The sequence below is a fragment of the Nostoc sp. DedSLP04 genome (genome assembly GCF_034530775.1).
Lineage (GTDB): Bacteria > Cyanobacteriota > Cyanobacteriia > Cyanobacteriales > Nostocaceae > Nostoc.
Window position 1 is genome coordinate 1 of the sequence record NZ_JAVRCL010000063.1, and the last position, 49,750, is coordinate 49,750.

At 40.0% G+C, this 49,750-nt stretch carries 45 protein-coding genes and 1 pseudogene; 25 read left to right on the plus strand and 21 right to left on the minus strand.

The window, feature by feature from the left end:
• Window positions 1-52 precede the first annotated feature (52 nt).
• Window positions 53-2,233, minus strand: a complete 2,181-nt coding sequence (locus RMX89_RS27665) for a recombinase family protein (protein WP_322691182.1) — start codon at window positions 2,231-2,233, stop codon at window positions 53-55.
• Between the two features lie 78 nt (window positions 2,234-2,311).
• On the opposite strand from RMX89_RS27665, the gene RMX89_RS27670 reads away from it, so the two are divergent.
• Both RMX89_RS27670 and RMX89_RS27675 read left to right on the plus strand, forming a co-directional pair.
• Window positions 2,312-3,667, plus strand: coding sequence for a proton extrusion protein PcxA (locus RMX89_RS27670; RefSeq protein WP_322691183.1), 1,356 nt, complete (start codon window positions 2,312-2,314; stop codon window positions 3,665-3,667).
• A 128-nt stretch (window positions 3,668-3,795) separates the two neighbouring features.
• Window positions 3,796-5,088, plus strand: coding sequence for a murein transglycosylase A (locus tag RMX89_RS27675; protein ID WP_322691184.1), 1,293 nt, complete (start codon window positions 3,796-3,798; stop codon window positions 5,086-5,088).
• A 143-nt stretch (window positions 5,089-5,231) separates the two neighbouring features.
• On the opposite strand, the gene RMX89_RS27680 is transcribed toward RMX89_RS27675, so the two are convergent.
• The 3 genes from RMX89_RS27680 to RMX89_RS27690 all read right to left on the minus strand — a co-directional run bounded on the left by RMX89_RS27680 (window position 5,232) and on the right by RMX89_RS27690 (window position 6,492).
• A complete protein-coding gene (locus RMX89_RS27680) occupies window positions 5,232-5,465 on the minus strand; it encodes a DUF3134 domain-containing protein (protein WP_322671323.1) in 234 nt (77 codons plus the stop codon).
• Window positions 5,466-5,670: 205 nt separating this feature from the next.
• Window positions 5,671-6,099, minus strand: a complete 429-nt coding sequence (locus RMX89_RS27685; protein WP_322671322.1) for a hypothetical protein — start codon at window positions 6,097-6,099, stop codon at window positions 5,671-5,673.
• 258 nt (window positions 6,100-6,357) lie between these two features.
• The gene (locus tag RMX89_RS27690; RefSeq protein WP_322691185.1) at window positions 6,358-6,492 is read right to left on the minus strand and encodes a hypothetical protein; all 135 of its coding nucleotides are present in this window, start codon (window positions 6,490-6,492) and stop codon (window positions 6,358-6,360) included.
• A gap of 1,082 nt (window positions 6,493-7,574) precedes the next feature.
• Between RMX89_RS27690 and RMX89_RS27695 the strand changes: the two genes are divergently transcribed.
• The 12 genes from RMX89_RS27695 to RMX89_RS27750 all read left to right on the plus strand — a co-directional run bounded on the left by RMX89_RS27695 (window position 7,575) and on the right by RMX89_RS27750 (window position 20,428).
• Window positions 7,575-8,768, plus strand: coding sequence for a choice-of-anchor tandem repeat GloVer-containing protein (locus RMX89_RS27695; protein ID WP_322691186.1), 1,194 nt, complete (start codon window positions 7,575-7,577; stop codon window positions 8,766-8,768).
• A gap of 573 nt (window positions 8,769-9,341) precedes the next feature.
• Complete coding sequence (locus tag RMX89_RS27700; RefSeq protein WP_322686871.1) at window positions 9,342-9,962, plus strand: hypothetical protein; 621 nt, start codon at window positions 9,342-9,344, stop codon at window positions 9,960-9,962.
• 14 nt (window positions 9,963-9,976) lie between these two features.
• Window positions 9,977-10,348 carry a hypothetical protein gene (locus tag RMX89_RS27705; protein ID WP_322671318.1) on the plus strand — a complete coding sequence of 124 codons (372 nt, stop codon included), beginning with the start codon at window positions 9,977-9,979 and terminating at the stop codon, window positions 10,346-10,348.
• The gene (locus RMX89_RS27710; protein WP_322691187.1) at window positions 10,302-13,049 is read left to right on the plus strand and encodes a hypothetical protein; all 2,748 of its coding nucleotides are present in this window, start codon (window positions 10,302-10,304) and stop codon (window positions 13,047-13,049) included. Before RMX89_RS27705 ends, RMX89_RS27710 begins: the two co-directional genes overlap by 47 nt.
• Window positions 13,050-13,285: 236 nt before the next feature.
• Window positions 13,286-14,116: a hypothetical protein gene (locus RMX89_RS27715; protein ID WP_322691188.1), complete on the plus strand. Its 831-nt coding sequence runs from the start codon at window positions 13,286-13,288 to the stop codon at window positions 14,114-14,116.
• Between the two features lie 103 nt (window positions 14,117-14,219).
• Window positions 14,220-15,269 (plus strand): hypothetical protein, encoded by a 1,050-nt coding sequence (locus tag RMX89_RS27720; RefSeq protein WP_322691189.1) that lies wholly within the window; start codon window positions 14,220-14,222, stop codon window positions 15,267-15,269.
• A gap of 122 nt (window positions 15,270-15,391) precedes the next feature.
• The gene (locus RMX89_RS27725; protein ID WP_322691190.1) at window positions 15,392-16,213 is read left to right on the plus strand and encodes a hypothetical protein; all 822 of its coding nucleotides are present in this window, start codon (window positions 15,392-15,394) and stop codon (window positions 16,211-16,213) included.
• A 46-nt stretch (window positions 16,214-16,259) separates the two neighbouring features.
• A complete protein-coding gene (locus RMX89_RS27730; RefSeq protein WP_322671313.1) occupies window positions 16,260-16,967 on the plus strand; it encodes a hypothetical protein in 708 nt (235 codons plus the stop codon).
• On the plus strand, window positions 16,964-18,625 hold the full coding sequence (locus RMX89_RS27735; protein ID WP_322691191.1) for a hypothetical protein: 1,662 nt from the start codon (window positions 16,964-16,966) through the stop codon (window positions 18,623-18,625). The genes RMX89_RS27730 and RMX89_RS27735 overlap by 4 nt, the downstream gene beginning before the upstream one ends.
• A 37-nt stretch (window positions 18,626-18,662) precedes the next feature.
• Window positions 18,663-19,235 (plus strand): hypothetical protein, encoded by a 573-nt coding sequence (locus RMX89_RS27740; protein WP_322671311.1) that lies wholly within the window; start codon window positions 18,663-18,665, stop codon window positions 19,233-19,235.
• A 632-nt stretch (window positions 19,236-19,867) separates the two neighbouring features.
• Window positions 19,868-20,086, plus strand: coding sequence for a hypothetical protein (locus RMX89_RS27745; RefSeq protein ID WP_099102023.1), 219 nt, complete (start codon window positions 19,868-19,870; stop codon window positions 20,084-20,086).
• A gap of 84 nt (window positions 20,087-20,170) precedes the next feature.
• Window positions 20,171-20,428, plus strand: coding sequence for a hypothetical protein (locus RMX89_RS27750; RefSeq protein ID WP_322686875.1), 258 nt, complete (start codon window positions 20,171-20,173; stop codon window positions 20,426-20,428).
• Window positions 20,429-20,507: 79 nt separating this feature from the next.
• On the opposite strand, the gene plsY is transcribed toward RMX89_RS27750, so the two are convergent.
• The 4 genes from plsY to RMX89_RS27770 form a co-directional block, all read right to left on the minus strand.
• Window positions 20,508-21,191: a glycerol-3-phosphate 1-O-acyltransferase PlsY gene (plsY, locus tag RMX89_RS27755; RefSeq protein WP_322686876.1), complete on the minus strand. Its 684-nt coding sequence runs from the start codon at window positions 21,189-21,191 to the stop codon at window positions 20,508-20,510.
• A 99-nt stretch (window positions 21,192-21,290) separates the two neighbouring features.
• Window positions 21,291-22,565 carry a DUF3086 domain-containing protein gene (locus tag RMX89_RS27760; protein ID WP_322691192.1) on the minus strand — a complete coding sequence of 425 codons (1,275 nt, stop codon included), beginning with the start codon at window positions 22,563-22,565 and terminating at the stop codon, window positions 21,291-21,293.
• 136 nt (window positions 22,566-22,701) lie between these two features.
• Entirely contained in the window at window positions 22,702-23,088 is a 387-nt protein-coding gene (locus tag RMX89_RS27765) for a DUF3119 family protein (protein ID WP_104906734.1), read from the minus strand.
• 134 nt (window positions 23,089-23,222) lie between these two features.
• Window positions 23,223-24,017, minus strand: a complete 795-nt coding sequence (locus tag RMX89_RS27770; RefSeq protein WP_322667978.1) for an MlaE family lipid ABC transporter permease subunit — start codon at window positions 24,015-24,017, stop codon at window positions 23,223-23,225.
• 515 nt (window positions 24,018-24,532) lie between these two features.
• Here RMX89_RS27770 and RMX89_RS27775 point away from each other — a divergent pair.
• From RMX89_RS27775 to aroH, 3 genes are all read left to right on the plus strand, one after another.
• Complete coding sequence (locus tag RMX89_RS27775; RefSeq protein ID WP_322671305.1) at window positions 24,533-24,829, plus strand: hypothetical protein; 297 nt, start codon at window positions 24,533-24,535, stop codon at window positions 24,827-24,829.
• A 545-nt stretch (window positions 24,830-25,374) separates the two neighbouring features.
• Window positions 25,375-26,196, plus strand: a complete 822-nt coding sequence (gene sppA / locus RMX89_RS27780; protein WP_322691193.1) for a signal peptide peptidase SppA — start codon at window positions 25,375-25,377, stop codon at window positions 26,194-26,196.
• A gap of 103 nt (window positions 26,197-26,299) precedes the next feature.
• Entirely contained in the window at window positions 26,300-26,710 is a 411-nt protein-coding gene (gene aroH, locus RMX89_RS27785; protein WP_322671303.1) for a chorismate mutase, read from the plus strand.
• A gap of 6 nt (window positions 26,711-26,716) precedes the next feature.
• Here the strand turns inward: aroH and RMX89_RS27790 are convergent, their stop codons facing one another.
• A complete protein-coding gene (locus RMX89_RS27790) occupies window positions 26,717-27,058 on the minus strand; it encodes a PIN domain-containing protein (protein WP_322691209.1) in 342 nt (113 codons plus the stop codon).
• Window positions 27,059-27,408: 350 nt separating this feature from the next.
• On the opposite strand from RMX89_RS27790, the gene treS reads away from it, so the two are divergent.
• Window positions 27,409-30,795, plus strand: a complete 3,387-nt coding sequence (treS, locus tag RMX89_RS27795; RefSeq protein ID WP_322691194.1) for a maltose alpha-D-glucosyltransferase — start codon at window positions 27,409-27,411, stop codon at window positions 30,793-30,795.
• A gap of 304 nt (window positions 30,796-31,099) precedes the next feature.
• Here treS and RMX89_RS27800 read toward each other — a convergent pair whose 3' ends face one another.
• The 9 genes from RMX89_RS27800 to RMX89_RS27840 all read right to left on the minus strand — a co-directional run bounded on the left by RMX89_RS27800 (window position 31,100) and on the right by RMX89_RS27840 (window position 37,151).
• Window positions 31,100-31,345 (minus strand): ribbon-helix-helix protein, CopG family, encoded by a 246-nt coding sequence (locus RMX89_RS27800; RefSeq protein WP_322691195.1) that lies wholly within the window; start codon window positions 31,343-31,345, stop codon window positions 31,100-31,102.
• Between the two features lie 59 nt (window positions 31,346-31,404).
• Window positions 31,405-31,728 (minus strand): type II toxin-antitoxin system RelE/ParE family toxin, encoded by a 324-nt coding sequence (locus RMX89_RS27805; protein WP_322691210.1) that lies wholly within the window; start codon window positions 31,726-31,728, stop codon window positions 31,405-31,407.
• Between the two features lie 5 nt (window positions 31,729-31,733).
• Window positions 31,734-31,997, minus strand: coding sequence for a type II toxin-antitoxin system ParD family antitoxin (locus RMX89_RS27810; protein ID WP_322671300.1), 264 nt, complete (start codon window positions 31,995-31,997; stop codon window positions 31,734-31,736).
• A gap of 179 nt (window positions 31,998-32,176) precedes the next feature.
• Window positions 32,177-32,590, minus strand: coding sequence for a type II toxin-antitoxin system VapC family toxin (locus RMX89_RS27815; protein ID WP_322691196.1), 414 nt, complete (start codon window positions 32,588-32,590; stop codon window positions 32,177-32,179).
• Window positions 32,577-32,837, minus strand: coding sequence for a DUF2281 domain-containing protein (locus RMX89_RS27820; RefSeq protein ID WP_322691197.1), 261 nt, complete (start codon window positions 32,835-32,837; stop codon window positions 32,577-32,579). The genes RMX89_RS27815 and RMX89_RS27820 overlap by 14 nt, the downstream gene beginning before the upstream one ends.
• 226 nt (window positions 32,838-33,063) lie before the next feature.
• Window positions 33,064-33,501 (minus strand): DUF488 domain-containing protein, encoded by a 438-nt coding sequence (locus RMX89_RS27825; RefSeq protein ID WP_322691198.1) that lies wholly within the window; start codon window positions 33,499-33,501, stop codon window positions 33,064-33,066.
• Window positions 33,502-33,515: 14 nt separating this feature from the next.
• The gene (locus RMX89_RS27830; RefSeq protein ID WP_322691199.1) at window positions 33,516-34,061 is read right to left on the minus strand and encodes a DUF488 domain-containing protein; all 546 of its coding nucleotides are present in this window, start codon (window positions 34,059-34,061) and stop codon (window positions 33,516-33,518) included.
• Between the two features lie 12 nt (window positions 34,062-34,073).
• Window positions 34,074-34,787: a hypothetical protein gene (locus RMX89_RS27835; RefSeq protein WP_322691200.1), complete on the minus strand. Its 714-nt coding sequence runs from the start codon at window positions 34,785-34,787 to the stop codon at window positions 34,074-34,076.
• A 150-nt stretch (window positions 34,788-34,937) separates the two neighbouring features.
• Window positions 34,938-37,151: a phosphoketolase gene (locus RMX89_RS27840; protein ID WP_322691201.1), complete on the minus strand. Its 2,214-nt coding sequence runs from the start codon at window positions 37,149-37,151 to the stop codon at window positions 34,938-34,940.
• A 186-nt stretch (window positions 37,152-37,337) separates the two neighbouring features.
• Here RMX89_RS27840 and RMX89_RS27845 point away from each other — a divergent pair, with 186 nt between their 5' ends.
• The 4 genes from RMX89_RS27845 (at window position 37,338) to crtO (ending at window position 43,482) form a co-directional block, all read left to right on the plus strand.
• Window positions 37,338-38,720: a cytochrome P450 gene (locus tag RMX89_RS27845; protein WP_322691202.1), complete on the plus strand. Its 1,383-nt coding sequence runs from the start codon at window positions 37,338-37,340 to the stop codon at window positions 38,718-38,720.
• Window positions 38,721-39,205: 485 nt separating this feature from the next.
• A complete protein-coding gene (locus tag RMX89_RS27850; RefSeq protein ID WP_322691203.1) occupies window positions 39,206-40,582 on the plus strand; it encodes a cytochrome P450 in 1,377 nt (458 codons plus the stop codon).
• A 341-nt stretch (window positions 40,583-40,923) separates the two neighbouring features.
• Window positions 40,924-41,682, plus strand: coding sequence for a DUF2993 domain-containing protein (locus RMX89_RS27855; protein ID WP_322691204.1), 759 nt, complete (start codon window positions 40,924-40,926; stop codon window positions 41,680-41,682).
• 105 nt (window positions 41,683-41,787) lie between these two features.
• Window positions 41,788-43,482, plus strand: a complete 1,695-nt coding sequence (crtO, locus tag RMX89_RS27860) for a beta-carotene ketolase CrtO (protein ID WP_322686887.1) — start codon at window positions 41,788-41,790, stop codon at window positions 43,480-43,482.
• An 85-nt stretch (window positions 43,483-43,567) separates the two neighbouring features.
• Here the strand turns inward: crtO and RMX89_RS27865 are convergent, their stop codons facing one another.
• Window positions 43,568-45,304, minus strand: coding sequence for a trypsin-like serine protease (locus RMX89_RS27865; RefSeq protein ID WP_322691205.1), 1,737 nt, complete (start codon window positions 45,302-45,304; stop codon window positions 43,568-43,570).
• Window positions 45,305-45,945: 641 nt separating this feature from the next.
• On the opposite strand from RMX89_RS27865, the gene RMX89_RS27870 reads away from it, so the two are divergent.
• The 3 genes from RMX89_RS27870 to RMX89_RS27880 all read left to right on the plus strand — a co-directional run bounded on the left by RMX89_RS27870 (window position 45,946) and on the right by RMX89_RS27880 (window position 47,879).
• Window positions 45,946-46,689 (plus strand): tetratricopeptide repeat protein, encoded by a 744-nt coding sequence (locus RMX89_RS27870; protein WP_322691206.1) that lies wholly within the window; start codon window positions 45,946-45,948, stop codon window positions 46,687-46,689.
• Between the two features lie 79 nt (window positions 46,690-46,768).
• Window positions 46,769-47,641, plus strand: a complete 873-nt coding sequence (locus RMX89_RS27875; RefSeq protein WP_322691207.1) for an NAD(P)-dependent oxidoreductase — start codon at window positions 46,769-46,771, stop codon at window positions 47,639-47,641.
• 43 nt (window positions 47,642-47,684) lie between these two features.
• A complete protein-coding gene (locus tag RMX89_RS27880; protein ID WP_322671409.1) occupies window positions 47,685-47,879 on the plus strand; it encodes a hypothetical protein in 195 nt (64 codons plus the stop codon).
• Here the strand turns inward: RMX89_RS27880 and RMX89_RS27885 are convergent.
• Together RMX89_RS27885 and RMX89_RS27890 are read right to left on the minus strand one after the other, a co-directional pair.
• Window positions 47,851-49,326: a DUF4157 domain-containing protein gene (locus RMX89_RS27885; RefSeq protein ID WP_322691208.1), complete on the minus strand. Its 1,476-nt coding sequence runs from the start codon at window positions 49,324-49,326 to the stop codon at window positions 47,851-47,853. The genes RMX89_RS27880 and RMX89_RS27885 overlap by 29 nt on opposite strands.
• A 227-nt stretch (window positions 49,327-49,553) precedes the next feature.
• Window positions 49,554-49,750, minus strand: a pseudogene (locus tag RMX89_RS27890) (hypothetical protein); the annotation flags it as partial.

Genomic DNA, 49,750 nt, shown 5'->3' on the forward strand with positions numbered 1-49,750 from the left:
TGATTAACTCAGCCCTGCTGGGTCGTTTTGCATAGCTTAGTCTAAACTCCAGTCAATTAACAGTAGATTCAGAAATAACCGTTACACAGGCATTCACTAAGGGTAACAATGGCCCTATTTGCTCTTGTCCATTCACTGCTAAATCGCTATGACACAAATAAACTCTCTCGGATACACGAGAGAGCAAATCTGTCAAAATCCTTTGCAGTCGTTGTTCTTCTGCCAATTTCTCATCTTCTGCTGTCCAAGGTTCGCCTAATCTGTCTCGTAGGAAAAACGGCGCACCAAACAAAGTTGCTGCACCACCTTTGGCCCATAGTGGCGAACCAGCATCCAGCCAAAAATGCCAACGGTGCGATCGCCTACTAGATCGATATTGAAATATAGTTGCTAAGGTGACAGCCTTTCTTGCTCCACCAATGGGGCGCACCGGGTAAGCATTGGCAGTGATTGTACCGCGTCGCAGTAGTTGAATGAATTCAATAATAGTTGTGTGAGGCGTTGTCTCAACTGGGGCAATTTGTCGTAATCTGGTGTCAATTTCCCAGTAGTGTTGGGCGGTTTCTAATAATTCCCGCAATGCTGCTAGTTGTTCGTAGGGGAGATTGCTCCCATTCCATAAAAAGCGCTGAATTGCTCTGTCCAAAAGAGAAATGGGACTGGGAATTAACCGCAATTCTTGTTGCGATCGCTGCTGTTCTAACCACTGTAATATTTCACTATAGGCTGTAGTAGCTGCATAGCCGATTCGATCCCAGCGCTCAAAGGCTGACACTGGTAGCAAATTAGGGCGATCGGGATGGGGTACAAAGCAGTAATCTGCAATCAAACCAGCACGTACCGGATCAATATTTGTAGAGACGCGATTCATCGCGTCTGTAGAGTTTTCTGGTGGTTGTTGTTTCCTGCTCAATACAACCAGCATTTCTGCCACCGCATCCCGATCTACCTGGCGTCCTAAGCCGGGATAAACTAGTGCCAGCATGGTGAGTAAGGCGCGAATCACGGGCGAACTAATTAGGGGACGTTGGTCATTGAGCGATTCTACTGGGATATTTTGCTTGACGAGGATTTCTACTAGAGTATAACGAGCGATCGCATCTAAACCCGGTGCAATAATTGCTACTTCTTCTGGTTGCACTTGCTGTGATTGGATGGCATTAGCAATTACCTCTGCTGTTTGCCGCAATAATTGGGCGCGGGAGGTGGTTTGAATTGAATGCACTGTTTTTGGTAAACTCAACAGTACCATCGGGGAAGTGACTAATTCCACCATCTGTTTAGTCAGTTGCTCGCTAAGGGACTCTAGAGGCGGCCCGTTCAATATTTCTACCCGACAACGCTCTGCTAACCCTTCTAAATAGTTGGGATCTGCTCCCAATCCCAATCGCACCGCACCGTCAGGATTGTAGCTAAACGCGCCAACTGCACCTCGATCTAATAGCAACTCAAACAAAAGACGCGCTACGCTAGGATAATCATCAACATCATCCGCCAGTACTGCTTGATAGCGTTTCGTTAGATGCTGCTGGTAATTGCGATCGCTTAATAAGTGCTGACTATACAGTTCGGTAATAATTCCATAAGTCAGTAACCCCCTCTCTAAACACCAGTTACGCCAATCTAACAGCAAAGATGCCAAAAATTCCGGCTCTAAAGTTGTGCTATTTTCCCCAAAACCCTTGGACAAAATCTGGGCAATATTTTCGCAAGGGATACCACTGTAAGCTGCTAATTGTAATAAGTCTAAGATGCGACGCACCAAGCGAGATTCATTCACTCCCGCCAGACGTAAAATTTCTTCGTCTAATTGCGGACGCCAAAGTTTGGTTGCTAACTCTTGTTCGGTTTCCGGTCGCAATCTTACCGGAAACTGTGCTTTCAGGTTCAACGAGTTAATCAGCAAGGGCCAAAATAAAATAACTTCATCCTGAAAAAAACCTAGTGGCGTCTTGGCACGAACCGGATATTTACCTAATGTAGATGTGACAATTATATCTCCTAACTCTCGACGATTATCATCATTGGCAGCTAAAACTAAAACTCCTGGCTCTGTTTGTTTAAGATATAAAAATTCAGGTACATCGCCTGTTTTTTTACGCCCTGTTTTTTTTGTATAAAATGATTCAGTATATTGTTTTTCTGATGTTACCCAATTACAAAATTGCTCTACTAAGCGAGCCGTCTTACCACTACGGCTAGTGCCAACAATCCAAACCGAATGAGAAACCACAAACTTTCTCCTTGTAGATTTGTTAGTATACCTCGTGCGTTAACTTAAGGTTAATAGTCATCAAACAATGCTGAATGATTGTCTGCAATGAAAAATTCTGCTTTTAGTCAAAAAATCTATTCTTTCTTGCTTGCTGCTTTTCGATGGTACTTACAGACTCCTGAACGTTCTTTAGATGAAGCTTACAATGCAGCATTAAAAATTCAGGAGATAGAAGATAAGCATTTCAATGGTAATAAAATAGACATTGACTCAGCCATGTACAGTAACAGTGTGATGGATTACTTTGAGTCAGACCTCAACAAGCTATTAAAAATTGCCAGGATGCGGCTGACGGAGTTTAGAGGAAGCCGTTGGTTTCTAAATGAAGAGAATCAAAAAGCTGCCGATAAAGCAGGTATAGAGTATCTAAGTCCTTCTTTAGTTTTGGAAAAGCTCAATTTTATCGATCGAGTTCTTTCTAAATACACAACAAGTTCCGATAAAACAACTTCTAACGCTTTAGTAGTACAACCTCCAAATCTACCAGTTAATTCTGTGGCATCTGACGACAAATCGCTGCTCGTCAACACTCCAACATTACCACCCAAAATACCAAATCGAGACTTAAACAATAAACCAAAAGCCAAGAGCAAAACCGATACAACAGGTGTTTTACCTCGCTCTATTTTAAGTACTATCAGTCGTCTGCAAGTTGAATTAGACCCTAATTCGGAACAAGAAGTAATTCAGAGTTTTCGTCAAACTCAAAAAAGAACAATAATATCTATTAGGTTTATTTTACTATTAATTATTGTACCACTTTTAACGCATCAAATAGCAAAAGCTTTTGTAGTTGGGCCAATTATTGAGAGATTTAGAAGCAGTGAGGAAATGCAGATATTTCTCAATTCGGAAATGGAAGAGGAAGCCCTTTTAGAATTAGAAAGATTTGAAGAAAAGCTCAAGTTTGAAAATCTCATTGTCAAAGCTCCTCCACTGTTACCTGAGCAGATGGAGACTGAAATGAAAAAGAAAGCGAAAGAGCTTGCTGAAGAATTTCGTCACGAAAGCTCTGGTGCGATCAAAAATGTTTTTGCAGATATGTTCTCGGTGGTTGCTGTTATCTGGCTTTTGCTAGTCAGTAAGTCTTCTATTGCTGTGCTAAAAGATTTCTTTGATAATATTGTCTATGGACTTAGCGATAGCGCCAAGGCATTTATCATTATTCTGTTTACTGATATCTTTGTCGGATTCCACTCTCCTCATGGCTGGGAAGTACTGCTAGAAGGAGTATCGCGCCATTGGGGATTACCGGCAAATAGAGATTTTATCTTCTTATTTATCGCTACATTTCCGGTGATTTTAGATACTATCTTTAAGTATTGGATCTTCCGATATTTGAATCGGATATCGCCCTCTGCTGTTGCGACTTACCGTAATATGAATGAATAGGGAATAGGGCATTGGGCATCCCTTCGGCTACGCTCAGGGCAAGTGGGAATTGGGAATTGGGAAAAATTTTTGGTTTTTGATTTTAGAATTTGAGCGAGGTAGGAAGATTTTAAAAATCTTGAATCTTGATGAAAAAGACATTTATTGGGTTAGGAAAGTTTAACAAAACTATCGCTATCAGCCTACCTGTGATTTTGTCGATTTTCCTGGTGCGGATGCAATCTTTCACGCATCAGGAACTCATTGCGCCAGAATGTCAGGTGAAAAAGTGGGATATACCGGTGTCCTTAACTGCTGAAAATCAAGATGCATTTTTGCAAAAACAAAAATTACCATTAATTCAAAGACTACCAATTACTTGTTGTCAAAGTGATACCTCTTGTCTGGATGAAGTAATTTATGGCAAAATACCAGAGAAAAAGGCACTGATCGGTGCGATCGCTCGCAGTCTCCAATATCTGCAAACAGCTAATGCTGCGGCTGCTTATCAAAACTATCCGGTGGCTGGGATTACGCGCGATCGCGTCATCAAAAGTTTGCAAAGATTCCGCGAACTTCTATTAAAAACCAATTCTGCAACAGAATTACATCAAGCCATTCAGCAAGAATTTGTTCTTTACCAGTCAGTCGGTAAAGATAACCAAGGTTCCGTTTTATTCACCGCCTATTATGAGCCACTTTACGCAGCCAGTCGCGTCCCCACAACAGAATATCGCTATCCTGTTTATCGCTTACCTCCCGATTTCAACTCTTGGACTAAGCCTCATCCCACACGCGAGGAGTTAGAAGGAGCAGATGGTTTACAAGCTGCAAAAGGGAAATTGCGAGGATTAGAGTTGTTTTGGTTTCGCGATCGCCTCGAACCATATCTAGCTCAAATTCAAGGTTCAGCGAAACTTCAGCTTCCCGATGGGACTCAAACCACAATCGGCTATGCGGGTAATACTGCTTATAACTACAAAAGTATTGGGCGAGAATTAATAGATGATGGCAAATTACCGCAAGAAGGTGTAACTATGCCAATTATTCTCGATTATTTCCAAAAGCATCCCCAAGAATTAAATATTTATATTCCGCGCGATCGCAGCTTTGTTTTTTTTCAAGAAAATCACGGTGAGCCAGCCCAAGGCTCTATTAACGTACCATTAACAGCAGAGCGTTCTATTGCTACAGATAAATCTCTTATGCCTCCTGGGGCTTTAGCGTTGATTCGCGCTTCTATTCCCTTTGTTAATCCTACCGGAAAAATGCAGGAGCGCATTATTAGCCGCTATGTTCTCGATCAAGATACCGGAGGTGCAATTAAAGGTGCAGGTAGAGTGGATTATTTTTTAGGTACTGGGAAAATCGCAGGCGATCGCGCTGGTGTTACAGTCAGCAATGGACAATTATTTTATCTCTTACTTAAGTCCAAAAATTAAACACACTCGCATTTTAATACTAAAATTCCCGACTTTTTTAGATAAGTCAGGAATTTTAGCCTTTTGGCGTAAATGAAACACCCCTGACGCAGGAGCGTCATTACGAATTACGAATTACGAATTACGAATTACGAATTACGCTACTAGGCTTCTAAATCCATGTCACTATCATCATCGTCATGATCGTAAGGGATATCGTCAAGGTCTATCATTTCGGAAATTTCTTCTACTTCAGTTAGATACTCAGATTCTTGATGTTCGCGTTCGATTAGACGACCAGTTGACTTCAGCCATTCCAAGAGAATAAATTCATTACTTGTACGAATTACAGGCGCTCGCTGGTTACGAGGTTCTTCACGCAGAGGACTTATAGGCATAAAAAAAACTCACTTTCAATTTACAGGTTAGCTTACAAAAATGTCAAAATTGTACATTAAGCTTAAAAGTCTTGGATGACAAGTCTTTTCTCAACAGACAAAATATGACCCATTGAAGTTTTGTCTCAAGTCTATTTAGCTACTTACCATTAAAATGTCCAGATGTCAGTTTTAATAACAAATATTTCAGCGGATGCAATATATATTACAAAGCATTTGGTACCTTGACGAGAGTTTCATACATATCAGAGGGTAATGCAGACAGTCTATTCGCTACAGCGACTGCATCAGCTAAGTTACTAAATTGACACCGGACTATCTCTTGTCCATTTCCTGAAGGAAATCGTTTCCTAGCTTTATTAGCTACAGCACAAATAATTGCTAAAGCTTTGGCGAACCCGTCTTTTGTCAATATTCTTTCTTGAGCGAACCCTTCAACAGGGATAAGACAAACCTCAAACCGATAGCCAGGTCTGGGAGAAACAGCTATGTCGATATATGGTTTATCTTCTTTTCTGATTCGGCGTAAATATTTGGCTGTTGAATTAGGATCGTGCAAATTAGTCCCAAGGGCGTAAGTAAAAAAGCAATCTTCTGTGAGGGACTCAGGACGAGTAATTATATCCGTGGGCATAAGTTCCAGTAGTATCCGTATGTTGTCTGCGTGTATGACACACTAGACTTGTCCGTTCTTATTAGCACATTTTCTTTGACAGTTAAGTGTATCAGTGTCACGCGAGGTATTACAATACATTGCGGCTAACTAAAATTTCAATTTTTGGAATACTTATGACATCAAACACCTTCAGAATCAAAGGGTGTAGAGATTTAGATTCAAAGAGGAGTCTATATAATCAGTCACATGACCGAAAATATTTCTCAACAAATAAAATCATAACATAGTTGACGCCAAACCCTGCGATCGCATCACCTGACAGCATCGGTGAATACCTAAAAGCGATCGCGATCGCAAACTATCTGAATATTTATTTATACCCATCAACTTATAAACTTCAATGGTACTCAATTTACAATCTCTCCTTGAATTAGAGCGACTGCTAAAAATTTAGCTATGTACTGTTGTAAATGCCCTATATTTCGTAATTATTCAGGGCAGATTAATGAATTATTTACATAAATCACCCCCTAAATAAAACCCCAGGATTATATTTATAATCCTGGGGCATAATGTTTAAATAATAGTTTTGATGACGATTTTATTTATTTATTCAGAGAAAAATCAGTAGTCTTCACTTAATATGTAGTTTTGCTTATTAAGATTTTTTTAGAGGTTTTAATCAGTATTTAATAGACTTTACTAATTACTTGACAAACTACACACTATTAAAACTTATTTTCAATCTAGAGTTTGTGACTATTTCTGTCAAAATTCTGGATTTCTCACCGATTTTTGTGTTTTTCACGACATCCAAAAAAATAATTAGTGGTTTATGCTACCTAACGGAATCATTAATCGTGCCTGCCATTCACGTTATTGACTCACTTCTAGTACGGTTTTTGTGGTGTAGAAAAACAGGCTTTCTGAGAGGATGTCTGAGAAGTATTAAATATTTTGCTTGATCCCCCCTAGCCCCCCTTAAAAAGGGGGGAACCGGAATCAAAGTCCCCCTTTTTAAGGGGGATTTAGGGGGATCTACAAGTCTCAAATACAACACCAAAAAGTTTTCAGACATCCTCTGAGTCTTTTTTCAATAAAGCTATACCAATATCTTAGGCATTTTTTTACTAGTGTTTAAGCTAACAAGCTATACCAATCTTAGATAAAAAAGCGCTCAACATATAGGTTAATGCGTAGCAATATCTCGTAGGTTAAGGAGTAAAAACCAACACATCTCAGATGTTGGGGCCTTGGATTTTGTTCTTCAAACGCCATTTGCTTCTCCCTTTAAGGTAGGGGCGCAATGCCTTGCGCCTCTACTGCTGTAACCCCACCAGAAAAGTCGGAAAATCCTTCTAAATCTGTGGTTTTCAAGCCTATATGTATAGCAATCATTTTTCAAATTGGTATTAGTCATGAGTAGCAGCCATCACAAAATCCGTTAGAACTAGCTAAAATTCCGTTTTCATTAACTTTTTTTGAGGTATTCAATGAACAAGATTAATAATCTGTACAAACAACGCCAGAGCAAAAATAAGGTATTGATTTTTACTTCTTTGACTGTTTTGGCTTCTTCATTAGTACTACCTTTCCAACAAGCCTTTGCTGCAACATTGACTACTGTTGTAAATTTCAACGGCACCAACGGAGCTACACCAAGAGCTGGTGTACTTAAAGGTAACGGTACTGATGACAATCTTTATGGAACTACTTCTGCTGGTGGCACTTCTGGTAAAGGAACTGCATTCAAGTTAACTCCTACTGCTTACACTACTCTGACCACACTGATAAACTTCACCGGAACCTCTGGAATTAACAAAGGGACTAATCCAGTTGCTAGATTATTCCAAGCAGCCGATGGCAATTTATATGGGGCAACCTTTACAGGTGGTACAAGTGACCTCGGCAGTGTGTTTAAGTTGGCGAAAACGGCTTTTACAACCCTGACAACTCTGACAAATTTCACAAGCACTAATGGGGCTAACCCAGCAGGCCGACTGATTACAGGTGCTGATGGCAATTTGTGGGGGACAAGCTCTACAGGTGGGGCTAATAATAAAGGAACTATATTCAAGGTTTCGCCAACTACCGGGGCACTTACCACCATCAGAAGCTTCAGCGGTACTGATGGAGCAACTCCACTAGCAAGATTGCAATTGGCTACTGATGGAAACTACTATGGCAGCGCCTCTGCCGGTGGAGCAAGTGCGAAAGGAGTTGTATTCAAGTTAACTCCCACAGGAATACTGACTTCATATAGCTTTAGTGGCACTAATGGAGCAAATCCACAGTCTGGATTAATTGAAGTTAGTGGATTCCTCTATGGCACCGCTAAACTGGGTGGAGCCAGCAATAAAGGAGCTATCTTCAAGGTTCCGGTCGGTGGCGGTACACCCGTTTTAGTTGCCAGTTTTAATGGCACCAATGGGGCCAACCCAACGGCTGCACTCATAAAAGCAAGCAATGGTAACTTCTATGGCACAGCTTCTGCTGGTGGGGCAAGTAACAAAGGAGTTATCTATCAGCTGACTGGAGCAACCATCACTGGCTTAATTAGTTTTAATGGCACTAATGGGGCAACGCCAGAGTCCACGCTAATTCAACTCTCAAATGGTGCCTTTTACGGTACTGCCTCTTTTGGCGGTAGTTCTAATCTAGGAACTGTGTTTAAGTTTGTAATCTAGTTTCAAATCTAATCGGCGTGTAGAAAATGGTAAAACGTAGATTTGAACGTCTACCTCTACCATTTTTCTACAATCGATCTAAACTTTTCAAGACAGATATTTTAATTTTGGTGACTCAATATTGTTTCATATTATGTTCGCTCCGAAGAACCCTAAAGAACCAAAGCTACGCTTGGTCTGCCCTAAGAGCAAGCCTATGGTGTACATACAAGTCTGAAACATTTATAACGCTTCGCTCAGATACCTATGAGGTGGAGAAAGTCAAGGCTTGGAAGTTGGTCGATCGAGGCTATCTGTATGAGAAGATTGAAAAAATTCTCAAAGTCGAGAGGAATCTACCAGTTTAATCTCGATACTTGCAATCCAGCTTCTCAAATCGGAGAAATTTCGTTTTAGATAAATCTTAATATCATGTTAACTTAACTTCAGAATACTGATGTAGAATATAGAACTTTACTACAGGTTTATAATTTGATTAATAATGAAATGATGTTAAAGTATGTTGAATTGTAATAGTTGTAAAATTTGATACAAGCAAGGATAAATCATAGTACACCATAGGAAAATTAGCAAATGTTTAGACAAAGTTCTCACAAGAGAAACTTTTTCAAAGCTTTAACTGGTAGTGCGGCGAAAGAATCTCACAAGTTAAGACAGGCATTTAAATCATGTCTGACTATTCTGTTTGAATCTGTACCTTTTTTGATTGCTTGTGCTGTATTGGTTAGCGTTATCAGCCTCAAAAGTCCTATCTTGCTCTTTTGTTTACTGGTTGGTAGTTTAATTGCTCTCATCACCCAGCAAATTGGGCAGCAAGTGAATTTACCAAGGCGATCGCTAATATTATTACAAATTTTAGCAGCAGCGATCGTTCTGAGTTTATATTGGTTAGACTGGTTTGCAGCCCCTGCACAAGCACAGTTTTTTGGGAAAGCTGAAACCTTTTTCAAAGACAGCTTCCGTGGTTCAATAACCAATGGTAACGATCCCAACTTCGCAATAAGTTTGATATTTAATGTGTTGCGGGCAATTTACTTACTCTATATTGCAATTTCCTTAGTTGGTGTGATTAACGCAGTGCGTAAAGATGAAGATTGGCAAAGTATCGCCAGAACTCCCCTACTAGTGGTTGTTGCTGTTACCATTGCTGATGTACTCACAGGCTTTGTAATTGGCACTGGCCCTAATAAATAATTCAGATATTTCAAATGCCTCAAGAGCAGGAACAAGAATTTCGTCCAGTCAATCAGGTTCTAGGAAGCCAACCTTCACTAGGGCCAATTCCTGCCGATCAAATTCTTCCTTGGACGGTAATCGCCTTAGCCTCCTACTTTACTATCAATGGAATTTTCGGGGGGTTTTTCCAAGAAGAATTTCAAAAATGGTTGTGGACAGTACTAATGACTGGTTGGGGAATCGGAACTTGGTGGATATTAACTGGTGGTAGGAGTTGGAGTTTTTTAAGTAAATTTATCGGGGTTCCCACTTGGACAAGAGGCTTTGCTCGTTATCAAAGCTTATTGGAAGTTAACCATGAAGCAAAAAATCGGAAAACAAAGCGTCAGCGTCGCCGGAAATGAAAGTAGATTAACACCATTTGAAGATGCCTTGCACTTGGCAACAATGCTGCGTGTTGCAATGAATGGACGTGATATTGGCGCTTACCTGTTGACAAAAGGTACTCAAAAAGATCGGTTCTGCTTTGTTTTTGGTTTTGATTGTAAGGGAATTCATACCACCTTAAGACCTGAACAAATTGATACACTTTTTAATAACATTGAAGCCGGATTAAAAGACATTCCTAGTGGTGAAAGGATGACGCTGCACTTGGGTTCTTTTAGTTCAGATAAAGAGCGCCAAAAAGAGTTAGCAACATTAATCAAAAATGCATCATCGCGAGATATCAAATATTTGTTAATGGCGGAGAGAGCCAGAATTAAAGAACTGACTGTTTCTGGGATTCGTAAACCTAAATTTTTGCGGATTTATGTAACTTACACCATTGAATCTAACTCGCAACACGCAGATGATTGGATAGAAAAGCTTTTAGTCAAAGCTGAATCCTGGTGGTTGAAATTTAAAGGCGATCTTTTAGAAGTAGAAAATCAACGTATTGAAAGCCTGATTACAAATGCTTACAACCAGGGTTTTCTGCGGTGGGAACAAATCTTATCTAACAAAATGGGATTGGATGTCAAACCTTTGACTGCTAATGAACTCTGGGGAGAAATCTGGAAAAGGTTTAATGATACGCAGCCAATAGATATTCCCCAGTTAATGACTTTAGATGAAGAAGGATTACACGAACAAGTCAATTCAGATTTAGCGAGTACTAAATTACTTCTAGACAATATCCACGGCACAACTTTGCTGATGGAATCTAGTGTACCTTGTGCCGATCGCCGCTGGGTTAATGTTAATAATCGTTATATTGGCGCATTGTCATTTCTCGAAAAACCCGGTGGTTGGACTAATAAATCGGCTCAACTGCGCTATTTATGGGAACTGTTGGCCAGAGAAACAGTAGTAGATACAGAAATTTTTTGTGAGTTGACTGCTGCCAATCCAGCATTGGTAAAAACGACTCTGCAACGAGTCCTGAAGCAGTCAAACATGACAACAATCCTGGCTCAAGAAAAAAGTAAAACTATTGATGTCAACGCTCAATTAAAATTGAAGAAGTCGGTAGCAGCACAAGAACAGTTATTTGAAGGTGCAGTCCCGATTTATACGAGTATTGCCATTTTAGTACATCGTTCAACTTTAGAAAAATTAGATGAGGCGACAAGATATATTGAAAACTGTTTTCAACGTCCAGCTAGGGTAATTAGGGAAACTGAATATGCTTGGAAAATTTGGCTGCAAACTCTACCGATAGTTTGGGAGGGTTTATTAGCAACACCCTTCAACCGTCGCCAGCTATATTTAACCAGTGAAGTTCCAGGATTAATGCCTCTAGTTTTAAGTAAAAAAGGTGATAGACAAGGCTTTGAGTTGATTGCTGAAGAAGGCGGAACACCCATACATTTAGATTTATTTAATCAGCACAAAAATTTAGCTTTGTTTGCCACAACTCGTGCTGGTAAATCGGTGTTAGTGTCAGGAATTTTAACTCAGGCTTTAGCGCATGGGATTCCGGTTGTGGCGTTAGATTTTCCTAAACCCGATGGGACATCTACTTTCACTGACTATACAGAGTTTATGGAGGGAAATGGAGCCTATTTTGATATTTCCAAACAATCGAATAACTTATTTGAACAGCCAGATTTACGATCGCTAGAAGCAGAACAACAGCGCGATCGCTTTAACGATTATACCGCCTTCCTGGAATCAGCGTTAATGACAATGGTTTTAGGATCGTCTACTGAAAGTCAAATTTTATCGCAAACCGTGCGATCGCTGCTCAACCTCGCTTTAGAAGCCTTCTTTAGAGATGAGGGCATCAAAGAGCGATATCGACAGGCGATGGAAGGAGGATTTGGCACTCTTGCTTGGCAGAAAACCCCCACTTTAAAAGATTTTCTCTTTTTTTGCTCGCCAGAACACTTGCAGCTAAGTTCTTTAACTGGCAGAGTCGAAGATGCTCTAAGTCAAATTCAGTTGCGCTTACGCTTTTGGCTTTCTAGCCGCGTGGGACAAGCCATTTCTGCACCATCCAGCTTTCCTACCGATGCACAACTTTTAGTTTTTGCTCTCAGAAACCTATCAGATAGTGAAGATGCAGCCGTACTATCCTTGAGTGCTTATTCCGCCGCACTCCGACGCGCATTAAGTAGTCCAGCTTCCATATTCTTTATCGACGAAGCACCAATTTTATTTGAGTTCGAGCAAATTTCTGATTTAGTTGGTAGAATTTGTGCGAACGGCGCTAAAGCCGGTATCAGAGTCATCTTATCAGGACAAGATCCTGACACCATTGCTAAATCTAAAGCTGCATCGAAAATATTGCAAAACCTGACAACACGGTTGATTGGACGCATTCAGCCAGTTGCAGTAGATAGTTTTGCAGACATCTTGAAATATCCCCGCCAAGTTATTTCTCGTAATGCCTCAGAAAGCTTTTTTCCCCGGAAAGAAGGCGTTTATAGCCAATGGTTATTAGATGATAACGGTATTTATACATTCTGTCGTTACTATCCAGGTTACGAGCAATTGGCAGCAGTTGCTAATAACCCTTATGAACAAACTGCACGTAGTCAAATGATGCAACTTCACAGCGATAAATATGAAGCAATTTCTGCGTTTGCACGTCAATTAGTGGCTACTCTACGTAGTAGTTAATCGTGAGTCAAACCATTTTTGATTTTAGATTTCTGATAGTGTAGTATTAGTGAGTTACCAATGTATTTTAGATTTACTGCACCCATTCTTGGGTTGTAGCTTAGGAATTTTAGATTTTAGAATAGCGTCGGGGATTGAACCGAAAAACTAATTCTATTATCCAAAATCAGCACGGTTCAAAAGCTAAATTTTTACCTCACTATATAATGTAGTCTACCTTTTTCAGGCACAGATATATGCGAAAAACTACCATTTTTACTTTTACCTTGCTATCTCTGGCAATATTACCAGCAGTTGCACAAATTCAGACGGGCGGATTAGGCCAGGTTTGGAGTGACTTTCAATCATATTCCCAAGATATGCAAGATTACTTTCAACATAATAATTTGAAAAATACCTTAAATTCTTTAGAACAAGGCCAGAGTCAAATTGCTATTGACAGTGCCAAGGGAGATTTGAAGATACCTAACCCTGTTGCTGCGGGACAAAAAATTCGTGATGATTCAATTAACTACTCTTATAATTCAGATGCTAAATCAAGTCGCTTTGAGAATAATGCAGCAGTACGGGGAAATTTAGTTAGTAATGAACTTAATCGTATAATTACCCGTGGAGTAGCGGTAGGTGTTCTCGGTAAAAATGGGCAAATTCGCACAAAAGCGAAATTAGAAAGTACAGAGAAATCTCTGGAAGATATTGATGGATTAGCTCAGGAAACAGAGGGTACTAATAGAACATTTCTCGATCAAATTCAACGCGGTATTAATGCAGCTAAGACAGCCGACCCAGCAGCAAATGCTATTTCTGGATTGGCAGAATTGCTGGGTTTGAGTCAAGTGCAAATGATGAAAATTCAACAGGAACAAATAAAAATTGTCGCTGAAACATTTGGTCAGACATTGCAAACAAATCAGGCTTTACAATACTCTAACTTAAATTTAGCAAACATTTCTCAGCAGACAGAAGAGGCGAATCGCGCTCGCAGAGTAGAAACATCTACTGAAGCATCGCGACTTTTACGAGCGACTTCTCAACTAGATTTGTTTGGCAGAAAAGTTAACAAGTAAGATTTTAAGAAAAAAATATCAATTTTTAGAGAAATTTTGAAATCCTTTAACTTCTGATAAACCAACCAACAGGAAATATAAAAAAACAGCCCATAAACTCAAAATGCAACTTGCTATTAAACTAATTTTTGCCCAAGTAGGTATCGATCAGATTCTCGATAGTGGTGCCGCAACTTCCCAAAGTATTGCTGAAGGTTGGGACAAACAATGGCTGGATTTATTACAAAATAACACCAGTAATAACTTGTATGGAGCGCTGACAAATCTGGGTATTTTTTTTGCTGTAGGAACGTTGTTATTTTTTATGATACAATTCCTCAAAGACTTAATATCCTACGAATATACCCGTCCCATATCAGCTTTAATTTGGCCTTTTATTGTGGTAGTACTCTTAAGTAATTCCGGCAAAGGAAGTATACTTTCTACTCTGACACTGGGAGTGCGGGATTTTTTAAACGGTGTGAATCAGCAAGTAGTAGTTTCAGCAGATGCAAATAATATATATCAGCAAGCATTGAATATGAGTGTTGCTGAAGAAGTAGCTGGTTCTTTACTACGTCCTTGCCAATCGCTAACTGGTGAGCAACAAAGTCAATGTTTTGTGAAAGCTGCTGAAAAAGTTAACGTTCTCTGGCAGAAATATAGAGAGATTTATGGAAATAAAAACTGGATAAATAGACTACAAACTAAGGTAGATAATATCAGATATGGCACTGGCATTGTATCAGAAACCTCTTTTAATTCTCTGTTAGGTTCTACAGTGCAAACGAGCATCAAAAACTTTTTAGTTTCCTTACAATATGCCTTCCAAAATTTGATAGAAGCTACTATGTTATTAATAGCAGCTTTAGGGCCAATAGCAGTAGGTGGATCTTTACTACCTGTAGCTGGTAAACCTATTTTTGCATGGCTGACTGGATTTCTATCTATTGGAATCGCCAAAATTTCCTTCAATATTATTGCTGTGCTGACTGCCGCAGTGATTGTCAATGGCCCAGGTCAAAATGCTAATGTCGATCCAGATTTAATGTGGTTCATAATTTTTCTGGGAATTTTAGCACCAATTTTATCTTTAATTGTGGCTGCTGCTGGTGGTTTTGCAGTCTTCAGCGCAATTAACAGTACGGCTTCTTTAGTTAAAGAGAGGATATAGTAAATTCAAAATTCAAAATTCAAAATTCAAAATTAATAAACTAGTTACAGGTGTTGTAATTAGTAAGTATATGCAAAACATCATATATAATAGCTGAAGTTTTTGCAGTAGGAGGTGAGGAAATGGTGCGTTTACTAGAAAAAAGACAAAAACCGGCAAGTGTTTTAACGTTTTTTGCGATCGCAACCTTCAGTTTACATATATTAGTTTTATTTTTATTCTTATTACAAGGGCTAAATATTCGCCAACTCAGTTTGAGAAAACCTCCTAACTTTGTGCAATTAATCAATGGTAAACCAGTAGCTAATATTGATGATTTAGCAAGAGAACCAGAAGCAATTCGCCAATTTATCAGCAAAACGATGATCTCAATGTTTAGCTGGTCTGGAACCTTACCACCACAAAATATTGAAGAAGTCGCAAGCCCAAAATCTGATTTAGGAATACTGATTAACACACCTCAAGGTGGTAGCCAAAAAATTACTACCAGCAGTTGGGTAGCTAGTTTTGCTTTATCAGAAGACTTTCGCAAAGGTTTTTTAAGCACAGTTGCAGAAATGACACCGCCAGAAGTTTTCTCGGAAAATCCCAACCAAGCGATGACTTCACAACTAGTAATTAAAAGAGTTTATCCGCCAAAACAAATTGCACCAGGTAAGTGGCAAGTGGGTATGGTAGCCGACTTAGTTCAAAAAAATCGAGTTGGTGGTGCAAGACTTATAACTCCTTTTAATAAAGATTTGCTTGTACGTGCAGCAGATTATTTCGCTAATCCCCAAGCCGACAATAGCACCGACTTGCAAAAAGCAATTTATAGTGTCCGTGCTGATAGACTAGAAATTTATGAAATTCGGAATTTATGTTTGCTAGATAACTACAATCCGAACAAAAATCAATCACAACAATGCATAACTGGACAAACATCTGATAGTTTTATCAGATAATCGATTTTTTACATTAAGATAGTTCAATTTATACGATTCATTATTAATGCAATTACTCAAACCAGAAAATAATAAAAAAAATAGCCCTTTACCGTTGTTGGCAGTAGGAACCTTTGGTTTACATGTATTTACCTTACTGTTACTAATATTTCACTGGTCTATGTTACAACAGTTAGGCCGACAACTCACACCTCAAAGTTTAGTGCAACTTGTTGATGGTCATGCGATAACGGTAGACCCCCAACCCAATTTAGAGCGGCAACCAGAGACGATTCGGCGCTTTGTGGGTGAAACTATGAGTTTAATGCTTACCTGGTCACAACAACAGCCGCCAACACAAGTCTGGGAAATTACTTCACAACTGGTAGCTGATGATTTTAAAGATAAAATGAAGTCAGAAATTACTAATTTAAATCCAGATAGCCAATTTGAAAATGTTAATCGAGGAGCTGAGAATGTTTTAGTAATCCAAAAAGTTTCTCAACCTCAAGAAATAAGTAATGGAAGCTGGAAAGTAGAGATACTTGCCAATCAATTAATTTTTAACAGTTATGATAAATTAGGGAAATCAGTTTCCTTTAATAAACAAATTTTAGTTAGAGCAATAGATCGACCTGTAACTTCACTACCAAATGCAGCACTACCGTCGCAGTTTGCAGCTTACCGCCTTGGAGAAGCCAGATTAGAAATTTATAATATATGTGAAATTAAAGATAATAATTGTTCTGGAAATCCAAACAAGGCTCTACCATGACCCGATACTCAATTCCTGCCGAAACGCCTCCCCAAAATGGATTTACTCTAACTACCGACGATCGCCAACCAGAAGTAGAATCTGTAGATTGGGAATCGCGGATGTCAAAGTTGGTCGGCTTTGAAGAAGAATCTTCTTCTAGTGACACTGAAAAATCAGAAGACTCTGCAACGCCGCCAGAGTCGCTATCTCTTCCACAAGAAGTTCAGACCAAGCAAGCACTCTCATCTAATCCCTTTGCCAAGTTAGGCTTGGTAGGGGCTGCTACCTTAGCGATCGTTTTGGTAGGTGGTGTGTTTTTGTCTCAGTTGTTCAGTGGTAGCAATCAAAAGCCAAAAACTATTGTTTCTCCACCAGTGCAAGAGCAGCCTACTGATGAATCCATATCTCAACAGATGGAAGCCCAAGTAGATACTCTCAAAACGAAATTAGCCTTGACTGAACAAGCACAGATGGTGAAAGATGCCCAACAACAGCTGAGAATTGCCAAATCAACGCCGACAGTAGCTTTACGACAACCCTCAGTTAGCCAGAAAGCGATCCCAACACCTCCACCAACAGCTTACGTCCCTCGGACAGTGACAGTTGAGCGCATCATTAGAGTACCTACTTCTCAACCTTCGCGATCGCCTCAGCTACCAGTTGTGAACCCCACTCAACCAGTAGTTAATGTAGCTCCAGTAACTCCACCATCTCCACCAAGCCCATTTGCAGAGTGGGCAAGATTAGCAAAGTTAGGTAGCTACGGTCAAGTCAATCCTAGCAATCAACCTACTAGTAACATAGCTACTTTGGAACCTGCAACCAATGCGCCGCCACAGCAAGAGGCAACAAATCCCAATCCCGAACAAAACACCCCACAACCGGAAAATTCTGCGGTAAGCCAAGCTCAACCGCAGGGAGAGAAATCTGTAGCAGTTGGGAGTAGTGCTAAAGCTGTGTTAGCGACAGCAATATTTGGAGAAACTACTAATAAATCAGGCGGTGGTGATGCAGAAGAAGCGAAAAACGTATTTGTGATCCGATTGAAAGAACCACTAAAATCTACCGATGGTGCGATCGCTTTACCTGCAAACACCGAATTTTTAGCTGAAATTGGTTCGCTTTCCGAACAAGGTCTTTTGCAGATGAACGTAGTCAAAGTTATCTCGCAAAATAATGGCAACCCCACAGAACGAAGCTTACCCAACAATGCAATTATTCTTCGCGGTACTCAAGGTAAACCTTTAATCGCAAATAAATATCCCGGTCAAAGTTCCTCCATAGCCTCGATGGATGCAGGACTATTTGTTTTGGGAGGTATTGCTAAAGCAGCAGAGTTAATAAATCGCCCTGATACCAGAGTTCTGCCTTTATATGGCGGTAACCTCAGCAACATTGACTCTAACGGCAATCCTATCGAGAACGACAACAACGGCAACAACGGCAACAACGGCAACAACGGCAACAACGGCTACGTTACTGGTTATACTACTATCACTGAAAATAGACGTAACCTTGCAGCTGGTCTTCTGGAAGGTGGTATGAACTCTGTAGTACCCCAAATTGCCCAGCGTAATCAACAGGCGATCGCCCAAATGCAACAGCAAGGTGGTGTGTGGTTTTTAGCAGCAGGCACAAATATTGAAATATACGTTAATCAACCAACTCAATTTTAAGGGTTAATATTTATAGCAATTTTAGATATTTGCAACCATGAAAAAGAATATTAAATTGTCAGGAGATAACCCAAAACGTTCTTATTTCCTACCTATAGCTTCCTTAATTTTCTCGGTTGCTATGTTCTGGTTGGTAGGTCGTGCTGTAGCTAATAACGCCGTTCTGCGTTCCATCTTTTCCTGTCAAGCACAAGGTTTAGGGGGACTTGTACCTACGGTTGATGTCTGGTATCAACAAGGAACAAACTTAAGTTTTATTCCGGCTGGAGAAGTAATTAAAAAAGTTTGGTTAAATGACCCATCACAGGTAAGTATGGATTTTGATGGGCCAGTATGTATGCAGTTCGGTCAAGAAGCTAATAATAATTCAGGAGATTGTAAAAACTCCGCAGCAAATGTAATTCAACTCAGACGAATTCAAAAACTGGACATACCTGGACTTCCTCCCACTAGCAATACACTTTTAACAGTTGTTACTGAAGCGCAAGGTAAAAATAAGTTGTATACTTTTAAAGTGATATATAAAACAGATAATCCTGAATATCACACCTTAGCAATTTTTCCCGATCCTTCTGGACAGGAAGGAGCTTGTTCGAGAGTTTTACAATAAAGTTATAGCAAAATTACCTGATAGCCACAGAAGTTTCGCCTCAAAAAAAGCATTAATATCTATGTATATCTGCATTGTGGCCGATCGAAAGCCCTGTTATAATTCCCTGCTTCTAAAAAACGGTTATACCAATTCTCTAAGAAAATGCGCCTAATTATTTTGGGAGATAGCGAATTATCTTAAGAAAACCTTTGCGTACCTACCCTGCAAGAAAGCGTACCACTTCGTGGAAGCAAGCTACGCGTAGCGTCTCGTAGATAAGCGCCTATGCGCTAACCTCCGTGTACCTACCCTGCGGGAAGGCGTACCACTTCGTGGAAGCAAGCTACGCGTAGCGTCTCGTAGAGAAGCGCCTATGCGTTGAAAAAAAATCTAGGATTTGGCGCTGCTTTATAAAAAAACGGTATTAGGAAAAATTTAAGTCTTTGGGCAGTTTTCTTTCTTTACGTAGCACGGTTAAGATGACGTGTGAGCTAATCTTATAGTGCAATCAATTGAAAAACGCTATAACTTAACAGATTTAACTGACTCAGGCAGTTTTAGCCGACATCTTTATAAATGTTCAGACAAAAACTAACCACAATTTCCAAATCCGTGTAAATATAAAGAAAAGCTTAAGAGGTTACAGACTCATGGTGACAGCGAAAATGATGCAACAGCTTTGGGCTGTAATCGAGTCTACCCAGGTCAATACCCTGCTCCAGTTTGACGATGCTGCTTTAGTACAATTGCTTCTCCAGCAGTTAAAAGCGAAGCAGGGGCTTGATTCCCAGGCAGATAGCACGCTCAATACTTACATAAAATCTAAACTGCCTCTAATTCGTGATACGGCTGAAGGTCGATTATCTTGAGGGCAAGGCGGCAATCATTAGTCCGAAAAATCAAATGATTGCTCGCTACCAAGCATACGCTCAGAGTTGAAACAGTGGAATATTATGAATAACTGGCTAGTAATTGCCCTAGTAGCTTATCTAATTGGAGCAGCGATTGAAGGGGTGAGTACAGCCAGTCAGCTATCTCATTCAATGCCAGAACTAGCTAAAAACACACAAGCTCATCCTTCAGAGTCTGACACTGAGTTTAGTTCAAGTTGGCGAGTTCTGGCCGCCATCGCCTCAGTGAGTATTTGTGGAGCTTTTTTGTGGCCTTGCCGCCTTTTCCACCGTTTAATTAAAGGCAATGTTCGTTCGTAAGCCTAAAATATCAATACAGTAATTTTGAAAGAAGCTCTCTCCTTCTGAGAGATGAGTTTTGAGTTTGGCTCTCGTTTACCTATGATGCACTTTGTTCGGGTTCTGTCGCTACAGGTTGCCCAATTTTTGGCTCCGTTCCCGCAAACAGTCGTTCGATATTAGTGCGATGGCGCAAAATCACATACAACCCGCCGGCAATCCCAAACAGAATATAGGGTAAGGGTTGATGCAAAATTACCATGAAAATGGAAACTGCGATCGCACCTACAATTGAACTTAAAGAAACAATTCGCGATATTGCTACAACGACGGCAAACACACCCGCTGTTGCTAAACCTATCTGCCAACTCATTGCCAACAAAATTCCCAAGCTGATAGCAACGGATTTACCACCAGTAAAGCCTAAAAAAATTGATTTACTATGTCCCAGAATGGCAGCTAACCCAGATATTGTGACTAACCACGGTTGCCATAGTTGTACATCTACCGTTGGAGGGATATAATTTTTAATTGGTTCAAAGTTGAACAACCAATAAACTAGAGCGATCGCTAATACTCCCTTTAAGGAATCAAGTACTAAAACCAATGCTCCTGGCCCTTTACCCAAAGTTCTTAATACATTAGTTGCGCCAGTGGAACCGGAACCAACTTGCCGAATATCAATACCTTTTAACTGCTTCACAGCAATGTAGCCAGTGGGAAAAGAACCCAGCAGGTAAGCTATGACCACAATTGCTCCGCACAGAGTTAACCAAATAGCCATAATACAATTCAAAATTCACGCATTCAAAATTCAAAAAAGTCAAGAGATATTACTCTTGACCAATGACCAATGACTAATGACTAATGACTAATGACTCATTTAAAAGTCATCATCATAGTTTCTCATGGTTTTGGGGTCAGGAGCAAAAGCTAACCACAAGGGAAATTGCAGCAGTGACAAACTGATTTGCTCTTCTGAATCGTCAATGATAATTAAAGGCAATTGATTGGCTTTCGTCAATCGGTCTGCTTTTTGAGCGAGAGCGTCAGACGCCTCAAATAATACCACACCCCGGTCTGGGCCGAAATCTGGGCGACCGATTCCTAGACAATCTTGCAAGCCGCGCCGCCATTCACCTAATCGCTCCGGTGTATTAGCTAAGACTAAAGTACGGACGCGATCGCCATACAGCTTGTGTAATATCGAAATTGCAGCTGAGGCAATCAAAATATTTTGTAACCGGCTACCCATTGTCCGCAAACCACCCCGTCCTCCTTGGGTAAAAAACCAGTTGGAGATTCGTTCAGCGTGGATTGGTTCAAAGGTACGGCGTAGTTGCCACGGTGGCCCGTAGTAATCTGGTTTATTGCGGTATTGGTCAATGAGGCGGCGAATTTGCTTTGTCGTATCTTGAAACTGCTGTTGGGCAAATTGAGGTATTCCAGGTTGGGGTTCAGCTGGTTTAGGCTCTTTTACAGCTGGTTTTTCTCGTTCCACTACACTTGGCGTTAGTTGCAGCTGTTCAGCAGCAGAGGCCAAATCCTGTAAGCTACCCGTGAGATAGTCTTTAAAACCTTGCACCCGAATTGCCAAGTCTTGGGATGTACCAGCAAAAGTAGTTCGCATCTCATTGCGGATACGTTCTTGACGGCGTTCTAGTTGTTCTACAGAAATTTGCAGGGTTTGTTTACGTTGTTCTAACTGCACCAGCGACTCTTGCACGATTCGCCCCAGTGAGGTTTGAGTTTCACTCACCTGTGTCTGAAGCTTTTCGTAAGAAGCTTGCAGCTTGGCTATTTCTGACTTGAGAACTGCTTCAGCACTCTGCAACTCTGCTACTCGCTGCTCTGCTTCTGCATATAGTGAATTATTTCCCGATCCTATTTCAGACCCCAGAGCGACATTTTCTACTTCTAACTGCGCTACAAACTCGCCATTTGAATTTTCTGTTAGCTCTACTGTAGAATCTACCACTTCTGCATTGGAAATGAGTGGCTCAAAAGTTGTGTAGTCCTCTGATGAGCTAATGGCTTTTGTGTCTACCACTGACTCAACTGATGGATTTACTGGATGTTCAACTGCATTGTTCTCTTCTGGTTTTTCTGTCAACCGCTCATCAATTGGTTCTGGGGTTTGAGATGCCTCTGGGTTCATAAACAATAGTGTAATTCCTATGACGCGAATAAATAGCTTTCAGAAATATTACAATTGACCTGCCATAAAAGTCCTGAGCATGAGTGCTGAGTTCTGAGTCTATATCAAAACGACTCAGAACAGATGGCAATCAGCACTAAATACGCGGACAACGTTGTTCTAAACAAGTTTTCAAGGTGTTGGGGTCAAATAAAATCGGCAAAAAGTGAATACTTTTAATTTCTTTAAAGTAAAACAAAATGGGGACTCTATTCCAAAAGATCCGCCAGTTTTGCCATTCTTGGTAGGGAAAGCGTCGAATCAATTTTTCGCCTCTGTAAATATCTAAGTCAGTAGCGGTAAATTGCAAACGCAGCGTTAACGCCTGAAACATGAGAAACAAACCAAACAGCGTGAAAACGGAGCCTACCCAAGGTTGTACCAACAATAGTGGAATTGCGGCAATCACTAACACTATCGGTATGTTGTAACTAGGCTTGAGTTCCACAGTTGATGTGGAGTTAGAAGCAAATGAACTGGTCACAGTCTTAAATCCTGCTTTGTTTATTAGGCATCTCTCCTATTTTAGGAGTCAGGAGTCAGGAGTTAGAAGTTAAGAGTTAGGAGTGAGGAGTTTTAACTCATAACTCATAACTCTTAACTCCTCCCTTCTTACTTCTATAGCCCTATGAATGCACTGCCAGTCCCCTGAAACATTAACCAAGAAAGAAAGAAGTTGCTCACAAATATAATCAGCAAGGCAGTCACAACAGCTGTTGTAGTTGACTGTCCTACACCTTTGGCACCTCCTGTTGTCGTCAACCCCCAACTGCAACCAATTACAGCAATTAAAATGCCAAAACAACAAGCTTTAATCATGGCGCTAAAAATATCCCAGATGCCAAGAAAGTTACGGGCTGAGTCGAGAAATACCGTATCAGACAGGTTGTAGATATTTGTCGCAACTAAAAATCCTCCGAACATCCCTGTCACCAAAGACAGAAGGGTTAAAATTGGTAGCATGAAACAGCAAGCAAGAACGCGGGGGATAACCAGATAATCAATTGGATCTGTTCTCAACATCAACATGGCATCGATTTGTTCTGAGACTCGCATGGTACCGATTTCTGCTGCAAAAGCAGAACCGACTCGCCCGGCCAAAATCACTGCTGTCAACACAGGAGTGAGTTCTCGTGTCAACGCTACAGAAAGGACTCCGCCGATAATGTTTCCGGCACCAAAGTTAATGAATTCTCGCGCCACCTGAATGGTAAACACCGCACCAACGAAAATAGCCGTCAATAAGGCAATAAATAAGGAATCTGGCCCAACTGCTGCCATTTGTTCTAAGGTATTGCGCCGATGGATTTTGCCTCTCAATAGGTGAACTAGTACTTGCCCACCCAGAAAAATCGCCGCCAGCAGCCGCTGACTCCATTCCCCTAAACTGGATTTGGATGTAGTCTGGTTCAATGTTCTGTAGCTAACTCGGTAACTGCCTTAAGAATAGCGGAAGTCATGGGAATGGGGAATGGGGCATGGGGCATTGGGCATTGGGCAGAGGTGCAGAGGTGCAAAGGGGCAGAGGGGAAAACTTACTGCAACTTCTCCCCTGCTCCCCTGCTCCCCTGCTCCTGTGCTCCCCTGCCCTCATCTCCCCTGCTCCCCTGCCCTCATCTCCCGACTTCCCCAAAAAGACTGAATATTAACTTAGATTAAAGATGTTCTCAGAAAATAAAGCTGTTCTTAAACGTGCTGCAAAGCAATAAATAAGTAGTACTCTTGGTTATAATCTCCATTATGCAAGGGTTTTGTAGATTTCAGCCGCTTTTTTTATCCCCAGCATGGGCTGTAACTGCTAGCCTTTTATTTTAATGAAAACTTAAGATTTTTGACAGATTCGCTGCTCTGGAGCGATCGCTCGTATTGTAGAAAATGACAAACCGCTATCTTGCTCTTGTCATCTCTACTCACGGAGTTTGTCTTAAATGACTATTTTCACTAACTTTCTCCGCTCTCTACTACTCACAATCATTTTTAGTTTTGTCCTTCCCATGTTTTTCGTTGGCGGCGGATTGCTCGTTCTATCCCTCATTGGGCACTTCCCTGGCTTACAAGACTTCACTGAGGCGATCGCAACTCAGATTATCCATTTTCTCGCCACCTTCGGCAGTGGAACTCCCCTATGCGGATTATTTGTAATTAGCTTAACCTGTAGTTTCGTTGGGGCACTGTTTGATATGTTTGTCTATTATCGGTATCAAATTTTACGAATAGATTCTTAAGTAGTTAAATCGCTTCATCAGGAGATTATGGGGCTGTAGAAGACAGGAAAAAGTGATATTTCCCAGAGTGAAAGTACTACTAGTCTATAACCTAAATAGAGATTAGTGTTGCTGAATGAATTTGGATTAATTAAATTGAGTGTTGAAGTAATTGATTAAATATTTATATATTCATTAGTTATTAGTTATTAATTACTGACAACTAGTAAACGTGCGCGAACGCAAGTAAAACCAGTCCTCAAACATTCAAAAAGCCGGAATAACAAGGCATTGAGAAGTTTTAATTTTGCAAAATAGCTAAAATAGCCTTTCTAAATCATCAGGTTAACGCTAAACTAGAGTTTGGCATTTTATGCTAGCTGCAATCTTTGAGGATTTGATTAGTATTAATCGAGAATATCAAATAAAACTCACTGAAAAATATAAAAATTTCCTTAAAATTCTGATGAACACAATGCCTGCTCATGTTTCTTAACAGAGGAAAGCAGGTCGTCTGACCGTTGGGGATATTATATTGAATTTATTACGAGGTATGTTGACAGCTCATGGTTTGGCCGTTTAAGCCCAAGTTTAGAAAACAAATTGCGCGGATTGAAATTACTGGTGCGATCGCCAGTGCTACTCGCAAACGCGTCCTAGAAGCCCTGAAAACTGTAGAAGAAAAAAAGTTTCCGGCATTATTGCTACGTATCGATAGTCCTGGCGGTACAGTCGGAGATTCCCAAGAAATCTACAGTGCCCTGAAGCGTTTACGCGAGAAAATCAAAATTGTCGCTAGCTTTGGCAATATTTCGGCTTCTGGAGGAGTATACATCGGTATGGGAGCCGAACACATCGTTGCCAACCCAGGTACAATTACGGGTAGCATTGGTGTGATTCTGCGTGGGAATAACTTGGAACGCTTGCTAGAAAAAATTGGTGTTTCCTTCCAGGTAATTAAGTCTGGCCCTTACAAAGACATTTTGGCTTTTGACCGGGAACTGACCGAACCAGAAGAAAGCATCCTGCAAGAGTTGATTGACACAAGTTATCAGCAGTTTGTCCAAACGGTAGCTGATGGCCGTTCTTTAACGGTGGAAGCTGTAAAAAGTTTCGCCGATGGTCGGATTTTTACTGGACAGCAAGCCCTAGCTTTGGGTGTTGTAGACCGCTTGGGCACAGAAGAAGATGCCCGTCGTTGGACAGCAGAACTGGTTGGTCTCGATCCAGAAAAAACTCTCTGCTATACCCTAGAAGAACGTAAACCCTTATTGAGTCGCTTTATACCAGGAAGTCGTCAGTTTTCATCAGGAATTGGGGCTGGTATTGATTGGCTCGAATTTGAAATGTCTACTAGCGGTTTACCTCTGTGGTTATATCGACCCTAAATATGAGTTAGGAGTTATGAGTGAGGAGTTAGGAGTTAAAAATCCTAACTTTTCATTCTCAACTCTTAACTCCTCACTTTTGTGTTTTAAGGAGGATTTTGGCGTGGACTGGCAAATGCGGGCTATTCGCGGAGCAACAACCGCTTCAGAAAATACTGTTGAGACAATCCGAGAAGTGGTGACAGAACTACTAGATGAACTGGAAAATCGGAATCAATTCCAGCCAACGGACATCATTAGTGTGACTTTTTCAGTGACACGCGATTTGGATGCAGTTTTTCCAGCTGCGATCGCAAGAGCGCGTCCTGGTTGGGATAATGTGGCTATGTTGGATGTGCAGCAAATGCACGTCGAAGGCAGCTTACAGCGCTGTATTCGCTTCTTAATTCACGCTTATCTGCCAACCTCCGCCTCAATTCATCATATTTATTTACGCAACGCCGCTAGCTTGCGTCCCGACTGGAGTTTGCCTCAGATACAAGCATCACAGCAAGCAGTTAAGTCAAAAGTGTAACAGGACTTAATATTTTTCAGATGAAATCCAGTTTTTCAACCGTAAATTAGAAATACGGCTGTAGTGACGAGTATTGTTTGTTGCTAAAGTGTAATTTTCTGCAACTGCAACATTAGCAATTAGTAAATCAAATTCAGCAATAGTTTGTCCTATTCTACGAAGTTCTGCTTTTAATTCACCATACTTTCTTAGAGCAGGATCGGTTAAAGGTACAACGGGTAAGTTTTGAATAAATTCTTCTGCACGAGTTAAATTTTCCACTACTCGTTGAAAATTATAAGCATCAAAATATAACTCAGCAACAGTGATGCTGCAAATATAAATTTGCTCCTCATTTAGGATTGCTATAGTTTACAATAAGTTTTGTTACATTTTTCCACCCGGAAAGAAAAATTATACAGCAGGTTGGTTTTTAAGTGAAATTAAAAATGCAGTACGGGAGCATCAGATATAAAAAGCTTCTGCCTCCTGCCTCAAAACCCGTAACTTTGTACTTCATGCAAATGAAAACTGCTATATGTATATACGCAGTTGGTATGATTATTTATGACTAAATATAGCTCCTTTGGTAGTTTCATTACTTAAGTAAGAAAGCGTAAACATTACTCGTGTAAGATAAATAAGCTGATAATCTCAGCGATTGTATCAAGTAAAAATATAGTTCTATTGGATATGCGATCGCATATCTTCTTAAAATAATGCCAAACTCCAACTTGAAAGATGACTCATTATGGTTCAAAAATGCAATTATTTACGAATTAGGTGTTCGCACATTTGCTGACAGTAATGGTGATGGTATTGGTGATTTTCCAGGGCTGACAGAAAAACTAGACTATTTACAAGATTTAGGTATTACTGCCATTTGGTTGTTACCTTTTTTTCCTTCACCACTCAGAGATGATGGTTACGATATTGCCGATTATACTAGTATCAATCCTATCTATGGCACATTAGAAGACTTTAAAGCGTTTTTGAGCGCTGCTCATCAGCGCGGTATTCGTGTAATTATAGAATTAATTATTAACCATACCTCTGACCAACATCCTTGGTTTCAAAGAGCACGTCGCGCCCCGAAAGGAAGTCCGGAGCGAGATTTTTATGTTTGGAGTGATACTCCTGAAAAATACCAAGAAGCGCGAATTATCTTCCAAGATTTTGAGACATCTAACTGGGCTTGGGATTCAGTTGCCAAAGCTTATTGCTGGCATCGTTTCTATTCCCATCAGCCGGATTTGAATTATGACAATCCCTTGGTGCGCGAGGCAGTATTTGATGTTCTAGATTTTTGGTTGGAGATGGGTGTAGATGGACTACGTATGGATGCTGTGCCTTATCTCTACGAACGGCAAGGAACGAACTGCGAAAACTTACCTGAAACCCATGCGTATTTGAAGGAATTGCGATCGCACATCGACGCGAAATTTCCTAACCGGATGTTACTAGCTGAGGCGAACCAATGGCCTGAAGATGCAGCCGAGTATTACGGTGCAGGGGATGAGTGTCACATGAACTTTCATTTTCCCCTAATGCCGCGTTTGTTTATGGCAGTGCGGATGGAAGATAATTTCCCGATTGTAGATATTCTTCAGCAAACTCCATCGATTCCTGATAACTGTCAGTGGGCATTGTTCCTCCGCAACCATGACGAACTGACTCTAGAAATGGTGACAGATGAAGATCGCGATTTTATGTATGGGGCCTACGCACAAGACCCAATGATGCGGGTAAATTTAGGCATTCGCCGCCGATTAGCGCCGCTTTTGGGCAACGATCGCCGCCAAATTGAGTTACTCAATAGTTTACTATTATCTCTGCCAGGAACCCCCGTACTTTACTACGGTGATGAAATTGGCATGGGAGATAACGTTTATCTAGGCGATCGCAATGGTGTTCGCACACCTATGCAGTGGAGTTCTGACCGCAACGCTGGTTTTAGTCGCGCCAACCCGCAACGCTTGTATCTACCCGTCATCGTTGACTCAGAATATCACTACGAAGCACTCAACGTCGAAGCCCAACGGACTAATAGCAATTCTCTTTGGTATTGGATGAAACGTTTACTCGCTACTCGCAAACGGTTTGCGGCATTGGGTGAAGGGCGTTTTGAATTGGTACAGTCTAATAATCGCAAAGTTTTTGCCTTCAGCCGGATTACCTCTGAAGAAGATGTCTTAGTAGTAGCAAATTTATCTCGTTACGTACAAACGGTGGCGTTAGATTTATCAGCCTTCAATGGACTAATACCAATAGAAATTTTTGGTTCCACTGAGTTTCCACCGATTACAGAATCGCCCTATTTCCTCAGCTTAAGTCCTTACGGGTTTTACTGGTTCACCTTACAACGTAAACCTAGCTCAACTCAAGAGCCTAAACCCCAAGCAGATTTAGTAACTCTGCTGGTAAATGGTTCATGGCAAAATGTGATTGGGCAACGAGAGTCAAAAAGCGTTCTAGAATCAACACTGCGGGATTACCTCTATACCTGTAGCTGGTTTGGCGGCAAAACTCAGACTGTACAATCAGTACAAATCATTGAAGCGATTTCTTTACCCTATAACCAGCAGATAGCTCAAATTGTTTGGTTGCAGGTAGATTATAGCCAGGGAAACCACGAAACTTATCTGTTATTTCTTGCCTATGCAGAAGGTGAGCAAGCAACGCATCTTTTGGCAGAAATGCCGCAAGCTATAATTGCACGGCTTGAGGTGCAAGGCAAAATAGACACTCCTCCACCCAACACTCAAGAAGTTGGAATTTTATTTGATGCTTTAGCAGACAAAAACTTTCTCACCTCACTGCTAGATGATGCGATCGCTAATCATCACTCTTATAAAGGGATAACCGGAGAATTATTTGGCACTACTACTGATTCATTCTCCGAATTGCGCCGACAGTTAACCAATCATGAGCCGACTGTTCTGAATAAAGAAGAACAAACCAATACTTATATAATTTATGGCGATCGCTTGTTGTTGAAACTCTTCCGCAAAGTCGAGGAGGGTTTGCACCCAGATTTAGAAATCCGGCGTTTCCTATACCAGAAAAAATGCTTGCAAAACTCAGTTTTCCTAGCTGGTGCTTTAGAGTACCGCCGTGCAAATAAAACAGGCAATAAAACTGCCCTACCTACGACTATAGGTATATTACAAGAGTTTATTTTAGATATCCGTAGTGGCTGGGACTACACACTTGATAGTTTGCAAAAGTACTTTGATTTAGTGACCACAGAACACGCCACTATTGCCGAAGTGCCTCTGCCATCAGGTTCTTTGTTGGATTTACAGAGAATTGAGATTCCCGAATTGGCAATTGCAACTATCACTTCTTACTTGCAAAGTGTTGAGCTATTGGGTAAATCCACAGCTGAATTCCATATAGCGCTGGCTACAAATATAGATAGCTCAGACTTTGCTCCAGAATCTTTTTCATCGCTTTATCAACGTTCGATATATCAAAGTGCACGTAACTTAACTGGACAAGTATTTCGGTTGTTAAAAGAACGAGTAAAATACTTGCCAACGGATACTCAACCATTAGCATTAGAAGTTCTTAATAGCCAAGATAAAATATTAGAACGCTTTCAGTTAGTTGTCGGGCAAAAAATTACTGCATTGCGGACTCGTCATCATGGAAACTACCATTTAGCGCAAGTATTTTACACAGGAAAAGACTTTATTATTCCTGATTTTGAAGGTAAAGCAGATCGTAGTTTCAGCGAACGACGCATAAAGCGATCGCCTCTACAAGATGTAGCAGGAATGTTACTATCTTTCAACTATGCAGTTAACCAAGCTCTGGGCTATCAAGAAGAATCTGGAATGATCCGGCCTGAAAATTTACCCCTTATAGAACAATGGGGACAGTTTTGGTATACCTGGGTCAGTACTAGCTTTTTGAACTCTTATTTAGAAACTGCTAATCAAGAATCTTTCCTTCCAAACACAAGAGAAGAACTAGATGTGCTGCTTTTTGCCTATCTTCTAGAACAAGCGATTGATGCACTAGGCTATGAACTAAATAATCGCTCCGATCGGGTAGAAATTCCACTCCAATTTATTCTGCGATTAGTGAGTGAAACTGCTTAAACAGTTTTTCCTAGTACGAACAAAATCTGCTTTTGCAGGTTTTAAAGCGTAGTACGGAAATCTTAACTGTAGGTTGGGTTGAACTTTAGTGTTACCCAACAGAGGCGGGAATGTTGGGTTTCGTTCCTCAAACGCCACTTGCTTCTCGTGTCGGAGACGCTACGCGTAGCTTGCTTCCCCGTTCGCGCTAGCGTCTCCGAAGGAGAAGGGGTACAAGCCGGGGAACCCGTCCAACGCAGTAGCTCCCCAACCTACAACTACAACTTTTAAACCTGAATGAGGTGATGCGATCGCGCTTGATAAATTAATGTGAACACTGCGATGTATACTTCCTAAATCTACGTCCAATCGGTATCAATTGATTTGCTTCTGGAACTCCTAATTTTTTGGTTTCCTCTTTAGCTATAACCATAATTTGCATCAAGGTTATAGCCTGACGCAAAACATCACTTTTACTTGTGCCTATTTTATTTGCTAATTCGTCTAATATTTGATTTAGTTCAGGTGACAAATCTAAGTTTAAGTGAACCATCTTTTGAGTGTTAGTCATGGTTCCATCCTTGTGTAAAATCTTAACTACAGGAAAAAATTGATGACTTGCAGGATAAGCTATAGTTCTAAGTCTTCATCAAATATTAATTCAATGTCTCTTGCACCATGAATGACCCGTAGAATATCAATTGCTGATTCAGTGATGCGGTAAAAGATAAGATATTTTTGAAATCCTTTGATAGATATTTGTCGAATTTCTGCTAGATTTGGATGGACAAATTTACATGGTTTTCCAATAGCCGGGGTTTTTGCTAATTGTTTAAATGTTCCTTCGGCTGCTGTTAAAAAGCGGTCTGAAACATTTAAGTTATCTTGTGCTATGTACGTTGCTAAGTCTATTAAGTCCCGGATAACTTGAGGTCTTTTTTTTATTTCAAACATCACGGCTAAATTGCATCTTGATGTTTGTTCATTCTTTCTCGGATTGTTTGACGTATATCTTCCCAATCTTGAACAGTCATTTCTGTTGCATTCCCAGAGTTTAATCCCTCCAGAAGCATTGTTTCTAGACGTTCTTTAGCTCTCTGTTTTTGGTCTTGTCGCACTAATTCACGAAAATATTCGCTAACACTGCTATAACCACCTTGAGCTACCTGTTCTTCTATATAAGCTCGCATGGTGTCAGGTAAGGAAATATTGATACTTTTCACGAGGGTTAGTTTTTGAATCTGTTTTTCTATATTATGGCAGTTTTTGCCATTTTATGCCATTGCACAGAAGATGTTATTTGCTATTTAACTGTGGTAATTGTTTCACTCCACAGCATACAAGTACGCCCTATTGTTAGAAGAGAAATTGCGCGATCGCGGCTGATAAATTTATAATTACTTCAAAATAGGAGATTTTCAAAAGGATAACTTTGCTTCCAACGATAGGTATTAAAGTCACGCTGATCTACTGAAAAAATGCGTCCATGCCCTAAATGTTCTGCTAAAATTACTAGGGAAGCATCAGCCAAATCCATTGGAAGATCAGCATATTTTTTCATTAATTCAATAATTCGAGCAGTATGGTTAAGTTCTAAATTAAAAATCGTAAATAATTCTTCTTGCAGACTATTTATAAAAATAATTTCAGCTTCAACTCCCTTGCGAGTTAGCAAAAGATAACAAGTTTCTGTGACAACACACCATGTTGTAATTAAAGGTTCATTATATTGTTTTAAAGCCTGTTTTGCTTTTTCGTGGTAGGTGTCTTTTTTATCAATAAGGGCTAACCAAAATCCTGTATCAACGATGATCATATTTATTATCTAATGTATTAGATAAAACTTCTTTATAGGTTGTTGATAAATTTTCGTCAACAGAACAAAAACCAATTAATCCAATTTCATCAAACTTTTCATAGAGACTTTTTTCTTGACTATGATTTTCTGATTCTGTTTGTGGATAACGCTTTTTGAGTAATTGAATAAAATCTAGTAGTAATATTTGAGCTTCTTCTGGTAAAGTATCAATATCTCTATATATTTCTTCAAATTTTATCAGCATAATTAACTTCTAAATTGAGAAAAATTTTCGGGATGACCCTATTATAGACTAATTTTAAGCTTGGGTGAGGTGACGCGATCGCTCCTGATAAATTAATGTAAACAATGCGATGTATACTTCCTAAATTTATTCTCTTGAGTGCCTAACGATTGAATCGGTGGCTAAAAAAAAATTATTCCCGTATTATGCCGTAGTCAAAAGCTGTATTAAGTATATTATATAGTATCTAAAGATGAATTATTTTCATACCCTTGCTCATATCAGCTAGCATTTCTGATGCAATTCTTCGATGACATTTTTCTGGGGTATGCTCAGAACATAGCAAGCATATCCTTTGATTATTGAGTAGAGTTTTGTTTAACTGTTCCAATGCTTTTCTATTTTTAATAAGACTTCGATATGAACATTGATATTCTTCCCACTCCCCGGTTGTATGATACTTATCACGTATGTCTTTCGTTGGAGCAAAGTGAGTCCAATGTTCATATTTAATTTCTATAAGACTGAGAAAATATTCTAAGTCCTTTTTTTTAGTAAATCCTGCCAATTGACCTGTGTTGTTGAGACGGACATCCGCTATTAAATCTATTTTTTCATTTTTTAATAATTCAAAGAAGTGTTGTGCAGATTTTTTAGTAAATCCAATAGTATATATAATTTCCATATCTTAAGAATTCATCAAAATAGTGAAGGTTGAAAGTAAATTTGAATTAAAGAGGCATCTTCGAGTTTTCCACTAGCACGAATATGGCTGATTTTTATGTTATTTATTTTGTACTTTTCTGGAAATTTGTGTAATAAAGTATGAACGATTATTTTATGTCGATGACAGCGACGAGGGTCTTCTTCACTGCACATTATAGCAGTAGGTTTAGTAAAGCCTATATGCATAAGCTCTAACACTGCATTATTATATTTCTCATTTGAATCATACCTGTCATCTTCTCTAAAGCCTATAGAATTTTTTAAGTCATCCCGGCGACCTCCTAAAGTATCTCCCATCCAAATATAATCAATTCCATGTTGGGATAATTCTGAAGAAATATGACCCTTGGCAAAATTTTTGTTGTACTTACTATGGGGAATACTTCTTACATCGATAATACATAAAATACCGTTCGCTTTCAGAAGCTCTAAGAATTTATTAGTGCTAAGGTTGGAATGACCTATAGTAAATAAAATTAAAAAATTTTCATTCTGAATCAAATTATCTTTAGATTTCATGCTCTATTATTCTCATACATAATCGTTAAAATCATATCCTAAATCGTCAAAACATTTTCCTTTCAACCAATCTGGAACTGAAAAAATTCCAGAAATTTGTCGCCACACTTGACCTCTCCATTCTCTTGTAATACCAATTCTAATAAATATATCTTTTCCTTGTAATGCTTTAGTTAATCTTCCTTTTAAGTTTACTCTATCTGTTTGCCAAAGATATTTACAAGCTGCCAACCAATTTACATCTGTTATGGGTAAATGACAATGATAATCACCACTCTCGTCGTAAAATGATAGATGACATTTTAATTTATCTTCCCATACCCTAACTTCAATTTCAGGAATTTCACGGCTTTTGACAATAACAATTGAACGTGATTCTTCAGCTAAGGCATATTCTAATGAAAAGTCGGTATTTTGATTAAAAATTGCTAACTTTTCACTGTCAGTAGGTATACTTACTAATCTGGGCTGAATATTACCATCAATTTCCCAATCTTCTGTATGAAATACTGATTTTGAAACAGGATTTAAAAACTCTAATTCTACTTTAGCGAGAGGTTTTATTACTACTTGTCCTTGGACATAAAGAAACTCTTTTTTAATACCTGGCCTTTCAGGATAGTGAATTTCTGGTCTGACGAATTTACCTATCTCATCCAAACCACTTATGCATACAAATCCTTCTCTCATTCGTGTGACACCAGTTATAAATATTATCTTTTTCATTGATTTTTTATTTTTTCAATATTTATATACTTGCAAAATAAAAATCCTAATGAGAACCGCAGATATACGTATTAAAACGCCAATATCTATGCGTCTATCTGCGTATATCTGCGGCTAAAAATTGAACTATTCTACTTGCAAAACTCAGGCTTAATGCACTAATGCGATCGCACGTTTTGTTAACGCTTCAGCAGTTAATCCATTAAACGCCATCAACTCACCAGCACTCGCGGTAGTTTCGCCACGTTTCCATGCAAAGGTGTCGCGCTTCGCTGTACTCCGTAACAGGATCGGTTCTAGCATCGACGCAGCACCACCAGTAACCGCAATTAGCGCATCGCCATCAAATAATTCGGCAAATTTCGCATCATCTAAGAAATCACCATCAGGTTCGGAACAGATATCCCATGCTGTATCGTGGGGACGATACAAACGTCTGGGGTTAATAACAGAAACAATCTTCGCACCAATACCTTCAGTTTCCAAGAAAGCAGCAGCTTCAAATACTGGCATTAATGTCATATCGCCAATTACAGCAAATACAACTTGTTTATCGCCAGCGATTTCATGTAATAACACTGCACCATCGCGCAACCCTTGACGAGTTTGTTCTAAAGTTGTGCGAATTGGTAACGGCGATTTACTGGCTGTAATTACAATTCCCTTATTCTTAGTTTTCAATGCCCAATCATAACAGGCTTGAATACTATTAGCATCAGGCGGAAATAATGGGAAAACATTTCCATTTCGCATCAACGAAGCAAAGTAAGCTTCAATTTCGGGACGTTGGTGAGTCCAACCGTTGCGCCCTTGTTCTAATGCGCCTGCTGTGAATAAAGTAATAGTCGAGGGAGTTGGACGGCGCAATTCTGCCATTGATTGGGTTACAGTTTGCCAAATTGGTAATCCGTTGATGGCAAAAGATTCGTAAGAACACCACAAAGTTCTCGCACCCATTAACGCTAAACCCGCAGCTAAACCAGCACAAGCATCTTCACTCAATGGTTCATAAACTTGTCCATTTGGCGCTTGGTTATATAAGTCGTCGGTTGTGGGATGGATAATCTTTAATGCTTGGTTAATGTTGGCAATTCCTGATGCTTCATTACCATCGGCGTTGGTGACAAGGAAATTTCGATCTTTATTTCCAACTATTCCTACTAATCGTCCCATCGCAGTTGTGGAAACTTTTGGTTCACCTCCAACTGCATATTCTTCTAAAGGTAATTCGCCTAAATCTGGTAATGGAAATTCAAATTCTGTCACCACAGTTTTCCCTGCTGGGCCACCACCGGCGCGTTCTGCATTTGTTCTAACTAATTGCCAAGCTTCCACAGACAAAGCACGGGTTTGCAATGCACTAATAATATGAGGCGCATCTAGCGTGTCTTTAGGATAAAGGTTGTGGGATTTTGCACCTCGCGCGTGGACTCCTGCACCTTTGAGTTGTTTAATGATGAAGACGGTAAGTTTACCACCCAGTGCCGATCGCGCTGCTTTATCTATACCAGAAAGTACTGCTTGAGTAAATTCTAGGCGTTTCTCAAAGGAAAAGGCAGTACTATCAACGTAATCCCCTGGCTGATCTCGATCGTCGAAATCTTTGGCATCAACTAACACCACTTCATCAAAACCGTTACCTTGCCAATATGCTTGCATCTCTGGGTTGGTTTTCAGGGAAACCATGCTGTGATGTTCTTGGCTGTAACCGTTCCACACTAATATCGGCAAAAAGTTGGTGACAGCAGGATAAGCAGTATGAAAATGTGCGATCGCACTTACAATATAAGGCTCACCCAATCCCCCATCCCCAACTGTAAAGGGGAATAACTTATCTTTGTGCAGGAGTGCAGCCGCCATTGCAAAGTGTTGCCCTTGTCCCAAAGGCCCCGCAGGTGCGAGAATACCGGGAATGTAACCAGAAAGGTGTCCTAAAAGTCCGTGCTTTTCTCGGAAGCGATCGCGCAATTCTTGGACTGTAAAAATTCCCATGTCCTCTAGCGATCGATCCAAGAACATGGCACTATAAAATCCGGGGGCGTGGTGTCCAACTTCGGTAATAATGTTTTTGTATCCCAGCATGACAAGAGATGCGTAAGCTTCTGCTTGGCTGGCGAATCCGCCGGGATGCCCAGAAGCCTTACTACCAGTAACTTGCAAAGTTAGGTAGCGCAGGGCATCGGCAGCAAGTAAAGTTTGATATACTGCATTTGGTTCTGTGGGAGATGCGATCGCTACTTTGCCCGATTCGATAGCAGGTGTTGCACCATAAGTTTCAAAATCTGGTAAAGCTTCACCAAAATATTGAATCCCTTCCGAAAAATTGGGAAGCGCTGAAGATGCCTTTGCGGAGATTGCAGTCATGCTGAGTACCTTTTGACGATGAAGTGAAACTGTAGATGCTCGTTGAATTTAACCAAAATTTTACATCTTCGAGGTTGTAACAGTTTATTGCTTTTTTGCAACGTTAGAATAAGTACTTTAAATGGTCAGGCAACCAAAATTTCAATTAGTTGAAGTAGCAAAAAATATTTAATCGGAAAAAAATTTATGAAATTCCCAAATGGGCCGCAAACTCCAGCAGTTGTACAGATGATGCGCTGGATTGTTAATCCGATGTTATTTATGGAGGATTGTGCCAAAACCTATGGCGAGATTTTTACTCTCCGATTAGACAAAAATCTGCCTCCTATGGTGGTTGTCAGCAACCCCCAAGCGCAACAGCAAATTTTGACAACTGATACCAAGGAATTAGAAGCCCCTGGCGATCTGAATAAGGTGTTTGAACCTTTGCTGGGAAAGCATTCTGTGATTAGCATTAGCGGTGCAGAACACCAGCGTCAACGCCAGTTGTTAATGCCTCCCTTTCACGGCGAAAGAATGCGGAATTATAGTCAGGTGATTACCGATGTCACCAAGCAAGTTATCAACCAATACCAGATAGGCAAACCCTTTAATATTCGGTCTGCTACTCAAGCTATTACCCTGCGGGTGATTATGCAAGCTGTATTTGGGCTGTATGAAGGGCCTCGCGCCGAAAAACTACAGCATTTTTTGGGCGATCTTTTAGAAAAGGCCAGTTCTCGCTTAAGTGTGGCTTTGGCTTATTTTCCAGCTTTGCAAAGAGATTTTGGCCCGATTAACTTCTGGGGAAATCAGATGCGCCTTCAGCAAGAAGCTGACCAACTCCTCTATGAGGAAATTCGGGAACGTCGAGAACAACCAGATTCATCACGCACGGATATTCTTAGCTTACTCATGGCTGCTAGAGATGAAGCCGATCAACCCATGACCGATGAAGAGTTGCGCGATGAATTGATGACTCTGTTAGTCGCTGGTCACGAAACCACAGCAACAGCCTTAGCATGGGCATTCTACTGGATTCATAAAATACCATCAGTGCGCCAAAAGCTACTGCAAGAATTAGATAGCTTGGGCGATAACCCAGATCCTAGCACTGTTTTCAAATTACCTTATCTCAACGCTGTTTGTTCCGAGACATTGCGGATTTATCCAGTAGGTATGCTAACTTTTCCCAGAAGAGTAAAAACACCGATATCGCTGGGCGGTTACGAACTAGAACCGGGTACAGTCCTAATTGGTTCTATTTATCTGACCCACCAACGGGAAGATATTTATCCAGAACCTAAGCAGTTTAAACCAGAACGCTTTTTAGAACGGCAATTTTCTGCTTATGAATATTTGCCCTTTGGCGCTGGTGCTAGACGCTGTATTGGGCTAGCGTTTGCCCAGTTGGAAATGAAGCTAGCACTTGCTCAAATCCTTTCTAGCAAGGAATTAGAACTAGTTAATAAAGGTGAAGTGCGACCTAAACGCCGTGGCTTGGTGACAGGGCCAGATCGTCCCATTGAGATGGTTGTCACGAGTCAACGTCAGGTGAGGTCTTCCATCCTCCAGACAACCTCTGTTTGATGCTGCGAGGTTTAATGGTTGCGTTCAGCAAACTGTCAATTATCTATATATTTAGATAGATTTTCAATGCTTTTAAACAATCCCCTATAGTCCTCTTTAAAAGAGGACTATAGGGGATTTTAATATATTACAACTGTAAAAAGAATGAATTTTAAGAGTGAGATTATACATCAAAATAAGGCATTTTAATATCACCAAAAGACGTAACTTTAATATGTGTATCCCAAAATAATTGAGTAAATTTTTTCTGTAAATCGCTTTAAAAATTCAGAAAAAATATTATCATTAACTTTGTAAAAATTAATAGTGATTAATTACCACTACGGGTTACTTAGTGTTAATTAACTCCCTACTATCCCCTGAAAATATTAACAAAGCTTGCTCTAATTGCATCTTTTTTAAGGAGTGTTAGGGAGAAGTAAGCCTTAACCCAAGCGGATTGAATTATTTGCACCTTCTGAAATCCTAAAAGTATCTAATAAACAATGAAACTATTTAATAATCTCAGCACACCAGCGTTGTTACAAACTCTGCAATTAATTGCTGAACCAACAAAATTTTTAGAAAATAATGCTGCCAAATATGGTGATGTTTTCACAGTACAGGTAATGGGTTTAAAGTCACCACCGATAGTATTTTTTAGCCATCCCCAAGCAATTAGCGATTGTTTTGCTCTACCTGCACACAAGTTAGATTTTAAGAAAGCAACCCATGTATTTAAACCCTTGTTTGGAGAGAATTCTATTGTATTTCAAGAGGCGCGATCGCACCAACAACAGCGACAGCTATTACTTCCAGCATTTCATGGCGATAATTTAAAATCTTATGGACAAGCAATTTGTCAAATAACTGAAGAGATTACACAACATTGGACATCAGATACAAATATTTGTATACACAAATTAATGTCAAATATCACTTTAGAAATTATCTTACAAGTGGTATTTGGGATTACTCATGGTGTGCGTTACCAACAATTAAAAGAACAATTGAGTTCTTTATTAGAAGACGTAACTAAACCTTGGTATTCCAGCTTGTTTTTCTTTCCTTCGCTGCAAAAAGATTTAGGCGCATGGAGTCCTTGGGGAATTTTCTTAAAAAGACGAGAGCAAATTGACAAACTCATCTATGCAGAAATTTCTGAAAGGCGTTGGCAAAATGATCCTGCGCGTACAGATATTCTCAGTCTGCTGATGTCAGCGTATGACGTAAATGGGCAACAGATGACAGATGAGGAATTACGCGATCAACTAGTTTCATTATTGCTATTGGGTTACGAAACTACATCTGGTGTATTAGCTTGGGTATTTTATTTAATTCACTCTCACCCAAAGGTTAAACATCGGCTAATGCAAGAACTAAATACTTTGGACAATCTCACAAATCCTGAAACAATTGCACAATTACCTTATCTCACCGCCGTTTGTCAAGAAACACTGCGAATTCACCCTATTGCTTTAATCTGCACACCGCGAATGGTAAAAGATAGAGTGGAAATTATGGGGCATAAATTTACATCAGAAACAGTTTTAGTTCCCTGTATTTATTTAGCACATCGCCGAGCCGAGACTTACCCAGAACCAGAACAGTTTCGCCCAGAAAGATTCCTCAACCAAAAATTTTCACCTTACGAATATTTACCCTTTGGTGGAGGTTATCGCGGTTGTATTGGTGCAGCCTTTTCCATGTACGAACTAAAATTAGTAACAGCCATGATATTATCCCGTTTTGAATTAAGCCTTACTGATAAACGTCCTGTGCATCCAGTCCGCCGTGGTATCACAATTGTCCCTAGCGGCGGTGTAAAAATGGTTGTTACTAAAAAAGCAAAACTCAAAAAACAAACAATACTTTCTACTTAATTAAGTAAGTCGGTATTGATATTTCAACCTATGTTAATAAACATTCCAGTAGTAGCGTGTTAAGGCTAAAATAGTGCATAAAATTTAGCTCTTGTGGGGTGGGCATCTTGCCCGCCCAGACGGGTGAGGACACCCATCCCACAAGAAAATTTATTGCAACAATTTAGCCTTGACACGCTACGACATCTACATCAATTTATATTTGTTCACATACATTGAATTTTTCTCGCCGACTTAATTACTCAATCCCCCCATTTGCATATATCGTAATATAGAGCCGCTTGTTAGTATCTAGCCTTTACAGTAAATAATAAGAGAACATTTATGAGAATTAGTAATTCATGCCTAATGAGCATCGGTTAGAAGAACAATTTCTATCCCAAGAAGCTGAAAAACAAGTATCCAATCAGCTAGATGAAGCAGAAGAAATAAAAATAGATGTAAAAACCGATCTGTTAAAAATACTTCAAGGACAGGCGGATGGAGTTGCAATTGCAGGGCAAGGATTAGTCATTAAAGAAGACATTCGCGTACAGGAAATAAAACTGCAAACAGATAGTATAGCCATCAATCCTTTTAGCGCTCTTTTTGGTCAAATAGAACTCAATGAGCCAATCAATACCATTGCTAGGGTTATACTCACAGAAGTAGATATTAACCGCGCCTTGACTTCAGAGTTTGTTCGTAGCCAGATGCAAAACTTTGAGTTGAATGTAGATGGAGAAATTGTCAGTTTTGAGCCAGAAGAAATTCAGGTATTTTTACCTGGTGATGGCAAACTAGAATTTAAAGGAAAGGTGCAGTTAAAGGAAATGGGAAATACTCGCCCTTTAGCTTACACTGCGATCGCTCGCCCACGAACTAATTCACAACCCGCCATGCTGGAGGCTTTTAACTGCACTGAGGGAGAAGGGATTTCAATAGAATTAACTACAGCATTGATGCAGAAAGCTAAAGAACTGATGAATATACCATCCTTTAAATGGCAGGAGATAGCTTTTTCTATCAAAAATTTAGAAGTACAAAAAGGTACTTTAATACTTATGTTAGAAGTTCAAGTAAAGCAAATACCCCCATCGTCAAGTTTAATATCTCCTTAGTAGGATTGACACCAGTTAAAGATAATTTTTGTTACTGAGGGATGATGTCAATGTAATAAAAATTTTCTAAAATTTTAGAAAGCTATTTATTTCTAAATTCCAACTATGCAAGAGTATGATGTTGTGCTGATCGGTGCTGGACATAATGGACTAGTTTGCGCAGCTTATTTGCTAAAAGCTGGTTATAGCGTTCTGTTACTAGAAAAGCGTTCTGTACCAGGTGGCGCAGCAACAACTGAAGAATGCTTACCGCAAGAAGCTCCTGGATTTAAATTCAATTTGTGTGCGATTGACCATGAATTTATTCATTTAGGGCCAGTTGTTGAAGAATTAGAACTAGAAAAATATGGCTTGCATTATTTGGAGTGCGATCCAGTTGTTTTCTGTCCTCATCCTGATGGGAAGTATTTTTTAGGACATAAGTCGCTGGAAAAGACTTGTGCAGAAATCGCCCGTTACAACCAACGTGATGCCAAAAAATATGCAGAATTTGTAGACTTTTGGCAGCGAGCGCTAGGTGCAATGATTCCTATGTTTAATGCACCGCCAAAATCAGTTATAGACATCCTTGGTAACTACGACATCACCAAACTGAAAGATTTATTTTCTGTTATTGGTTCTCCAAACAAAACGCTGGACTTTATTCGCACGATGTTGACCAGCGCTGAGGATTTACTTAACGAGTGGTTTGATGAAGAATTTCTGAAAGCGCCACTAGCCAGACTATCAGCAGAACTTGGTGCGCCGCCATCACAAAAAACCCTTGCCATTGGTGCAATTATGATGGCAATGCGTCATAATCCGGGGATGGCCAGACCTCGCGGCGGAACTGGCGCACTTGTGCAAGCTTTGGTGAATTTAGTCACAAGTAAAGGTGGCGTTATTCTCACAGATCAGCACGTTGAAAAAGTTTTAATTGATGATGGCAAAGCTGTAGGTGTGCGGGTTGCTGGTGGAAAAGAATATCGCGCTAAATACGGGGTTATTTCTAATATTGATGCCAAGCGGTTGTTCTTACAAATGACAGATAAAAGCGATATTGATGGAGCCGACCCAAATTTATGGGAAAGATTAGAACGCCGCATCGTTAACAACAACGAAACCATCCTCAAAATAGATTTGGCTTTAGACGAACCACTCCACTTTCCTCACCACGCTCACAAAGATGAATATCTGGTTGGTTCTATTTTGATTGCTGATTCTGTGGCTCATGTAGAACAGGCTCATAGTAAATGTACTTTGGGAGAAATTCCTGATGCTGACCCATCAATGTACTTGGTGATGCCTAGTTATTTAGATCCCACATTAGCACCACCAGGTAAGCACACTCTATGGATTGAGTTTTTTGCTCCTTATCAAATTGCTGGTGCAGAAGGCACTGGTTTAAAAGGTACTGGTTGGACGGATGAATTGAAAAACAAAGTTGCAGATCGGGTGATTGATAAATTGGCAGACTATGCACCCAATGTCAAGAATGCAACTATCGCCCGTCGGGTAGAAAGTCCAGCCGAACTAGGAGAAAGATTAGGTGCGTACAAAGGTAATTATTACCATGTTGACATGACCCTAGATCAGATGGTATTCTTCCGTCCCTTGCCAGAAATAGCGAACTACAAAACGCCAATTGATAATCTATTTTTGACTGGTGCAGGGACTCATCCAGGTGGTTCAATTTCGGGAATGCCGGGACGCAATTGTGCGCGCGCATTTTTGCAAGCAAAACATCCCATTAGCCAAACTTTGAAAGATGCGCGGGATTCGATTAAGTCAACTGTCGAGTCAGTGTTTGGCATTAGTTAAGCCTTGCACAGAGAAAATAGAGTAATACAGTTCAGATAAACCCAAAACCCTTAAGTAAAGACGCGATTTATCGCGTCTTTACTTATTAGGCAATCACGAAAATATTTGTATTAGTCATAGCTAGACCTATTGCTAGTTGAGCAACTTGGATTTGACTGGATGAGCCTGTACCATCAGCATCAAAGAATAAACCTCCTGTATTATTGTTGTAGATAAAGCGATCGCTACTATCTTCTGCTACTGAACCGATAAAAAATTGCGTAGCTTGAAGTATACCCTCACTAAGTCCACCTCCAAACCCTATTTTAGAAACATAAATTGTGTCATCTAAGGACGAAAAATCTGTAATGTTATGAATACCCTCAGCAGGGGTATTAATAGTAAAAACATCAGATCCAATTCCTCCCGTTAGTGTATCGTTACCTAAACCTCCAACGAAAGTATCATTACCACTTCCCCCTATAAGAATGTCATTGCCATTTCCACCATTTAGATTGTTATTACTAGTATTACCAGTCCCATTAATATCATCTGCACCTGTTAAGGTAAGATTTTCTTCATTAGCTGATAAAGGAGAGCTAACGGTTGATGAAACGGTCATATCTGGCGAAGTAGGCGTACTATTGGTAACAGTGAGTAAAGTTTTAAATACCTTTTGGTTGCTGCTTAGACTTTCATCAAACTCTTGGATTGAATTAGTTGGATCTAGAAATGAAATAACATAGTAATTTCCAATTGGGATATTAGGAAATGCACCGCTCCAAGTCGCTGTTCCCGAATTGAATGGATTAATCGAAGAAATAGTTGTATTACCAATTAAGTAATGAGAACCAATATTATCAGTGATATTGGTATCAGTGGAAGCATAAAAAGAAACCGAGAAAGTGTCTGTCGCGGCTGTACCATTGTTGCGAGGATAGACTGTGATGCTGAAATTTTCCCCATATTTGATAGTTTTATTATTAAAACTTCCAAGAGTGGTGTTAAACCATACATCAGAATCTACTAAATCAGCTTTGTCAGTGGGTTGGCGCGCGGTATTGTCTTGGTCGATCCAGTTTTGAATCTCATTATATCGAGCGCTTGTAATTCGGGCGAACTCGTTGTAAAGCGGAGTTTTGTTGCTGGTTGTCTCATTTGAAGCTACTCCATAAATAGTTGGTTTATTTGTGTTGGAATTATTAAGCCAGAGAGGGCCTCCACTATTTCCAGGTAAGATATCTAGCTCATTACTACGCAATATTGAGTCAGTTGTACTTGTGATTTTTCCACTCTGAGTCCACATATCATAGTTGTCAAATTTCCCATCGCTATTGGAATCAAATTTATCAGAAGGGTATCCAGTGACATTCATTAAAGTTCCACTGCTGAGATTATCGTCATATCCATAGTTAAACCAGCCAGTGAAGTTTCCAATATTGCGGTCAAGAGTAACCAATCCTATATCGTATTGAAAAGTTTCGCTTTTAGTTTGATCTCCTTGAGTCCATCCATCAAAAGAACGTGTGTAAACAGATTTTGCTTCACTATAATATTCATAATCAGCCCGGTTTGTACCAGCAATGATATTTCCTTTAGAACCAAGCATCACCTCAATTTTATCTGCCCAACCTCCATATCTCGTATCATATACACAGTGTCCTGCTGTTAAAAAGTGGTAGGAATCAATCATGGCGCCAGAACCGTTAATGATAATATCATCAGCAGTATTAATAACCCCATCTGGGCCTTTCCAACTTATTCTCATCTTTCCTACAGCACTAAATGGAGAAGTTGTCGTGTTGCTAACTTTTGTCCGACCATCAGGGGAGAAAAGAGACATACTTTTATATCCTAAATAAAAATGATGAATACAAAATATACAATTTTAATGCCAAAAATTATTTCATGGCATTATGAATGCACTAGCAATTTTTATGAGAATTTTTCTCGATAATAAGTTTTTAAGTAATATTAAAACTTTAAATTGCCATATATTTAATATAAATTATTTCTACAATTTATCAATATCTAGAGCTTACTTTGAATTTTATTTTTAAGCATAAAATAAAAGTAATTAATAGAGATAGAGGTTGGAAAAACTAACTATTCTGATATTACTTCTGTCTTCACCTTTGCGATCCTGGCTGATTTATACCGTCGGCATTAGCGGATTAAAGAAGCTTTTCATCAGGGTGAATTACTACACGAGTGCAATGTTTACGACGAGTCACAGCTACGCAATATATATAGCAGCACAAATAAATTGTTTTTTGAGTAAAGCAGGTTCTAAGCGATTGCTTTATGTGTACTTAATATGATATTATTACACACGCTTGATTTTGATAAAGTTTTATGCATCAGCAAGAAAATTTTCTGGGAAAATAAATATAAGTAAATTAATGGGTAAAAACTAGTGTATTTTGATAATACTCAAAAAACTAACAAATTTGAACATCATCTAATAATTTTTGTAGGTACAGCATGGTTTTTCGGCACTGCTTCGTTGCATCTGGCTTGATAGCTTTCTTGACATTTGGCTGTAGTGGTGGGGGAAACTCATCGGTAGAAAATACTACACAGGTTGTCCAAGAAAGCAATGTAACCCAACTTTTCATAGAAGCGAAGGCTACCCAAAAAGCAGAAGATTACTTTCATCAAGGTAATAATTTATTAGATAGACAAAATTATGAAGATGCCATAAAAGCTTATGATAAAGCGATCGCTATCAAAGTTGAGAGTCCTGAAGCTTGGATTAACCGTGGCATCGCTTTAACATCGTTGCAACGCTACCAAGACGCTCTTGCATCTTATAATAGAGCGATCGCCATCAAACCTGACAAATATGAAGCTTGGTATAATCGTGGCATCGCCTTAACATCGTTGCAACGCTACAAAGATGCTGTTACATCTTACAACAAAGCGATCGCGATCAAACCCGATAAATATGAAGCTTTAATTAACCGAGGCATAGCTCTAACAAAGCTGCACCGCTACCAAGATGCGATCGCATCTTATAATAGAGCGATCGCTATCAAGCAAGATTTGCACCAAGCATATTACAATAAAGCTTGCTCTTATGCTTTACAAAGCAATCTAGAATTAGCAATTGAGAACCTAGACAAAGCAATCAAGCTTGTTCCTAATAAATACAAGAAATTAGCAAAAACTGACCCAGACTTTAGCAAAGTGCGTAATGAAAAGCAGTTTCAGGAATTACTGCAATAGTATTTGATGCGCCACTACTCAGTGTAAAATATAAGCCTGCTGTAACAAGGATTTTTTCTTGAGCGGTTTACGATTATACATGAAAAAATTGTTAATCACTGGGGCAAGTGGTTTTTTAGGATGGCATCTTTGCCAGCTTGCAAAACAAGAATGGGAGATTTATGGCACTTATTTATCCCATCCTTTAGAGATTCCTGAGATGAAAATTTTACAAGCAAACTTAACAAATTTTCAGGAATTGAAACGTATATTTAATGATGTCAAACCAGAAGCAGTTATTCATACTGCTGCACATTCGCAACCAAATTTTTGTCAAACCCACCCTGAAGAATCGCACGCAATTAATGTTATAGCATCCTGCAATATTGCCGGACTTTGCGCGGATAATTCTATTCCTTGTGCTTTTACCTCAACCGACTTAGTTTTTGATGGTTTAAATGCTCCATATCGAGAAACAGATGCCGTGTGTCCTGTCAATCTTTACGGTGAGCAAAAGGCGATCGCAGAAGCAGGTATGCTAGAAAGATATCCTATGACCGCAGTGTGTCGAATGCCGTTGATGTTTGGTGCAGCAACACCCACAGCGAAAAGCTTTATTCAGCCATTTATTCAAACTTTAGAAGCCGAAAAAGAACTAAATTTATTTATTGATGAATTTCGCACCCCAGTAAGTGGAACAACTGCCGCCAAAGGACTTTTATTAGCATTAGAAAAAGTTAATGGCATCATTCATTTAGGTGGCAAAGAGCGGATTTCACGTTATGATTTTGGACAGATATTAGTAGAAGTATTGCAACTTCCCGCCACTAGACTTAAATCCTGCCGCCAACAAGATGTGAAAATGGCAGCACCTAGACCAACAGATGTTTCTTTGGATAGTTCCAAAGCTTTTGCATTGGGGTATCAGCCTTTATCTGTAAGGGAAGAATTAGAGGCAATACAATTCAGTTAAGGCTAGGTGTTAAAACTAAAAACGGAAATAAGCTATTTTTGGAATGCGATTACTCCGGCACACTACACTTAGGCATCTCAACCGTCACGCTTTCTATAAAACCGATACCAATCTGCAAGCAGATCGTGCAGCATTTCCTTGGATTGTTACCTGGGAGTTGCATCGGTTCGCGGATATTGTCTGCGATCGCACTAATTACCTACAATCTACTATTGTCCCCACACCCCTGTTATGCTAATGGTACGCCCTTGCTCATTGAAATAGACTTTCACCCATACCCTGCCATTTTGTACAGATCCTCTTTCCCGAATAATATTGTTATCGGCTCCGTGAGCCGCCCTGATGATTATGTAATTGCAATTAATTGGCACTTTCCATATTGGTCCACCCAATGGCTCTGCTGCGTCGTAGTCTGCTCCTAGCACTAAATCCTTAACATTAGCATCTGTCTCCATTAATACGGTGTTAGTTGTACCACGCCCATTGTTTGCTCGATTTAACGTTGCAGTTTCTGCTTGTGCCTCGGTCTGTGCGAGATGATCCGAGATGAATGTGTTACTGCTGTTATTTGCCGTGTAATTGTGTTGAGGTCCACCAATCGGTGTCTTTTGAACTAGATATGATGTTATGTTGAGTTCTCTTTGCAATGAGGGCTGCTCATGTGACAAATACCTCTGTATACCACCATTTTGCTGCACAACGTGTGTCAATTCATGCGCTAACAACTCTTGTCCGCCCCGACTCACTGGATTATATTCACCCGAACGAAAGAACACATCTTGCCCAGTCGTAAAAGCACGTGCCTGAATTGACCGATTCAACTGGTCAGATTGACCATCCGTGTGAACCTTTACCCCACTGAAATCTGCGCCAAATGCCCGTTCCATCGGTTCGCGGATATTGTCTGCCATCAATTGTCCACCACCCCTTGCTTGGTTAATGGAGGCTTCCAGGTCTGGTGTAGCAGCCATTCCAGCATTAGCCTGACGCTGCACCATCGGCTTCATCTGTAATTCTTCCTCATCCTCTGGCAATGCTTCTCGTTGCAGTGTGCGATTGTCCAGAGATTTCATTTGCAATTCTTCCTCATCTTTTGGCACTTCTTCTCGTTGGAGTGTGCTATTGTCCAGAGATTTCATTTGCAACTCTTCTTCATCTTCTGGCACTTCTTCTCGTTGGAGTGTGCTATTGTCCAGAGATTTCATTTGCAATTCTTCCTCATCCTCTGGCAATGCTTCTCGTTGCACCAAAGGAGTGATGGAATTTGCCAGAGATTTCATTTGCAATTCTTCCTCATCCTCTGGCAATGCTTCTCGTTGCACCAAAGGAGTGATGGAATTTGCCAGAGGTTTCATCTGCAATTCTTCTTCATCTTCTGGCAATGTTTCTCGTTGGATAGACTGGCGATTTACAGGTTGCGCCATTGTTTGCATTACTTGCTGTGCGACGCTATCAGCTTCCTGTTCGTATTTGTCTCCAGGCTGGCTAATTGAGAGTTTTGCCTGGGTACGCAGTGGTATGCGACTGATATCGTGAGTAACTGGTTGGTGGAGTGGTTGTATTTTAGGAATTGCTTGGCGTGAAATTGCCGACGGCTCCAAACCAAAGCCGCGTATCGGTTGTTTCAGGGATGGAATTGAGAAGCCTGTAGTAGTTTTTTTCTGCCGACTGACATGTTCTCTCATTTTCTTCTCCAGATTGCCCAAGCAGTAGCTAGATGAATATTTTACTGTTAATAATATCTAGAGTACTGCGATCGCACTTGTAACACAATTTATCGAAAGTCTAAATCTTCGGGAACCCGATTCTATTTTGCACTCTACAAGATTGGCGATCGTATTTTATCAACAATTATACATGGGCGATGTCTACGACGGGCTTTGCCTACGCAACACTATTCAGACAGTCGCTACTACAATAAAGGCGATCGCCTCTCGCTGAAATTGTCCAAGCGTTGGATCGTGGCGATCGCCTTCTTGGAATTAACTTCTGCCAAGACGTTTCGGTGTTTCGCGCACTCTGTATCAACTTCTGCCTTCTTGGAATTAATTTCCGCCAAGACGTTTCGGTGTTTCGCGCACTCTGTATCAACTTCTGCCTTCTTGGAAT

What these genes read in the sequence shown, in the direction of transcription:
- RMX89_RS27675 (WP_322691184.1), top strand. Translation starts at nt 3,796, where the DNA reads ATGAAAAAGACATTTATTGGGTTAGGAAAGTTTAACAAAACTATCGCT.
- RMX89_RS27680 (WP_322671323.1), bottom strand. Translation starts at nt 5,465, where the DNA reads ATGCCTATAAGTCCTCTGCGTGAAGAACCTCGTAACCAGCGAGCGCCT.
- RMX89_RS27685 (WP_322671322.1), bottom strand. Translation starts at nt 6,099, where the DNA reads ATGCCCACGGATATAATTACTCGTCCTGAGTCCCTCACAGAAGATTGC.
- RMX89_RS27695 (WP_322691186.1), top strand. Translation starts at nt 7,575, where the DNA reads ATGAACAAGATTAATAATCTGTACAAACAACGCCAGAGCAAAAATAAG.
- RMX89_RS27700 (WP_322686871.1), top strand. Translation starts at nt 9,342, where the DNA reads ATGTTTAGACAAAGTTCTCACAAGAGAAACTTTTTCAAAGCTTTAACT.
- RMX89_RS27705 (WP_322671318.1), top strand. Translation starts at nt 9,977, where the DNA reads ATGCCTCAAGAGCAGGAACAAGAATTTCGTCCAGTCAATCAGGTTCTA.
- RMX89_RS27710 (WP_322691187.1), top strand. Translation starts at nt 10,302, where the DNA reads ATGAAGCAAAAAATCGGAAAACAAAGCGTCAGCGTCGCCGGAAATGAA.
- RMX89_RS27715 (WP_322691188.1), top strand. Translation starts at nt 13,286, where the DNA reads ATGCGAAAAACTACCATTTTTACTTTTACCTTGCTATCTCTGGCAATA.
- RMX89_RS27720 (WP_322691189.1), top strand. Translation starts at nt 14,220, where the DNA reads ATGCAACTTGCTATTAAACTAATTTTTGCCCAAGTAGGTATCGATCAG.
- RMX89_RS27725 (WP_322691190.1), top strand. Translation starts at nt 15,392, where the DNA reads ATGGTGCGTTTACTAGAAAAAAGACAAAAACCGGCAAGTGTTTTAACG.
- RMX89_RS27730 (WP_322671313.1), top strand. Translation starts at nt 16,260, where the DNA reads ATGCAATTACTCAAACCAGAAAATAATAAAAAAAATAGCCCTTTACCG.
- RMX89_RS27735 (WP_322691191.1), top strand. Translation starts at nt 16,964, where the DNA reads ATGACCCGATACTCAATTCCTGCCGAAACGCCTCCCCAAAATGGATTT.
- RMX89_RS27740 (WP_322671311.1), top strand. Translation starts at nt 18,663, where the DNA reads ATGAAAAAGAATATTAAATTGTCAGGAGATAACCCAAAACGTTCTTAT.
- RMX89_RS27745 (WP_099102023.1), top strand. Translation starts at nt 19,868, where the DNA reads ATGGTGACAGCGAAAATGATGCAACAGCTTTGGGCTGTAATCGAGTCT.
- RMX89_RS27750 (WP_322686875.1), top strand. Translation starts at nt 20,171, where the DNA reads ATGAATAACTGGCTAGTAATTGCCCTAGTAGCTTATCTAATTGGAGCA.
- plsY (WP_322686876.1), bottom strand. Translation starts at nt 21,191, where the DNA reads ATGGCTATTTGGTTAACTCTGTGCGGAGCAATTGTGGTCATAGCTTAC.
- RMX89_RS27760 (WP_322691192.1), bottom strand. Translation starts at nt 22,565, where the DNA reads ATGAACCCAGAGGCATCTCAAACCCCAGAACCAATTGATGAGCGGTTG.
- RMX89_RS27775 (WP_322671305.1), top strand. Translation starts at nt 24,533, where the DNA reads ATGACTATTTTCACTAACTTTCTCCGCTCTCTACTACTCACAATCATT.
- sppA (WP_322691193.1), top strand. Translation starts at nt 25,375, where the DNA reads ATGGTTTGGCCGTTTAAGCCCAAGTTTAGAAAACAAATTGCGCGGATT.
- treS (WP_322691194.1), top strand. Translation starts at nt 27,409, where the DNA reads ATGCCAAACTCCAACTTGAAAGATGACTCATTATGGTTCAAAAATGCA.
- RMX89_RS27800 (WP_322691195.1), bottom strand. Translation starts at nt 31,345, where the DNA reads ATGACTAACACTCAAAAGATGGTTCACTTAAACTTAGATTTGTCACCT.
- RMX89_RS27805 (WP_322691210.1), bottom strand. Translation starts at nt 31,728, where the DNA reads ATGTTTGAAATAAAAAAAAGACCTCAAGTTATCCGGGACTTAATAGAC.
- RMX89_RS27815 (WP_322691196.1), bottom strand. Translation starts at nt 32,590, where the DNA reads ATGATCATCGTTGATACAGGATTTTGGTTAGCCCTTATTGATAAAAAA.
- RMX89_RS27820 (WP_322691197.1), bottom strand. Translation starts at nt 32,837, where the DNA reads ATGCTGATAAAATTTGAAGAAATATATAGAGATATTGATACTTTACCA.
- RMX89_RS27825 (WP_322691198.1), bottom strand. Translation starts at nt 33,501, where the DNA reads ATGGAAATTATATATACTATTGGATTTACTAAAAAATCTGCACAACAC.
- RMX89_RS27830 (WP_322691199.1), bottom strand. Translation starts at nt 34,061, where the DNA reads ATGAAATCTAAAGATAATTTGATTCAGAATGAAAATTTTTTAATTTTA.
- RMX89_RS27835 (WP_322691200.1), bottom strand. Translation starts at nt 34,787, where the DNA reads ATGAAAAAGATAATATTTATAACTGGTGTCACACGAATGAGAGAAGGA.
- RMX89_RS27840 (WP_322691201.1), bottom strand. Translation starts at nt 37,151, where the DNA reads ATGACTGCAATCTCCGCAAAGGCATCTTCAGCGCTTCCCAATTTTTCG.
- RMX89_RS27845 (WP_322691202.1), top strand. Translation starts at nt 37,338, where the DNA reads ATGAAATTCCCAAATGGGCCGCAAACTCCAGCAGTTGTACAGATGATG.
- RMX89_RS27850 (WP_322691203.1), top strand. Translation starts at nt 39,206, where the DNA reads ATGAAACTATTTAATAATCTCAGCACACCAGCGTTGTTACAAACTCTG.
- RMX89_RS27855 (WP_322691204.1), top strand. Translation starts at nt 40,924, where the DNA reads ATGCCTAATGAGCATCGGTTAGAAGAACAATTTCTATCCCAAGAAGCT.
- crtO (WP_322686887.1), top strand. Translation starts at nt 41,788, where the DNA reads ATGCAAGAGTATGATGTTGTGCTGATCGGTGCTGGACATAATGGACTA.
- RMX89_RS27865 (WP_322691205.1), bottom strand. Translation starts at nt 45,304, where the DNA reads ATGTCTCTTTTCTCCCCTGATGGTCGGACAAAAGTTAGCAACACGACA.
- RMX89_RS27870 (WP_322691206.1), top strand. Translation starts at nt 45,946, where the DNA reads ATGGTTTTTCGGCACTGCTTCGTTGCATCTGGCTTGATAGCTTTCTTG.
- RMX89_RS27875 (WP_322691207.1), top strand. Translation starts at nt 46,769, where the DNA reads ATGAAAAAATTGTTAATCACTGGGGCAAGTGGTTTTTTAGGATGGCAT.
- RMX89_RS27880 (WP_322671409.1), top strand. Translation starts at nt 47,685, where the DNA reads ATGCGATTACTCCGGCACACTACACTTAGGCATCTCAACCGTCACGCT.
- RMX89_RS27885 (WP_322691208.1), bottom strand. Translation starts at nt 49,326, where the DNA reads ATGAGAGAACATGTCAGTCGGCAGAAAAAAACTACTACAGGCTTCTCA.